This window comes from Listeria sp. MAN/IMW/UF555 (assembly GCF_058684075.1).
Genome location: NZ_JBZWZS010000001.1, coordinates 690,990 through 748,660, shown reverse-complemented (window position 1 = coordinate 748,660; position 57,671 = coordinate 690,990). Strand labels below are relative to the sequence as shown.

General features: G+C 36.3%; 63 protein-coding genes and 1 tRNA gene (2 of these 64 cut by a window edge). 49 read left to right on the top strand and 15 right to left on the bottom strand.

The window, feature by feature from the left end:
- The 4 genes from AC4PG8_RS03760 to AC4PG8_RS03745 all read left to right on the top strand — a co-directional run.
- Positions 1-253 carry the end of a YdeI/OmpD-associated family protein gene (locus tag AC4PG8_RS03760; RefSeq protein ID WP_185547157.1) on the top strand. It extends 422 nt beyond the left edge of the window, so only the last 253 of its 675 coding nucleotides appear in the window; the start codon falls outside the window, past its left edge; the stop codon is at positions 251-253.
- Between the two features lie 130 nt (positions 254-383).
- Entirely contained in the window at positions 384-881 is a 498-nt protein-coding gene (locus AC4PG8_RS03755; RefSeq protein WP_003771146.1) for a tyrosine phosphatase family protein, read from the top strand.
- Between the two features lie 35 nt (positions 882-916).
- Complete coding sequence (gene gorA / locus AC4PG8_RS03750) at positions 917-2,266, top strand: glutathione-disulfide reductase (protein WP_003761331.1); 1,350 nt, start codon at positions 917-919, stop codon at positions 2,264-2,266.
- 28 nt (positions 2,267-2,294) lie between these two features.
- Entirely contained in the window at positions 2,295-2,969 is a 675-nt protein-coding gene (locus AC4PG8_RS03745) for a histidine phosphatase family protein (protein ID WP_003761333.1), read from the top strand.
- A gap of 42 nt (positions 2,970-3,011) precedes the next feature.
- Here the strand turns inward: AC4PG8_RS03745 and AC4PG8_RS03740 are convergent, their stop codons facing one another.
- Positions 3,012-4,148 (bottom strand): AI-2E family transporter, encoded by a 1,137-nt coding sequence (locus AC4PG8_RS03740; RefSeq protein WP_003761335.1) that lies wholly within the window; start codon positions 4,146-4,148, stop codon positions 3,012-3,014.
- Positions 4,149-4,289: 141 nt separating this feature from the next.
- Between AC4PG8_RS03740 and AC4PG8_RS03735 the strand changes: the two genes are divergently transcribed.
- From AC4PG8_RS03735 to AC4PG8_RS03655, 17 genes are all read left to right on the top strand, one after another.
- The gene (locus AC4PG8_RS03735; protein WP_003761337.1) at positions 4,290-4,682 is read left to right on the top strand and encodes a GntR family transcriptional regulator; all 393 of its coding nucleotides are present in this window, start codon (positions 4,290-4,292) and stop codon (positions 4,680-4,682) included.
- Positions 4,683-4,684: 2 nt separating this feature from the next.
- Complete coding sequence (locus AC4PG8_RS03730; protein ID WP_185504735.1) at positions 4,685-5,788, top strand: DUF1648 domain-containing protein; 1,104 nt, start codon at positions 4,685-4,687, stop codon at positions 5,786-5,788.
- Between the two features lie 101 nt (positions 5,789-5,889).
- On the top strand, positions 5,890-6,393 hold the full coding sequence (locus tag AC4PG8_RS03725; protein ID WP_185504736.1) for an effector binding domain-containing protein: 504 nt from the start codon (positions 5,890-5,892) through the stop codon (positions 6,391-6,393).
- A 114-nt stretch (positions 6,394-6,507) separates the two neighbouring features.
- Positions 6,508-7,320: a formate/nitrite transporter family protein gene (locus AC4PG8_RS03720; protein ID WP_492170039.1), complete on the top strand. Its 813-nt coding sequence runs from the start codon at positions 6,508-6,510 to the stop codon at positions 7,318-7,320.
- Between the two features lie 223 nt (positions 7,321-7,543).
- Complete coding sequence (locus tag AC4PG8_RS03715) at positions 7,544-9,010, top strand: NAD-dependent succinate-semialdehyde dehydrogenase (protein ID WP_492170038.1); 1,467 nt, start codon at positions 7,544-7,546, stop codon at positions 9,008-9,010.
- A 141-nt stretch (positions 9,011-9,151) separates the two neighbouring features.
- A complete protein-coding gene (locus tag AC4PG8_RS03710) occupies positions 9,152-9,457 on the top strand; it encodes a PTS sugar transporter subunit IIB (protein ID WP_003761350.1) in 306 nt (101 codons plus the stop codon).
- A 4-nt stretch (positions 9,458-9,461) separates the two neighbouring features.
- Positions 9,462-10,730, top strand: coding sequence for a PTS sugar transporter subunit IIC (locus AC4PG8_RS03705; protein ID WP_185484309.1), 1,269 nt, complete (start codon positions 9,462-9,464; stop codon positions 10,728-10,730).
- A 14-nt stretch (positions 10,731-10,744) separates the two neighbouring features.
- Positions 10,745-11,095 (top strand): PTS lactose/cellobiose transporter subunit IIA, encoded by a 351-nt coding sequence (locus AC4PG8_RS03700; protein ID WP_003761354.1) that lies wholly within the window; start codon positions 10,745-10,747, stop codon positions 11,093-11,095.
- Positions 11,096-11,106: 11 nt separating this feature from the next.
- Positions 11,107-12,558: a glycoside hydrolase family 1 protein gene (locus tag AC4PG8_RS03695; RefSeq protein WP_003766167.1), complete on the top strand. Its 1,452-nt coding sequence runs from the start codon at positions 11,107-11,109 to the stop codon at positions 12,556-12,558.
- A gap of 72 nt (positions 12,559-12,630) precedes the next feature.
- A complete protein-coding gene (locus AC4PG8_RS03690; RefSeq protein WP_160464025.1) occupies positions 12,631-14,529 on the top strand; it encodes a BglG family transcription antiterminator in 1,899 nt (632 codons plus the stop codon).
- Positions 14,530-14,819: 290 nt separating this feature from the next.
- On the top strand, positions 14,820-16,391 hold the full coding sequence (locus AC4PG8_RS03685; protein ID WP_010990679.1) for a Vga family ABC-F type ribosomal protection protein: 1,572 nt from the start codon (positions 14,820-14,822) through the stop codon (positions 16,389-16,391).
- Positions 16,392-16,512: 121 nt separating this feature from the next.
- The gene (locus AC4PG8_RS03680; RefSeq protein WP_492170037.1) at positions 16,513-17,553 is read left to right on the top strand and encodes a permease; all 1,041 of its coding nucleotides are present in this window, start codon (positions 16,513-16,515) and stop codon (positions 17,551-17,553) included.
- Positions 17,554-17,571: 18 nt separating this feature from the next.
- Positions 17,572-18,411, top strand: coding sequence for a TIGR03943 family putative permease subunit (locus tag AC4PG8_RS03675; protein ID WP_492170036.1), 840 nt, complete (start codon positions 17,572-17,574; stop codon positions 18,409-18,411).
- An 88-nt stretch (positions 18,412-18,499) separates the two neighbouring features.
- Positions 18,500-19,420, top strand: a complete 921-nt coding sequence (gene coaA / locus AC4PG8_RS03670) for a type I pantothenate kinase (RefSeq protein WP_003761370.1) — start codon at positions 18,500-18,502, stop codon at positions 19,418-19,420.
- Between the two features lie 115 nt (positions 19,421-19,535).
- Positions 19,536-20,258 carry an ABC transporter ATP-binding protein gene (locus AC4PG8_RS03665; protein WP_492170035.1) on the top strand — a complete coding sequence of 241 codons (723 nt, stop codon included), beginning with the start codon at positions 19,536-19,538 and terminating at the stop codon, positions 20,256-20,258.
- On the top strand, positions 20,258-21,373 hold the full coding sequence (locus AC4PG8_RS03660; protein ID WP_492170034.1) for an ABC transporter permease: 1,116 nt from the start codon (positions 20,258-20,260) through the stop codon (positions 21,371-21,373). The genes AC4PG8_RS03665 and AC4PG8_RS03660 overlap by 1 nt, the downstream gene beginning before the upstream one ends.
- 19 nt (positions 21,374-21,392) lie before the next feature.
- Complete coding sequence (locus AC4PG8_RS03655) at positions 21,393-22,049, top strand: TetR/AcrR family transcriptional regulator (protein WP_003761377.1); 657 nt, start codon at positions 21,393-21,395, stop codon at positions 22,047-22,049.
- A 31-nt stretch (positions 22,050-22,080) separates the two neighbouring features.
- Here the strand turns inward: AC4PG8_RS03655 and ltaS are convergent, their stop codons facing one another.
- Positions 22,081-24,042: a lipoteichoic acid synthase LtaS gene (ltaS, locus tag AC4PG8_RS03650; RefSeq protein ID WP_003761379.1), complete on the bottom strand. Its 1,962-nt coding sequence runs from the start codon at positions 24,040-24,042 to the stop codon at positions 22,081-22,083.
- A gap of 257 nt (positions 24,043-24,299) precedes the next feature.
- On the opposite strand from ltaS, the gene AC4PG8_RS03645 reads away from it, so the two are divergent.
- The 6 genes from AC4PG8_RS03645 (at position 24,300) to AC4PG8_RS03620 (ending at position 28,908) form a co-directional block, all read left to right on the top strand.
- Positions 24,300-24,923: a DNA-3-methyladenine glycosylase gene (locus tag AC4PG8_RS03645; protein ID WP_185512746.1), complete on the top strand. Its 624-nt coding sequence runs from the start codon at positions 24,300-24,302 to the stop codon at positions 24,921-24,923.
- A 107-nt stretch (positions 24,924-25,030) separates the two neighbouring features.
- Positions 25,031-25,699 carry a class A sortase gene (locus AC4PG8_RS03640; protein ID WP_010990684.1) on the top strand — a complete coding sequence of 223 codons (669 nt, stop codon included), beginning with the start codon at positions 25,031-25,033 and terminating at the stop codon, positions 25,697-25,699.
- Between the two features lie 119 nt (positions 25,700-25,818).
- The gene (locus AC4PG8_RS03635; RefSeq protein WP_003761386.1) at positions 25,819-26,550 is read left to right on the top strand and encodes an MBL fold metallo-hydrolase; all 732 of its coding nucleotides are present in this window, start codon (positions 25,819-25,821) and stop codon (positions 26,548-26,550) included.
- A gap of 24 nt (positions 26,551-26,574) precedes the next feature.
- A complete protein-coding gene (lplA1, locus tag AC4PG8_RS03630) occupies positions 26,575-27,570 on the top strand; it encodes a lipoate protein ligase LplA1 (RefSeq protein ID WP_003766187.1) in 996 nt (331 codons plus the stop codon).
- A gap of 583 nt (positions 27,571-28,153) precedes the next feature.
- Complete coding sequence (locus tag AC4PG8_RS03625; protein WP_112119718.1) at positions 28,154-28,615, top strand: NUDIX hydrolase; 462 nt, start codon at positions 28,154-28,156, stop codon at positions 28,613-28,615.
- 50 nt (positions 28,616-28,665) lie between these two features.
- Positions 28,666-28,908 (top strand): hypothetical protein, encoded by a 243-nt coding sequence (locus AC4PG8_RS03620; RefSeq protein ID WP_492170033.1) that lies wholly within the window; start codon positions 28,666-28,668, stop codon positions 28,906-28,908.
- A gap of 189 nt (positions 28,909-29,097) precedes the next feature.
- On the opposite strand, the gene AC4PG8_RS03615 is transcribed toward AC4PG8_RS03620, so the two are convergent.
- Complete coding sequence (locus AC4PG8_RS03615) at positions 29,098-29,703, bottom strand: TVP38/TMEM64 family protein (protein WP_003761391.1); 606 nt, start codon at positions 29,701-29,703, stop codon at positions 29,098-29,100.
- Between the two features lie 220 nt (positions 29,704-29,923).
- Here AC4PG8_RS03615 and AC4PG8_RS03610 point away from each other — a divergent pair.
- The 4 genes from AC4PG8_RS03610 (at position 29,924) to nfsA (ending at position 32,517) form a co-directional block, all read left to right on the top strand.
- A tRNA-Gly gene (locus tag AC4PG8_RS03610) sits at positions 29,924-29,994 on the top strand.
- Positions 29,995-30,094: 100 nt separating this feature from the next.
- On the top strand, positions 30,095-31,234 hold the full coding sequence (gene queG / locus AC4PG8_RS03605) for a tRNA epoxyqueuosine(34) reductase QueG (RefSeq protein ID WP_041918370.1): 1,140 nt from the start codon (positions 30,095-30,097) through the stop codon (positions 31,232-31,234).
- Between the two features lie 20 nt (positions 31,235-31,254).
- Positions 31,255-31,764, top strand: a complete 510-nt coding sequence (gene trmL / locus AC4PG8_RS03600) for a tRNA (uridine(34)/cytosine(34)/5-carboxymethylaminomethyluridine(34)-2'-O)-methyltransferase TrmL (RefSeq protein WP_003766193.1) — start codon at positions 31,255-31,257, stop codon at positions 31,762-31,764.
- A gap of 12 nt (positions 31,765-31,776) precedes the next feature.
- Complete coding sequence (nfsA, locus tag AC4PG8_RS03595; RefSeq protein WP_492170032.1) at positions 31,777-32,517, top strand: oxygen-insensitive NADPH nitroreductase; 741 nt, start codon at positions 31,777-31,779, stop codon at positions 32,515-32,517.
- 51 nt (positions 32,518-32,568) lie between these two features.
- On the opposite strand, the gene AC4PG8_RS03590 is transcribed toward nfsA, so the two are convergent.
- The 5 genes from AC4PG8_RS03590 to AC4PG8_RS03570 all read right to left on the bottom strand — a co-directional run bounded on the left by AC4PG8_RS03590 (position 32,569) and on the right by AC4PG8_RS03570 (position 36,902).
- On the bottom strand, positions 32,569-32,730 hold the full coding sequence (locus AC4PG8_RS03590) for a lmo0937 family membrane protein (RefSeq protein WP_003761398.1): 162 nt from the start codon (positions 32,728-32,730) through the stop codon (positions 32,569-32,571).
- Between the two features lie 85 nt (positions 32,731-32,815).
- A complete protein-coding gene (locus AC4PG8_RS03585; RefSeq protein ID WP_003766197.1) occupies positions 32,816-33,274 on the bottom strand; it encodes a low molecular weight protein-tyrosine-phosphatase in 459 nt (152 codons plus the stop codon).
- Between the two features lie 12 nt (positions 33,275-33,286).
- Entirely contained in the window at positions 33,287-34,033 is a 747-nt protein-coding gene (locus AC4PG8_RS03580; protein ID WP_492170031.1) for an SMI1/KNR4 family protein, read from the bottom strand.
- 90 nt (positions 34,034-34,123) lie between these two features.
- Complete coding sequence (locus tag AC4PG8_RS03575; protein WP_492170030.1) at positions 34,124-35,086, bottom strand: hypothetical protein; 963 nt, start codon at positions 35,084-35,086, stop codon at positions 34,124-34,126.
- 10 nt (positions 35,087-35,096) lie between these two features.
- Positions 35,097-36,902, bottom strand: a complete 1,806-nt coding sequence (locus tag AC4PG8_RS03570) for an HSP90 family protein (RefSeq protein ID WP_160464016.1) — start codon at positions 36,900-36,902, stop codon at positions 35,097-35,099.
- A gap of 201 nt (positions 36,903-37,103) precedes the next feature.
- Here AC4PG8_RS03570 and fri point away from each other — a divergent pair, with 201 nt between their 5' ends.
- From fri to AC4PG8_RS03550, 4 genes are all read left to right on the top strand, one after another.
- Positions 37,104-37,574: a non-heme iron-binding ferritin Fri gene (gene fri / locus AC4PG8_RS03565; protein ID WP_003761404.1), complete on the top strand. Its 471-nt coding sequence runs from the start codon at positions 37,104-37,106 to the stop codon at positions 37,572-37,574.
- A 234-nt stretch (positions 37,575-37,808) separates the two neighbouring features.
- Positions 37,809-38,111, top strand: coding sequence for a HesB/YadR/YfhF family protein (locus AC4PG8_RS03560; RefSeq protein WP_003761406.1), 303 nt, complete (start codon positions 37,809-37,811; stop codon positions 38,109-38,111).
- Between the two features lie 114 nt (positions 38,112-38,225).
- On the top strand, positions 38,226-39,356 hold the full coding sequence (locus AC4PG8_RS03555) for an MBL fold metallo-hydrolase (protein ID WP_492170029.1): 1,131 nt from the start codon (positions 38,226-38,228) through the stop codon (positions 39,354-39,356).
- A 9-nt stretch (positions 39,357-39,365) separates the two neighbouring features.
- Positions 39,366-39,593, top strand: coding sequence for a DUF3006 domain-containing protein (locus AC4PG8_RS03550; protein ID WP_003761410.1), 228 nt, complete (start codon positions 39,366-39,368; stop codon positions 39,591-39,593).
- 198 nt (positions 39,594-39,791) lie between these two features.
- Here AC4PG8_RS03550 and AC4PG8_RS03545 read toward each other — a convergent pair whose 3' ends face one another.
- On the bottom strand, positions 39,792-41,009 hold the full coding sequence (locus AC4PG8_RS03545) for a CynX/NimT family MFS transporter (RefSeq protein ID WP_003771190.1): 1,218 nt from the start codon (positions 41,007-41,009) through the stop codon (positions 39,792-39,794).
- Positions 41,006-41,695, bottom strand: coding sequence for a FadR/GntR family transcriptional regulator (locus tag AC4PG8_RS03540; RefSeq protein ID WP_492170028.1), 690 nt, complete (start codon positions 41,693-41,695; stop codon positions 41,006-41,008). The genes AC4PG8_RS03545 and AC4PG8_RS03540 overlap by 4 nt, the downstream gene beginning before the upstream one ends.
- Before the next feature lie 121 nt (positions 41,696-41,816).
- Here AC4PG8_RS03540 and AC4PG8_RS03535 point away from each other — a divergent pair, with 121 nt between their 5' ends.
- The gene (locus AC4PG8_RS03535; protein ID WP_003761417.1) at positions 41,817-42,863 is read left to right on the top strand and encodes an AI-2E family transporter; all 1,047 of its coding nucleotides are present in this window, start codon (positions 41,817-41,819) and stop codon (positions 42,861-42,863) included.
- Between the two features lie 9 nt (positions 42,864-42,872).
- On the opposite strand, the gene AC4PG8_RS03530 is transcribed toward AC4PG8_RS03535, so the two are convergent.
- Both AC4PG8_RS03530 and AC4PG8_RS03525 read right to left on the bottom strand, forming a co-directional pair.
- Positions 42,873-43,775, bottom strand: coding sequence for an alpha/beta hydrolase (locus AC4PG8_RS03530; RefSeq protein WP_185510380.1), 903 nt, complete (start codon positions 43,773-43,775; stop codon positions 42,873-42,875).
- A gap of 19 nt (positions 43,776-43,794) precedes the next feature.
- Positions 43,795-44,616, bottom strand: a complete 822-nt coding sequence (locus AC4PG8_RS03525) for an alpha/beta hydrolase (protein ID WP_185482518.1) — start codon at positions 44,614-44,616, stop codon at positions 43,795-43,797.
- A 157-nt stretch (positions 44,617-44,773) separates the two neighbouring features.
- Here AC4PG8_RS03525 and AC4PG8_RS03520 point away from each other — a divergent pair, with 157 nt between their 5' ends.
- From AC4PG8_RS03520 to htpX, 12 genes are all read left to right on the top strand, one after another.
- A complete protein-coding gene (locus tag AC4PG8_RS03520) occupies positions 44,774-45,232 on the top strand; it encodes a DUF4064 domain-containing protein (protein WP_185322057.1) in 459 nt (152 codons plus the stop codon).
- Between the two features lie 94 nt (positions 45,233-45,326).
- Positions 45,327-45,551 carry a hypothetical protein gene (locus tag AC4PG8_RS03515; RefSeq protein WP_003761424.1) on the top strand — a complete coding sequence of 75 codons (225 nt, stop codon included), beginning with the start codon at positions 45,327-45,329 and terminating at the stop codon, positions 45,549-45,551.
- Positions 45,552-45,769: 218 nt separating this feature from the next.
- The gene (locus tag AC4PG8_RS03510; protein ID WP_492170027.1) at positions 45,770-46,084 is read left to right on the top strand and encodes a lmo0954 family membrane protein; all 315 of its coding nucleotides are present in this window, start codon (positions 45,770-45,772) and stop codon (positions 46,082-46,084) included.
- A gap of 15 nt (positions 46,085-46,099) precedes the next feature.
- On the top strand, positions 46,100-46,936 hold the full coding sequence (locus AC4PG8_RS03505; protein ID WP_185520473.1) for a PspA/IM30 family protein: 837 nt from the start codon (positions 46,100-46,102) through the stop codon (positions 46,934-46,936).
- Positions 46,937-47,115: 179 nt separating this feature from the next.
- Entirely contained in the window at positions 47,116-48,249 is a 1,134-nt protein-coding gene (gene nagA / locus AC4PG8_RS03500) for an N-acetylglucosamine-6-phosphate deacetylase (RefSeq protein ID WP_003761429.1), read from the top strand.
- Positions 48,250-48,264: 15 nt separating this feature from the next.
- A complete protein-coding gene (gene nagB, locus AC4PG8_RS03495; RefSeq protein ID WP_003761431.1) occupies positions 48,265-48,969 on the top strand; it encodes a glucosamine-6-phosphate deaminase in 705 nt (234 codons plus the stop codon).
- Positions 48,970-48,984: 15 nt separating this feature from the next.
- A complete protein-coding gene (locus AC4PG8_RS03490; protein WP_003771201.1) occupies positions 48,985-49,707 on the top strand; it encodes a GntR family transcriptional regulator in 723 nt (240 codons plus the stop codon).
- A gap of 134 nt (positions 49,708-49,841) precedes the next feature.
- A complete protein-coding gene (locus tag AC4PG8_RS03485) occupies positions 49,842-50,897 on the top strand; it encodes a glycosyltransferase family 4 protein (RefSeq protein WP_003761435.1) in 1,056 nt (351 codons plus the stop codon).
- Between the two features lie 113 nt (positions 50,898-51,010).
- Positions 51,011-51,919: a peptidase U32 family protein gene (locus AC4PG8_RS03480; RefSeq protein WP_492170026.1), complete on the top strand. Its 909-nt coding sequence runs from the start codon at positions 51,011-51,013 to the stop codon at positions 51,917-51,919.
- A 13-nt stretch (positions 51,920-51,932) separates the two neighbouring features.
- On the top strand, positions 51,933-53,159 hold the full coding sequence (locus AC4PG8_RS03475; RefSeq protein WP_003771203.1) for a peptidase U32 family protein: 1,227 nt from the start codon (positions 51,933-51,935) through the stop codon (positions 53,157-53,159).
- 82 nt (positions 53,160-53,241) lie between these two features.
- Positions 53,242-53,799 carry a LemA family protein gene (locus AC4PG8_RS03470; protein WP_003766234.1) on the top strand — a complete coding sequence of 186 codons (558 nt, stop codon included), beginning with the start codon at positions 53,242-53,244 and terminating at the stop codon, positions 53,797-53,799.
- A 22-nt stretch (positions 53,800-53,821) separates the two neighbouring features.
- On the top strand, positions 53,822-54,736 hold the full coding sequence (htpX, locus tag AC4PG8_RS03465) for a zinc metalloprotease HtpX (RefSeq protein WP_003761442.1): 915 nt from the start codon (positions 53,822-53,824) through the stop codon (positions 54,734-54,736).
- 43 nt (positions 54,737-54,779) lie between these two features.
- Here htpX and yjbH read toward each other — a convergent pair whose 3' ends face one another.
- The 3 genes from yjbH to AC4PG8_RS03450 all read right to left on the bottom strand — a co-directional run bounded on the left by yjbH (position 54,780) and on the right by AC4PG8_RS03450 (position 56,912).
- Entirely contained in the window at positions 54,780-55,598 is an 819-nt protein-coding gene (yjbH, locus tag AC4PG8_RS03460; protein ID WP_010990696.1) for a protease adaptor protein YjbH, read from the bottom strand.
- Positions 55,599-55,843: 245 nt separating this feature from the next.
- Entirely contained in the window at positions 55,844-56,428 is a 585-nt protein-coding gene (locus AC4PG8_RS03455; RefSeq protein ID WP_112119729.1) for a CYTH domain-containing protein, read from the bottom strand.
- A 16-nt stretch (positions 56,429-56,444) separates the two neighbouring features.
- A complete protein-coding gene (locus tag AC4PG8_RS03450; RefSeq protein WP_185484294.1) occupies positions 56,445-56,912 on the bottom strand; it encodes a tetratricopeptide repeat protein in 468 nt (155 codons plus the stop codon).
- A 158-nt stretch (positions 56,913-57,070) separates the two neighbouring features.
- On the opposite strand from AC4PG8_RS03450, the gene yjbM reads away from it, so the two are divergent.
- Positions 57,071-57,671: the 5' portion of a GTP diphosphokinase gene (gene yjbM / locus AC4PG8_RS03445; protein WP_003722788.1), read on the top strand. Its footprint extends 68 nt past the window's final position; the window shows 601 of its 669 coding nt (coding positions 1-601); it begins with the start codon at positions 57,071-57,073; the stop codon falls past the right edge of the window.

Below are 57,671 nucleotides of genomic sequence, written 5' to 3'. Positions count from 1 at the left end.
GGGCGTAAAGAAAAATAATCCTTCCGCAGATGAATATGCCGATTATGTACCGCTTGTCGCAGAATTTTTAGCAGATAAAGGCGATTTACAAGCTTTTTACAATAATTTAGCGACAGGATACCAGCGTGTTTGGGCGCGTTATATTTATTCTGCCAAACAACCAGCCACTCAAGAAAAAAGACGCGTAGAAATGGTCGATATTTTGAGTCAAGGATACAAAACAAAAGATCTTTACCGCCAAGGAAAAAAGTAACCAGATAATTTTATTTGGTTATTTTTGCGTTTGAAACTGCTTCTTTATGTAAAAGTGTGGAACCGTGATAGAATAGAGGAGGAATAAGGCGAAGGATAACCTTGTTGCACTGGAAAAGGGGACATGCAGGATGGCGAATTATATTAACAAAGAAAGGCGCCAAATTGATTTTGATCCATTTGAATTACGGATAATTGCCGTACCAGAAGTAGTAGCGGTTCAATTTAAGCCGCGCTCAGAACATACTTTACTTATTCGTATTGCGGATGTTGGCGCAACGTATCAGCCACTCAAACACGAAGCACTTTTTGAAGCTATTTTGCCCGTTCATTTTAACGATATTAACGAAGAAGACGATTACTGGGGATTAAGTGACAAAGAGCAGGCCGAGATGAAGCTATTTAATGAGGTTCATCGTGACTTGATTTATGATTTTGTGGATGAACATCCAGATTTCACGCAAATCGTAGTCCATTGTCATGCTGGAGTCAGTCGAAGTAGCGCCGTTGCTATGGGTATTGCTGAACATTTAGGAGATACCGACACCTATGAAAAACTTCAAGTGATTAAACGTTACTTACCAAATCCGCGGGTTCTCGCGATTATGCGGGGCGAAGCGTATTTATAAAAACGAAAACGAAGAAATGTTAGGAGAGATTTTGTATGGAGAAGCATTATGATTATATTGCGATTGGTGGCGGTAGTGGCGGGATTGCTTCTATTAACCGCGCGGCAATGCACGGGGCAAAGTGTGCATTAATTGAACCAAAATTTTTAGGTGGTACTTGTGTAAATGTTGGCTGCGTTCCTAAAAAAGTAATGTGGTACGGCGCACAAATCAAAGAAGCAATGGATTTATACGCAGATGCTTATGGTTACCAAGTGGATTCAAGCTTTAACTTCCAAAAATTAGTAGAAAACCGAGAAGCTTACATTGAACGAATTCGTGGTTCCTACAAAAATGGACTTGATAACAATAAAGTTGAATGGATCAAAGGTTACGCCGAATTTGTCGATGAAAAAACGTTACGAGTGAATGGTGAATTAGTGACAGCGGATCATATTTTAATTGCGACGGGCGGCGAACCAGCACTTCCTTCCATCCCTGGCGCAGAATATGGCATTACTTCAGACGGCTTTTTTGCGTTAAAAGAACTTCCTAAAAAAGTGGCGGTTGTTGGCGCGGGTTATATCGCTGTTGAATTAGCCGGCGTATTACAGCAATTTGGATCAGATACGCATCTTTTTGTACGTAAACATGCTCCTCTGCGTAATTTTGACCCGATTTTAACAGATACATTGACTGAGCTTATCGAGCAATCTGACATGACTTTGCATAAACATGCCGTTCCTCAAAAAGTGGAAAAAAACTCGGATGGTAGTTTAACTATCTTTTTAGAAGATGGTCGTACGGAAACAGTGGATACTTTAATCTGGGCAATCGGACGTAAACCGGTTATCAAAGGGCTTCAAATCGAAAAAGCGGGCGTTGAACTTGTAGATAGCGGACATATTGCGGTAGATAAATTCCAAAATACTAATGTAGACGGGATTTATGCGGTTGGCGATGTAACGGGGCATTACGAATTGACTCCAGTTGCGATTGCTGCTGGTCGTCGTCTTTCAGAACGCCTTTTCAATAATAAAAAAGATGCTCATTTAACCTATGAAAATATTCCAACTGTTGTCTTTAGCCATCCAGCTATTGGTACAGTTGGCTTAACAGAACCAGAAGCTATTGAAAAATATGGCAAAGAAAATATTAAAGTATATACGTCTAGCTTTACGTCGATGTATACAGCTATTACAGACCACCGCGAGCCTTGCCGGATGAAATTGATTTGTGAAGGGAAGACAGAACGCGTAATCGGCCTGCACGGTATTGGTTACGGAGTGGATGAAATGATTCAAGGATTCGCCGTTGCTATTAACATGGGAGCAACAAAAGCTGATTTTGATAATACAGTTGCTATCCACCCAACAGGATCTGAAGAATTTGTTACAATGAAATAGAAAACAACGATGGAGGAGGAAGTACGTAATGGGAAAAAAATTATCACTTTATTTTGTAAGACATGGTCAAACATATTTAAACAAAAATCTACGTATGCAGGGCTGGGCTGATACGCCGCTTACACCAGAAGGAATTGAAGTTGTAAAAGAAAGTGGTCGCGGACTTGCCGAAACGGAATTCGTCGCAGCCTATTCAAGTGACTTACACCGTACAATCGCAACAGCAGGACACTTACTAAAAGAAAATAAACATGCATTCGGTCTAACTCTTGAACCACTAAGCGAATTTCGGGAAACATTCTTCGGTTCCTATGAAGGTGAAAAAGGCGATGTAGCTTGGAACGAAATCGCTCATCACATGGGCTACGCAAATCAAGACGAATTATTCAAAAACGCAGATGTTCGAGAAACGATGAATGGCACGAAAGCCGCTGACCCAACTGGTGATGCGGAAGATTTTATGACATTCTGGACGCGGGTAGAACAAGGTTTCTTACATGTCATTAATCGGCACCGTGAAACAGGCGGGAATGTTCTTATCGTCGCTCACGGAAATACCATTCGCAACATTGTCCACGAACTAGAACCATCCATGGACGAATCAGTCATTCTAGACAATGCGAGTGTTACTGTTTTAGCTTATGAAAATGGTTTATTCAAATTAGAACGTTTAAACGATACTTCTCATTTTAAAAAAGCATAGAAAAAACGAGCTTTAGGAACTAGTTTCCCAAAGCTCGTTTTTTTATTCTGTCGGCGGATTAGACCCAGGTGGATTATTATCAATTGCCAGCTGTCCTCGCCTTAATTTAATTAACCGATTCACATTGACGATAATTGTTTTTACTACCGCGTAAAGTGGAACACCTAAGATCATTCCAAAAATTCCTGCTAAATTACCTGCAACAATCAAGATGATGATAATAGTGAGCGGGTGAATTGATAATGATTTACCCATAATATATGGAGAAAGTAAGTTAGAGTCAATTTGTTGAACGATAGTAACGACAACAATTACGAGTAAAGCCTGAACTGGAGAAGTGAATAGCGCCACGATAACCGCGGGAGCTGCTCCAAGGAATGGTCCAAGATAAGGAATAATGTTCGTTGCACCTGCAATAAATCCAAACAGAAGCGCATATGGTTGACCAATAATTAAGTAACCAATAAAAGTAAACAAACCAACAAACATACAATCAATCGCTTGAGAACTAATATAAGTAGAAATTGTTTTGTTCATTTCTTTAATAATTTGTTTTGCTTCAGTACGAATGCCTGCTGGGAAAAATTTGCCAGAAGACTCAACGAATTTATGACCATCTTTAAACATATAAAAGACGATAAATGGAACTGTTACAAGAATCATAACGAAACCAGAAACAAACGAGATAATCGCGCCAAAACTAGAAGCTACCCCATCAACTACCACAGACATAATTTTCGGTAAGGAAATGTTGAGTTTTGAAAGTTCTTGTTTCATATCAATATCTTTTAATGCAGAATTATTTGAGAGACTTTGTAGCCATTTTTCAAAATCTTGCCAGTAACCTGGTATTGCTTTTGCAAGTTCGGCTACTTGGTCAGCAAGTGTTGGACCGAGTTGCATTACAGCTAGAACAACAAGCGCGATAAACGCGATAAAAATCAAAATAACACTTAAAAGTCGTGGAACTTTTCTCTTTTCTAAAAATAAAACTAGCGGATTGAATAAATAGAATAAAAATCCTGCTACTAGAATTGGCATAAATAAAGTGGAAACGATTATACCGATTGGTGAAAATATGTACTTCATCTGCAACAGAATAAATAAAACTGCCACAACTGCTAAAATTTCAATAGTCCAAAAAAACAATTTACTATCCCTGAAACGTGAAAATTTCAAATGATCCCCTTCTTTCTATAAACCTTATTGTTAAATTTTATAGTACCATTAACTGCTTTAAATAGCCACTGAATTTATGATGTTGACTTAAAAATATATGTGTTATACAATATGTATAACAGTTAGAGAAGAGGTGTTTGTATGTTACTCGCGATTGACTTACAATCAGACGAGCCGATTTATACACAAATATGTAATCAAATTATTGAAGGCATGGCAAAACGGGAACTTTTACCGGGAGATAAACTTCCTTCCGTGCGAAGTCTTGGTGCGGATATTGGTATTAATTTTCATACCGTAAATAAAGCATACCAAATTTTAAAGCAAGAAGGATTTATTCAAATACACCGCCAAAAAGGAGTAGTTATACATCCAGATGGCGTGGCGAAAGCAGATCAACTATTTTTCACTAAGCTGCAAACAAAACTAAGACCATTAATTGCAGAATCGATTGTGCGTAGCGTGAGTGAGGAAGAGTGGCTAGAAATTAGTAAAGCTATTTTTGACGAAATAAAAGGGCGGGGAGTGGAGTAGTTATGGAAATTATCATTTATATTTTTGTGAGTATTGCTATTATTTCACTGCAAGCAATTACGCCATTTGTAATACGTAAATCCGAATGTTTCGGGGTAAATGTGGGCGAACGGGCTAATCGAAATGCAGAACTAACCCAACTTAAAAAACAATATGTTGGTCAAGTGATTTTGTGGACTGTATTAGTTGCTATCATTGGAATTGCGTTAATTCAAGGTTTCCATTGGAGTGAAAATCTCCAAGCAGGAATCTTTATTATATCCATGTTCGGTCAATTAATTGTTTCTTTCATTATTTACTATCGTTTTCATCACACAACATTACAGTGGAAAAGAGAAAAAATCGAGTCTGGTGAAATTTCAACCAATTCGATTATCATGGTAGATACTAGTTTTCATCGCAGGAAAATGGTTATTTCGTATACTTGGTTTGTAGTGCCATTACTTATTTTTATTATCACACTTGCCATTACAGCAGTGTTCTATCCAATTGCACCAGAGGCTTTTCCAGTCCATTTTGATATGAACGGAGTTGTGACTGACACCGTTCAAAAATCGGTGAGAGCGGCTTTACTTTTACCAATGCTACAATTAGGGATGATTGCTTTATTTATATTTATTAATTTCGTTATTGCGAGAAGCAAACAAACGGTGGAAAATGAAAACCCGGCAGATTCATTAAAACGGAATATGCTGTTTAGACAAATTTCTAGTAAAGCAATGTTGATTATGTGCGTTATTCTGGTTATTGATTTTCTCGTAATGCAAGTAGTTATTTTACTTTCACTCTCGCCTGAAATTATGATGATTACCATGAGTATTTCTATCATCTTAATATTACTTGGAACAGTACTCCTTGCTGTAAAAGTAGGACAAGGTGGAAGTAGGCTAAAATTTGCTAACGAACCAGATAATGTGAATAAACCAATTCGTGATGATGATGCGTTTTGGAAAGCTGGAGTAATCTATTTTAACAGGAATGATCCTGCTTTATTTGTTGAAAAACGTTTTGGCATTGGCTGGACGATCAACACTGCTCGTCCTGTTGCATGGCTCACTTTTGTTTTTATTATTGCAGCGATTATTTTCATTAGTATCTTGTTTTAAGTAAAGTTTAGTAGGGTATTTATCATGTGTTATGCGGATAAAAAACTAAAATCATCTATGAATCTTCTGCCGTAATATTCTTTTTAAAAGGAGTGTTAATCATGGCGATTAGACAAGGACGATTAGAAGAATGGGAAGGTTTCACGGGGATTGCGCTTGTTCACGAAGGATTAAAAACAGAAGCATTTCATACCGGAATTAAAACAGCTTTTAAAGAAATGCTCAAATTTGCGCAAGAATTAGATGATTTTTCAGAACTAAAAGAGGTCTATGGTATTTCCGTCCATAATATAGAAGATGGTATAACGCATTACGCTGTCATCCCAGTTGAGCAAAAGTACGCTCATTTAAAAGAACCACTTGAATGGATTGAAGTTCCAGCACATACTTATTTTGTCGCGGAACATATAGCAGAGACGGATATACTAGAAAGTTACGAGGAAATAGCTCGGGCAATACAGGAAAAAGAGTACAAACCGTATATTACTGCCAACAATCCAGTTTTTGATCCATTACCATTTAAATTAGAAATTTATGCGAAAAACGGTGAAGAAAGTGCGGATATTGAAATTAGGATACCTGTTGTAAAAGAACTCCATACGTAAAACGCGAGCCCGGGACTTTTGTGCCGGGCTTTTTTATACTAGCAAGCTGTTTTTGATTATGCTATAATAAGAACGCAATTTTGTGATTATTTTAACAAGAAGGAAGGGATTCATGTGGGATATTATAGCCCGCAGGAAGTAACAGAGATTACGATTGAAAAAGGGACGCAAAAAGCAAATTCGAGTATATTAACGCTCGTTTTACTAGGCTTTTTGGGTGGCGCCTTTATTTCTCTTGGTTACTTATTATACATACGCGCAGTAGGAACAATGCCTCACGAATGGGGCAGTTTTGCAACGCTTATTGGTGCGAGCCTTTTTCCAGTTGGGCTTGTGTGCATTTTACTCGGTGGAGGAGAATTAATCACTGGCAACATGATGGCGGTAGCGATTGCTTGGTATGACAAAAAGATTTCCTTCCAACAATTACTTAGAAACTGGGCGATTGTGTCCGTCATGAACTTAGTCGGCGCCTTTTTCGTCGCATACTTCTTCGGGCATTTCGTTGGCTTAACAGAAGGAGATTTTTTACCCAAAACACTTGCAACAGCTGGAGCAAAAATTAACGATCCTTTCTGGGTTGCTTTCGTTTCAGGTATCGGGTGTAACTGGTTTGTTGGAATTGCTGTGTGGCTTTGTTACGCGGCTAAAGACTTTGCTGGAAAAATCCTCGGTATTTGGTTCCCCGTCATGGCTTTTGTAGCTATCGGATTTCAGCACGTTGTCGCCAATATGTTTATTATCCCAGCCGCAATTTTCGCTGGATACTATTCATGGGCAGATTTTATTTGGAACGTCATCCCAGTATACCTCGGAAACGTAGTCGGCGGAGCAGTTTTTGTCAGCCTTTTCTATTTCCTTGCATATAAGAAAAACGCACCGAAAAAAGTAAAAGAAGAAATACATCAACCAATTGAAGAAAATTAATTATAAAAAGCTAGTTGCACCCGTTGCAGCTAGTTTTTTTTGAAAAAAATTAAAGTTTTTTAGAAAGTCGCTCGTGCCCATCATGCTGGGATGGAGTAAGTTTTCTTATAAGCCATTTTCTGGGTTTAAGAAGAAAATCCTGATTAAATTTTTCGATTTGTGGAAAACACTATTATAAGCAACGATAGATTCGGACAGAAAAATTTACTAAGGAGTGGTATTTTTGAGTATTAAAGAAACAAGCTTACCAAAAGTTCAAACCAAATTATTTATTAATGGAAAATGGATAGATGGCGATAATAAAGAAACAAAAGATATTGTAAATCCAGCAAACGGCGAGGTCATCGCGAAAATTGCTCAAGCAGGACCAAAAGAAACAAAACAAGCGATTAAAGCTGCAAAAGATGCTTTTCCTGATTGGGCGAAAATGGAACTAGCTGACCGTGTTAAACTCTTGCATAATATTGCTGATTTAATGGAAGAACGAGCAGATACTTTAGCAAAAATTATGACCTTAGAACAAGGTAAACCACTAAAAGAATCAAAAGGAGAAGTCTTAACCGGCGCGGAAAACTTCCGATTCGCGGCTGAAGAAGCAAGAAGACTATACGGCGAAACAATCCCAGCACCAAACAACCACGCGTTTATCGTTAAAAAACAACCAATTGGCGTAGTAGCAGCAATTACTCCGTGGAATTTCCCGGGTGGAATGGTGACACGAAAACTCGCACCAGCGCTAGCTACAGGTAATACCATCGTGTTAAAACCATCTGGAGATACCCCGCTTTCGGCTTTAGCTATCTTTGAAATTTTTGAAGAAGCTGGCTTACCAAAAGGCGTTGCTAATATCGTCATGGGAAGCTCGAAAGAAATTGGTGAAACTTTAACAGATAGTGATGATGTCCGCAAATTAACGTTTACAGGCTCGACAAAAGTCGGCCAAACACTATTCAAACAATCTGCTGACACCTTGAAGAAAATCTCGCTTGAGCTTGGGGGGCACGCACCATTTATCGTATTTGCGGATGCTAACCTTGAAGCTGCAGTAGATGATTTAATCGCAGCAAAATTCCGTAACAATGGTCAAGTATGTGTATCACCAAACCGCATCTTTGTCGCAAAAGAAATCAAAGAAAAATTCACTAAAACATTAGTCGCTAAAGTAGAAAAACTAAAAGTCGGTAACGGTTTAGACGACGTAAATGTTGGTCCGCTTATTCGCGAAGATGCCATCGACAAAATCGACAAACAACTTAAAAACGCGACAGATAAAGGCGCCAAAGTCCTAACTGGTGGCGAACGTTTAACTGGCTCTGACTACGACAAAGGTAATTTCTATAAACCAACTGTTTTAGATAACGTCACTCGTGAAATGGACATCTTTTATGAAGAAACATTCGGCCCCGTAATTCCACTTATCGTTTTTAAAAATGAAGATGAAGCAATTGAAATGGCGAATGATAGCGAATTCGGTCTAGCATCTTATTTCTATACAAAAGATTTAGCACGCGTTGAAAAAGTCGGTGCAGCTCTAGAGTATGGTATGGTTGGTGCAAACGAAATCGCTATATCCAATCCAGAAACTCCATTTGGTGGTGTGAAACATTCAGGATTTGGCCGCGAAAATGGTCATTATGGAATGGAAGAATACATCCAAGTGAAATTCATTAACTTAAAATATCGTGATTAAATCAAACGAGCATGGAACTCCTTCCTATCAAGCGAAGGGGTTCTTTTTTGCGTACTTTCCTACCAGTAGGAAAAAAGTATATTTGTAAGCGGATTCAGTCATTTATATAATAAAAGTAAGTTAAGGAAAGGGAGGATACAAATGAAAAACATTTTACTCATTTGTGGGTCAGGAGCTTCAAGTGGATTTATGGCAGCCGCAATTAGAAAAGCCGCAAAAAAACGCGGAGAAAAAGTAACCGTGAAAGCAGCTAGTGAGTCTCAAATTGATGAAAGAATAAACGAAATCGACTATTTACTCATCGGACCACATTTAGCCTATATGTTAGATGATTTAAAGCAAAAAGTAGCTGATAAAGATGTTTTAGTATCAGTCATTCCACAAGCAACATACGGCACACTTAATGGCGAAAAAGCACTTGATCTCATTTTAAATATGGAGGGATAAAACGATGAACAACAAAGTGATGGATTTTATGACAAATAAATTTGCTCCAAAAGTAAATAAAGTTGTTAAAAATCCTTGGGTATCAGCAATTCAAGATGCAATTATGTCTGCGCTTCCACTCGTTTTTGTCGGTTCTTTAGTAACCATCGTTTCACTTCTTAAAAATTTATTTCCAGGTATGCCAGATTTTTCGATGATAAGTAATTTTTCGTTTGGGATGTTCGGTTTAGTTGTAGCATTTTTAATCCCGTATTATCTGATGGAGAAAAAAGGGAATAGCAGTCAAAAATTAATTTCCGGAGCTACTGGACTTGTATTATTTTTAATGTTACTATTTCCGACTATTTCAGCAGATGGAGACGCGGTTTTCATTTTATCTAGATTTGGGGCAACTGGAATGTTCTTGTCGATTACAACGGGACTATTTGTTGGTTGTGTAATGAATTTTGCGGCGAAACGTTCGCTCTTCAGTGAAGATACGCCAATACCTGATTTCGTTGTCGGCTGGTTTAACAGTTTACTACCAATTACTTTTATTTTAATCGTTGGTTGGTTAATTACAGTTCAATTTAATATCGATTTCTTTGAAGTTATTGTGGCTGTGTTTAGCCCACTCGCATCGATTGTACAATCTTATCCGGGCTTTGTGCTTTCGGTTTTCATTCCCGCTTTTCTTTATACATTCGGGATTTCTGGATGGGTAATGATGCCAGCGATTTATCCAGTTTATATGGCAGGACTCGCAGAAAACTCACAAGCCGTAGCAAATGGCGCAAGTGCATCAAATATCGCAACACAAGAAACAGTGTACGCTTTAATTTCAATCGGCGGGGTGGGTACAACCTTATCACTTTCGATTATGATGCTGATTTTAAGTAAATCTTTACAGCTAAAAGCAATCGGAAAAGCAGTTATTGTTCCGTCAATTTTTAACATCAACGAACCATTATTCTTCGGAGCACCAATTGCCTTCAATCCATACTTAATGATTCCAACGTGGATTAATGCTTTCTTAGTTCCAAGCATCGCCTATTTCGTTATGTCGATGAACTTAGTGAGTATCCCCACGCAATCATTCTTGCTATGGTACATGCCTTACCCAGTAACATCTTATCTCGCAACACAAGACTTCCGCGCGGTTATTGCTTGTCTAGCGATTATCGTCATCACATGGCTCGTCTATCTGCCATTCTTTAAAGCATACGATAACTCTTTACTAAAACAAGAAAAACTAGATGCAGTAGAAGCAGAGAAAGAAATGGTAACAAATTGATTGGAGGAACTAAAATGTCAGAGCAAGACTATGTTGAAGAAACAGATAGTTTAAATGAACTATCCATGAATATTTTAATCCATGCAGGAAACGCAAGAAATGATTTAGTAAAAGGTCTCAATCACTTAGAAGAATTAGAATTTAACGAAGCAGAGGAATTAATCGCCTCTGCAAAAAAAGAAATTGTCATTGCGCATAGTCTGCAAACAGATACACTACAACTAGAAGCTTCAGGCAACCAAATCCGCTATTCAACTCTATTCTGTCATGCCCAAGATACTCTAATGACAGCAAAAAGTGAAATACTAATCGGCGAACATATGCTACGTTTATTCAAAAAAATGACCGAACTTACGAAAAAATAGGAGGTACAAGTATGTTTGAAAATTATCAGTTTCCAAAAGACTTCTTATGGGGTGGAGCTATCGCAGCCAACCAAGCAGAAGGTGCATTTAAAGTAGATGGAAAAGGAATTAGTTTAGCAGATTTACACAAATATCATAAAGGTAAAACAAACGATGAAATTAGCGAAGAACAGCATAAAGGCGTAAGTTTAGCAGATATTAAAGCAAGCATAGAAGATAAAGTGAACTATTATCCGAAACGCCACGGTATTGATTTTTACCATACTTATCCAGAAGATTTAGCTCTTCTTGCTGAAATGGGTTTTAAAACATTTCGAACTTCGATTGACTGGACGCGAATTTTCCCAACTGGAGAAGAAGAGGAACCAAATGAAGCAGGTTTAAAATATTACGATCAATTAATCGATAAAATAATCGAACTTGGCATGGAACCAATTATTACCATTTTGCATTATGAAACTCCAGTAGAGATTGTCTTAAACCATGGCGGATGGCATAATCGGAAAGTCATCGATCTGTTTGAAAAATACGGCAAAACCGTACTAGATCGTTACAATAAAAAAGTGAAATATTGGATTGTTATTAACCAAATTAATTTAATCCAGTTTGAACCATTCAACTCCACTGCCATTCCATATGATGCTGTCGATGATTATTTATCAGCAACGTATCAAGCAGTTCATAATCAATTTGTCGCTAGTGCGAAAATTTATGAATACGGCAAAGCGTTGAATCCAGATTTAATGATTGGTACGATGCTGGCAGATTGCACAGCCTACCCATACTCATGTGACCCAGACGATATTGTGCTTGCAATGAAACGTAATCGGATGGAATATTTCTTCGCAGACGTGCAGTTCCAAGGAGAATATCCACAATATGCGCTTAATTATTTTGCTGAAAATAATATTACAATTGAAATCACAGAAGAAGACAAAGCTATTTTACAAAAAAACACGATGGACTATCTAGCACTTTCTTATTATTATTCGCAAATGGTCGATTCCAAGAAAAATGATTTGGATCCTGCTTCAATCACCCCAAATCCGCACTTAAAAGCAAATCCGTGGGGCTGGGCTGTAGATCCGAAAGGGCTATATAATGCTCTGTCACAATACTGGGATAGATACCATAAACCAATCATTATTGCAGAAAACGGCTTCGGAATGTACGACGAATTAGACAATGGCGAAATCCATGATGATTACCGCATTGATTATTTATCTGCCCATTTAAAAGAAATGAAACGCGCGATGTATGACGGGGTAGAAGTGATCGCATATTGTGCATGGGGCCCAATTGACATCGTTAGTTGTTCTTCCGCTCAAATGGAAAAAAGATACGGTTTCATCTACGTTGATTTAGACAACGAAGGGAACGGTACAGGCAAAAGAATTAAAAAAGACAGCTTTTCATGGTATAAAAAAGTAATAGAGTCTAATGGGGAAGACCTAGAAGTTTAATGTAACAGAAGCGCCAGTTGTGGTAGTTGATAGCTAAAACAACTGGCTTTCGATATATAGGGGGTAACAGGAATGGATACTCAAAAAGAAATACTAGCTTATTTGTATAAACAAGAAGACAAGTGGGTTACCTCAAATGAGTTAGCAGATTTTTGCGAGTGTACAACAAGAACCATTCGCAATAATATCTACAAAATAAATGAAGCAACGCCAAATTTAATTAATTCAACCAAACAAGGCTATCAAATTAACCGAGCGATTCACTTCGATTTTCAAGCAGAAAGCGACGTTTCAGAACGGAAATCTAAATTATTACTAGAATTAATTAAAAACTCCACCAAAGGCGTTGATTTATTTGATCTCGCAGATATTCTATTTATTTCAGAAGTCACTTTAAAAAAAGATATTCAACAATTAAAAAACGAACTAAAAGAAGCAAACGTACAGATTGTCATTGATAAAAATCAAATTAAACTCGTCGGAAAAGAGCGCGCCAAAAGAAAGTATATGATTTCTTTATTATATGAAGAAGGCGGCTACCGTGAAAGCATCAAAGGCCACATCCAAGAAATGCTGGAAATAGTTTCGATTGATAAACTCCAAAGTATCGTAAAAGAAGTTCTAGCAGAAGAAGCTATTACAACTAATCAATATTCGATGATGAATATTGTGTTGCATTACGCCATCAGTATCGTCCGGATCCAACAAGGCAATACGCTCATCGAAACGCAAAAAACGCTTATTAGAAAACACTCTAAAGAATATGAAATCTCAAAAAAAATAGCCGGAATCCTCTCAGAAGAATACCAAATACATTTTTCAGAAGCAGAAACAAAGCAACTTGGCCTTCTTTATGTTGGGCTTCAAAACGAGCAAGCAGCCAATGCCAACCAAGCTGAATTAGAACAATTTGTCGATAAAAAAATCATTGAAGCACTTAAAATAGTACTCACCAATGTGGAAGAAATGTACCTCATTGATCTTCAAAACGAGCAACTTTTTATTAAACTTGCCATCCATGTACAAAGCTTATATTACCGTTCGCGTTACAAAGCTTATACAAGAAATTTAAGTTTACTTGATATTAAAACCTCTTATCCAGTAACCTTTGACATCGCAGTTTACATTTCCTCTTTACTACAAGAAAAACTAGCAATTGACTTTAACGAAGACGAAATTTCTTTTATTGCGTTGCATATCGGTTCTTTTTTAGAAAGCGAAAATCGTGATTATATCAAACTAGAAATCGGTATTCTTGTTGACGACTACCATGATTTAAAAACCAATATGCTAAAAAAACTACGCTCCTTATTTGAAAACGATGCGACAATAGAAGTCATTGAAAATGAGAGATGCGATGAACAATACGATATTATTTTAACGACAAACCGAGATACCGCTCTCGAAAAAGCAGGTTCGATTTTTATTCACCCATTACTCACAGCGAAAGACATTAAAAAAATTACAAGCAGAATCCATACCAAGAAAAAAATGCTTGAAAACAACCTACTTGGACAACAAATTGACCGCTATATCGTCCCGTCACTCTATTCTAATCAAATCGACCCCTCAGAACTCACCCCTCAAAAAATAAGAGAACAAATGGTGTCTAAAATGGAAAAGGAGGCTTTTGTAAAACCAGATTTTAAAGAAAAAGTTGAAAAAAGAGAACAAATGGCACCAACCAGTTTCCCGTCAGGCATTGCGATACCCCATTCAATCAAAAACGATGCCATTCGCAGTGGCGTTTCGATGATGACGCTCCAAGAACCGATTTATTGGAACGACGTCAAAGTAAAAATGATTGCCCTCGTCGCCATCAGCAAAAAAGATGCCAATGAATTTAACGATTTCTTTGAAAAATTTGTGGAAATTGTTTCTGAACCAATCAACGCCAAACGCTTATCGATGACAGAAAGTTTCACAGAGTTTATCCAAAAACTAAAAATGATGGTGGAAGAAAGTGAATAAATGGTCACAAATTAAGCCGTGTAATTTAAGCTGCACGGCTTTTTTAGCTTGAAGGATTTACTAAATTGAGCTATAATGAAAACATCAAACGAAAAGGAGTGTTATCTTAAGCCAATGAAATTCTAATCCTGTATTATATGAAAAAATGAAGAAAGCTATCCAATTCTTGGGTAGAAACTATTTTTTCGGACGGGATTCGTATGTTCATTTCGCATGATAACTCTAGCTATAGCCTTTTTTGGCGTAGTTTCGCGGATTCCTCTCTGAAAATATTCAGGAGGTTATTTTTTATGTCAATAATCGAAATAAACCAATTAAAAATAGAAATAGGGGACAGAACTTTAGTAGAAATCCCTCACCTGTTAGTAGATAAAAAAGCAAGAATCGGCATCATCGGTCAAAACGGCTTAGGAAAAACAACGCTCATGGAAGTAATCGCTGGCGTTAAAGAAGCCACATCAGGAAACATTACTTCATACGGGAAACTCGCCTATATCAAACAACTTCACACTGATAAAAGCACACAAAGCGGCGGGGAAAAAACAAGAAAAGCAATTCAACATGCCATGCGCCAAAATCCAAGTATACTTTTAGCAGACGAACCGACGAGCAATCTAGATGTCGAAAGCGTCAAACATTTAGAACGGCAGTGGAGCGATTTTCACGGCGCCCTAATGATTATTTCCCATGATCGCGCCTTTTTAGATGCACTTTGCACAGAAATATGGGAAATTAAAAATCAAGAAATCCACGTCTACAAAGGAAACTATCACGCTTATTTAGAACAAAAAAAACTACAAGAAAACCAAGCAGAACTTGCCTACAAAGAATTTAAAAACAAAAAGAAACAACTACAAGCATCACAAAACTATCACGAAATTGAAGCAGGACGAATTGTAAAACCAGGGAAACGACTAAATAACAAAGAAGCAAGCGCCTTTAAAGCTGGAAAAGGCACACAACAAAAGAAACAACATAGTACAATTAAAGCGCTAGAAAAACGGATTGAACGGCTTGGCAATGTCGAAAAACCACGCACTACAAAGCCAATTAAAATCGTCACACCCGATAACCGATTAATAAAAAAAGGCAGTACGATCTTAAGCGCAAAAGAAGCAACCTTCGAAATTGCAGGAAAAACACTGTTTGAAGCAAAAGCGTTCTCGATAAAAGCAGGAGATAAAGTAGCACTTATCGGTGAAAATGCTAGCGGTAAAACCACTTTTTTAAGAGAAATTATCCAAGAAAATCCAACTATAACTTGTAACAATCAAGCTAAAATCGCTTATTTTGATCAAGAATTAAAAGGATTAGATTTAGCGAAGACGCTCATAGAAAACATCACAGATAGGAGCGTTCAAACACAACAAGTAAACAGAGATGTGCTTGGAAGTATGCATTTTAAAGAAAGTGATTTGCATAAAGAAGTCGGGATGCTTTCTGGTGGAGAACGAGTGAAATTACTTCTTAGTATGCTTCTTGTTAGTGATGCGAACTTCCTGATACTCGATGAACCGACCAACTATTTGGACATCTATGCAATGGAAGCTCTGGAAATGCTCATAAAACAATTTACCGGAACAGTGTTATTTGTTTCTCATGATAGAACGTTTGTAAATCAAGTTGCAGAAGAATTACTCGTGATTGAAAACAACCAAATGACTTTCCACAGAATGACCTTCTCAGAATACGAAGAAAGTAAAGCCCCAAGTCGTGTAACAGAAGAAGATAAATTGATTTTAGAAATGCGAATGTCAGAAATTGCTGCGAAACTCATGCAACCGAATTTAAAACCAGCAGAAAAGGCAATTCTCGAACAAGATTATCAAGAAATTATCACAAAAAGACAACAATTTAGTTAGATTGTTGTCTTTTTATTCGTGCAAAATAAAAAATATAGTCATTTATCTTTTACTTGATTTCTTCAAAAGATAGGCTTAGAATCAAATAGTTATTAAAAAGAGTAAAGAAAGAAGGAATCCTATGTTTAGTCACTTGCCGGATTCATTCCTACAAATGAATACCATTTTTATTTCTATTTTGATAGAGGCGCTGCCGTTTGTATTAATTGGCGTATTTATTGCTGGTTTTATTCAAATGTTCATTTCTGAAAAATTTATTGCTCGCGTTATTCCAAAAAATAAAATCCTAGCAGTCATTGTCGGCTCGCTTATTGGTGTATTTTTCCCATCCTGTGAATGTGGCATTGTGCCGATCGTTCGTAATCTACTTGCAAAAGGGGTACCGCTTCATGCTGGAATTGCCTTCATGCTCACAGCTCCAATTATTAACCCCGTTGTCTTATTTTCCACCTATGTTGCATTTGGAAGCACTTGGGAAGTTCCGCTTTTACGTGTTGCCGGGAGCCTTGTAGTAGCACTCGTTGTCGGGAATATTATCGCTTATTTTTATAAAGGAACTGGTTTGAAAGAACGGTTTTTAAAATATGAAGCTGCCAGTGAAAAAGTTGCTGTTCCAGCTGGAAACTTAGCCCTTGCAGGAGGTCCGAGTGGGGATGTAACAACAACGAAATTTCAAGTTCTAGCAACAGAAGGAGCTCAGGCTGAACCAGAGCACGACCATGCGCACCATCATCACGGTGAAGAGCATACACATGAAAAAATGTCTTTTAGTCAAAAAGTTTGGCATACCGTACAGCATGCAGTTGACGAATTCTTTTCTGTCGGCAAGTATCTAGTTTTTGGTGCTTTAATTGCCGCAGCGATGCAAACATATATTAAAACTTCGACGCTTGTATCCATTGGACATGGCCCGATCTTATCTATTTTATTAATGATGGTTCTAGCATTTGTTTTATCATTATGTTCTGAAGCAGATGCATTTATTGGCGCTTCATTCCGTAGTGTATTTTCCACGCAATCAATCGTTGCATTTTTAGTGTTTGGCCCGATGCTCGATATTAAAAATTTAATGATGATGTTAGGAGCATTTAAAGCAAAATTTGTCTTATTAATTGTTACAAGTGTAACGATTGTCGTCTTTTTATACGCCTTGGTTATTTAACAGAAAGCAGGTGAACACATGTTTCGAGTTTTTATTTTATTTGGATTTGGCTTTTATTTGATGCAGCTACATATTTCTGGTGACATCAGTAAATATATTAATATGAAATACGCTTATTTATCTTTTTCAGCAATGATTGCGGCATTTTTGCTTGCAATTATTCAGCTTATTATGGTTTTTCGTGATGAAGATATTGGCGCAAAAACAGCGCATATGGGACATACCCATGACGGCGAAAATACTATTTTGAAAAAAATCATGGTTTACGGTTTACTTTCTTACGCATTAATTGCGGGATTTTTATTTCCAGTCGCAACACTTGATTCAACCATCGTTTCCGCAAAAGGCTTTCATTTTCCGAAAAATAATGCTGCGGGCGATGACCCTTATGCCCAAAATCAGTTTTTAAGACCTGATACAAGTGGTTATTTTGGAGAAACAGATTATGAAAAAATGATGGCGAAAGAAAAAGCCGAAATCATCGATCAAAATCCAATCAAAGTAACCGATAGCAACTATTTAATGACAATGGAAATTCTCTATAACTATCCTGGTGAGTTTACTGGTAAAGAAATCGAATTTACCGGTTTTGTCTATAACGATGAAGTGACAAAAGATAATAATTTATTCTTATTTCGATTTGGAATTATTCATTGTGTAGCGGACTCTGGCGTATTTGGCATGCTTGTCCAAATGCCCGAAAAGACCAATTTCAAAAACGACACCTGTCTTACAGTAAAAGGAACGATCACTCAAGAGTACTATTCACCATTTAAAATGAATATCCCATCTGTACAAGTAGATAGCTATAAAGAAGTAGCAAAACCAAAATCAGTTTATGTCTATCGTAAATATTAAATCGCTACTTGCGGATTTATGCGGCTTGAGTTATCCTTAAATAAAGCTGTTTACGTTTTCACGAATGAATAAAAGGATGGAACATTGAATGAATGATTACAACCACTACTTTCATTTCCCACGAGAAGAATGGCGCAAGCTGGAAGTGAGTAAGGACCAAATTTTAACTGCAGAGGAACTGGAAGAAATACGTGGTTTAAATGACCGAATTTCTTTACAAGACATCTCTGAAATCTATTTACCACTAATCAAACTAATTGCAATCCAGTACCATGAAGCAATTTTTATTCATGGTGAAAAAATGGAATACTTAAAGAAAAAAGAATCACGTGCCCCTTTCATTATCGCCTTAGCAGGTAGTGTGGCAGTGGGGAAAAGTACAACCGCGCGTGTTTTTAAATTAATGCTAGATCGTTGGTTTTCTAAAACAAGGCAAGTCGAGCTTGTAACAACAGACGGATTTCTCTATCCTAATAAGGTTTTAGAAGAACGCGGTATCATGGACAAAAAAGGTTTCCCCGAAAGCTACGACCGCGACCGCTTTGCTAAGTTTCTAACCGACTTAAAAGCAAATAAAGAAGACGTTGAAGTACCACTTTATTCGCATTTCACCTATGATGTTTTAGACGAAACTCGCATGATGCATAATCCAGATATTGTCATCATTGAAGGAATTAATGTACTTCAAGCTGACCAACATGAGAGCCTATATCCGAGTGATTTCTTTGATTTCTCTGTCTATATGGATGCTAATGAAGCTGATATTAAGAACTGGTATTTAGAACGTTTCTTCATGCTTCGCGAAACAGCTTTCCAAGACGAAAGCTCGTATTTCCACCCATATACGAAAATTAGTAAAAAAGAAGCAGAAACATTTGCGTTAGGTGTTTGGGATACAATCAATGGCGTCAATTTAAAAGAAAACATCGAGAAAACAAAGTACCGAGCGGATTTAGTTCTTCATAAAGGAACAGATCACCTTATTTCAGATATTTATTTACGAAAATAACCGAGTGCAGATAGAAGGAAACTTCTTGATGCGTTCGGTTTTTTCTTTACATTTAAAAAAATCCGAGTACAATATAAAGTGAGTAATCACTCATTTTTAAAAAGGAGGGAAACTAATGGCAGAAATAGCAATTGATGTTTCGAATTTAGATGTAAAAATCGGCAAGAAACCAATTTTATCAGATATGTCTCTCGAAATAGAGAAGGGCGAAATATTCGGCTTAATCGGTCCATCTGGCGCTGGTAAAACAACTCTTGTTAAAACCATCATCGGTATGGAAAAAGCAACAAGTGGCCAAACCAAATTATTAGGAAATGTAATGCCAAACTTGCCGGTAATTAGCAAAATCGGTTATATGGCTCAATCAGATGCACTGTATACTGATTTAACAGCCAAAGAGAACCTAGATTTTTTTGCTTCACTTTATTCTATTAAGGGCGCTGCTAAAAAAGACCGAATCAACTATGCGACGAACCTGGTTAATTTACAAAACGATTTAACAAAAAAGGTGAATAATTTTTCAGGTGGAATGAAACGCAGGTTGTCTCTCGCTATTTCTGTCCTTGCAGATCCTGATGTTTTAATATTAGATGAGCCAACAGTCGGAATTGATCCAGAACTAAGAAAAACCATTTGGGAAGAACTGGACGATCTTAAAGCAAACGGCAAATGTATCCTTGTGACGACGCACGTGATGGATGAAGCCGAAAAATGCGATAGACTTGCAATGATAAGAAATGGAAAAATAATCGCCATAGGGACCCCACAAGAGCTCTCAAGTAAAACTTCATCTGGCAAACTAGAAGATGCCTTTTTAGAGTTTGGAGGGAAGGACTAATGCGAATTTTAGCTATTGTTAAACGGATCGTCAATCAATTCAGGCGTGATAAACGGACGCTTGCTTTAATGTTTCTTGCGCCACTTTTACTTATTACATTACTAACTTACTTATTTGAAGGCGATACAGTGAAGCCAGTTGTCGGAGTGAACGGACTTTCGAGTTCCATGGTAAAAGAACTAAAAGAAAATGATTTAACAATTAAGACTTATCCAGACAACACGAACGCAACTGCGAAAATTAAAGACGCTGATCTTGACGCGTTTTTTCAACAAGATGGCGAGAAAATCAAAGTGACATACGAAAATAGTGAACCAAGCTTAAGTAAAGAAATCGGTTTAAAACTACAAAAAGCATTGATGGCCGAGCAACAAATTCAAGTAAAGAAACAAGCCAAAACAACAGGAGAAGCGCTTGCCAAAGCTGGAATTGATCCAAACTCGCTTCCCGTACTTACAAACAACCCTGAAAAGCTAACCATTTCAACCGATTACGTTTATGGCGATAAAGATACTAGCTTTTTTGATACAATTAGCCCGATTTTCATTGGCTTTTTCGTATTCTTCTTCGTTTTTCTAATCGCCGGGATTTCATTCTTAAGAGAACGAACAACAGGTACGCTTGAACGACTCATGGCAACCCCAATTAAACGTATCGAACTAGAACTAGGGTATTTGATAGGCTTTGGCATATTTGCCTTACTACAGTCTATCTTAGTCGCAGTTTTTTCCATCCAAGTGCTCGGCATGATGCAAAACGGATCCTTATTTTATGTTTTACTCATTACGCTAACACTCGGAATGGTGTCACTCGCACTAGGTATCTTACTTTCAACGTTTGCTAATAATGAATTTCAAATCGTGCAATTTATCCCCATCGTTATTGTGCCCCAAGTGTTATTCTGTGGGATTTTCCCGCTCGATGGCATGGCAGATTGGCTCGTATGGATTGCACATATTATGCCGCTATACTACGGAGCAAATGCACTAACATCCATTATGGTAAAAGGAGAAGGATTTGCCTCATTTGCAAATGATTTTTATATTTTACTAGGATTTGTAATCATCTTCGTCGTACTAAATATTTTTGCATTAAAAAAATACCGGAAAGTTTAATTAGAGAGGAAGAATAAAAGTGGATGCAGAAGGAGATATCTTGCGTCAAATGCTTGATTTGACGGAAAAAGAAACTAAAATGAGCGATAAACAGCGCCGAATTGTAGCAGCTTCTATTGAATTGTTTGCGGAAAAAGGCTATGCTGGAACATCGACAAATGAAATAGCAAAAAAAGCGGGCGTAGCTGAAGGAACCATTTTCAGACATTATAAAACAAAAAAAGATTTATTGATGGCAATCACGATGCCAACATTGATTGGGGGAGTTATCCCATTTTTAGCTCAAAGCTTTGTTAAAGAAGTTTTTGAAAGTGAGTATCCAGATTTCCAGTCATTTATTCGCGAAATAATTGTTAACCGTTTTGAATTTGCAAAAGAGAATGGTAAAGTCATCAAAATATACTTTATGGAATTATTTTATCATGATGAACTTAGAGCGCAGTTTTCTCAAATTTTTATGACGCATGTAAAAGGGCAGTTTGACCAAATGATTGATTTTTATAAGGCACGCGGAGAAATTGTCGACATGCCAAATAGTACGATTATGAGGGCGCTTATTACAAATATAGTCGGCTTTATGTTGACAAGGTTTGTTGTGATGCCAGATGCTAACTGGAACGACGCAAAAGAAATAGATGATACAGTTTCTTATATTATGAGAGGCTTAGGTAAATAAAAAAGAGTCCAGCATTAGCTGGACTCTTTTTTTATTTAGTAGAAGAATCAGTTGATTTCTTCTTATTATAGTTGTATTTACTTGGATCTACTTTTTTGAAGCCATCAGGAGCATAGAATCGTAATAAATCTCCTTGTAACACAGAATCAGAAAGCTCTAATTCTTTGGATACCTTCTCTTTTGTTTCTTTCATTTCTTTTGTTTCTGTCGCAATTGGTTCACCCGTTTGTTGGTTATACATGTTACCACCAATCATAGAGTAAGTTGGTGTTATATAATCACCATTTCTAAATGGAACCAGTTGTTTGTGATCTTTTGAAAGTAAGTCAGTACCAAATTGCAAGTATTCTTTGTTATCCACACCAAGTAAGTGAAGCAGGGTAGGTAGTAAGTCAACTTGACCACCATATTGTTCTTGGACTCCACCTTCAACACCTGGAACATGAATCATTAAAGGTACACGTTGCGCTTGGGCATTTTCGAAAGTGTTATAGTCTTTGCCAAGAATTTTTGTCATTGCTTCTTCGTGGTTATCGGAAATACCATAATGGTCACCATACATAATAATTACAGAGTTATCGTAAAGACCAGTTTTCTTCAAGTAATCAACAAAGCTCTTCACAGATTCGTCTAAATAACGAGCTGTTTGGAAGTACGTATCTACCGAAGAATCACCAGTTGTCGCTGGAGCAATCGAAGCATCCTTCTCATCAATTGGATAAGGGAAGTGATTGGTTAGCGTGATGAATTTCGTATAGAATGGTTGTTTCAAGGATGAAAGATATTTTTCAGATTCTTGGAAGAAAGGTTTATCTTTTAGACCATAGTTAGAAACATCCGCGTCATTCATATCATAGTAACTAGCATCAAAGAAATTATCGTAACCAAATTGTTTATAAATTTCATCACGATTCCAGAAGCTCTTATAGTTACCGTGGAAGACAGCACTAGTATATCCTTGTTGACCTAAAATAGCTGATGCTGATTCATAAGTGTTTTGTCCTTTTGTAGTAAAGGCAGAACCTTGAGGCAAGCCATAAAGCGAGTTCTCAAGTAACATTTCGGAGTCAGCTGTTTTACCTTGACCTGTTTGGTGGAAGAAGTTTGTAAAGCTCAGTGTATTTTTATCTTTAAAGAAAGAGTTAATATACGGCGTTACTTCTTCTCCGTTAAGTTTATAATTCACTAAGAATTGTTGGAAACTTTCTAAATGAATATAAATAACGTTTTTGCCTTTTGCTTTACCGAAATATTCCGGATTTGGCGCGGCGTATTTTGATTTAGTGTAGTTAAGTACCTCCGTAACATCACTACTATCAGCAAGTGCACGCTGTGTAGATGACTCAGTACTTTTCACTGCATCATAGATTTGGTAGTTAGTCATACCAAGATATTTTACAATATAATTTCTATCAAAAGTTCTTGTTAAAAGTTGCGGACGATCGATTTCAGCAAGTCCTAAGTTAGCAAAGAACATCGCGATACCAAGCGTTAAAACACCAACAACTTTTCTAGCACGGATTCGAGCAGTTTTATCAGGTTTTACAAAGCGGAAAGCAAGTAGTGCAATTAAAATAATAATATCCGCGAAGTAAATAATATCGTGCCAGCTGAGTAACGCTGTGATACTACTACCCATGTCGCCCATGTTTTGCATTTGTTTTGCGTTTAGATTCGGAAGCGTAATGAAATCACTAAAGAATCGATAATAGACAATATTTGCGTAAAGAATAAAGCTCATTAAAAAGTCAATGACAACGATCCAGATAAATGAACGACGTCCTTTAGCAAAAAGTGCGAGACCTAAGAAGAACACAGCCCCACTCAATGGATTTATGAACAGCAAAATTTGCTGCATAAGGTTCTCAATACCAAGTTTAAATTCAAGTTGATATGCAATATACGTTTTTAGCCAATAAAGAATGACGGCTAGAACAAAAAACCCATAATTTTTGCTTAAAAACGTTTGGATTTTTATTTTCCAATCCTTCATGAAACACCTCTCCTACACACTATTTACTCGTTTTAATTGTTGTTTTTGAAATGAAAAAAAGAAGCTGTAATATGTAAAAAAACAATTTCATACAGCACCCACTTTAACATAATTCTAACACAAGATTAATAAAAGGCAAGTTATAACACATACGTCTGAAGTAGGATTTATTAACAAATAGGCTTATTTAACTAGTCAAAAAAGAACCATTTTGGATAGAATTCTGCTAGAATAAAAAGTGAAATAGGAGGTATAAAATGAACGCTAAAATCACTCCAACTTTTTTTGAAAATAGAACCACTATTGAATTAGCTAGAGATATAATAGGGATGAGACTCGTGCATGAAATAGGTAATTATACTCTTTCTGGTTATATTGTTGAAACGGAAGCCTATCTCGGGGCAACAGATATGGCAGCCCATAGTTTTAAAAACTTACGAACCAAACGGACTGAAGTAATGTTCGGCACTCCAGGAACGATTTATACGTATCAAATGCACCAGCAAGTATTATTAAACTTTATTACGATGCGAGAAGGCATTCCGGAAGCTGTTTTAATTAGAGCATTAGAACCAACGGAAGAGTCTATCGATCAAATGGAACAAAATCGTTTGTTGAAAACTGGCTTTGAATTAACGAACGGCCCGGGTAAATTAACGCAAGCTTTAGGATTAAGTATGCAAGATTATGGGAAAACTCTTTTTGATAGCAATATTTGGTTAGAAAGGGCAAAAGTGCCACATATAATAGAAGCAACTAATCGAATTGGTGTTCCAAATAAAGGTATCGCGACCCATTATCCTCTAAGGTTCACAGCTAAAGGAAGCCCGTATATTTCAGCGCAACGTAAAAGACAAATTTCAGACTATATTTGGGAATAACTTTACAAATTTGTCACAGGTGCAAAAATACTTCAATAAGGCGGCTGATTTCCTTTGCTTCATCAGAGTAGCTACTATATAATGAAATAGTTACAAGGAGGAATAATATGTTAAAGAAAACAATCGCAATCGTTATTTTAATCATCGGTTTACTATTAATTTTTTCCCCATTCATTAAAAACGGCATTGTAAAATATATGAGTGGCCATGAAACAATCGATCAATACAATGCATCCGATTTAAAGAAAAACAATGACAAAGACGCTACATTTGATTTTGAAAGTGTACAACTTCCATCTATGACCTCTGTCATCAAAGGTGCAGCAGACTATGACAAAGATGCCGTTATTGGCTCGATAGCTGTTCCTTCTGTAGACGTTAACTTACTAGTATTTAAAGGAACCAACACTGCTAATTTACTTGCAGGAGCAACAACCATGCGTTCTGACCAAGTAATGGGTAAAGGCAACTATCCATTAGCGGGGCACCATATGCGTAATGAATCAATGCTATTTGGCCCAATTATGAAGGTAAAAGAAGGCGACAAGATTTACCTGACTGACCTCGTAAATTTATATGAATATACAGTTACTGAAACAAAAACAATTGATGAAACAGAAGTAAGCGTGATAGATAATACGAAAGACGCTAGAATCACATTAATCACATGTGATAAGCCAACGGAAACGACGAAACGATTTGTCGCAGTTGGCGAACTAGATAAAACAGAAAAACTAACAAAAGAACTAGAGAATAAATATTTCCCTAGTAAATAAGTAAAATTTTAAAAAGACAGCAGATTTTCTAGGCTGTCTTTTTTTCTGGATAATTTCTCCTTTTATTATAAATGTTGTATCATATAAATGAGGTTAATTTTGAGAAAGGAAGTGCAGTAATGAAACTAACCGTTTTTGGACATTGGGGCGGATATCCGGTAGCGAACGAAGGAACATCAAGTTATTTGCTAGAAGAAGCTGGATTTAAGTTATTAATTGATGTGGGGGCAAGTGCCGTTTCCATCATGCAAAACTTCATTGATCCTGATGACATTGATGCCGCAATAATTTCTCATTACCATCCAGATCATGTAGCAGACGTAGGAATTTTGCAGCACATTCGTTTGTTGTCGCAAAAAAAGGAAAAACCACCTGTCTTACCTATTTATGGGCATAAAGAAGATGAACGTGGCTATTCTTATTTAGAAATGGCGAATGTAACAAAAGCAGTGGAGTATAAAGCAGATGACACACTTGAAATCGGACCGTTTAAAGTAACCTTCTTAAAAACAGTCCATCCAGTACCTTGTTATGCGATGCGAATTGAAGCAGCTGGAAAAATCTTTGTATACACCGCAGACAGCGCTTATCAAGATAGTTTTATTCCTTTTGCAGAAAACGCAGATTTACTCGTAACAGATACGAATTTTTTCCATGATTTAGCTGGGAAAACAAAAGTTCATATGGCAAGTACCGAAGTCGCAAAAATTGCTAAAGAAGCAAATGTGAAATCGTTACTCCTTAGCCATTTGCCAGAAGTTGGTGATTTAGAAGTATTGAAACAAGAAGCAGCAGCTATTTACACCGGAGAAATTGCGCTCGCATCAAAAGGATTTACGAAAACATTTTAATATAGAGGAAAAGGGGTTAGGGGTATGTATTTTATAGATAATAATAATGAAAAAGATCCGCGGATTAATTTAGCAGTTGAGGAATTTATTTTAACCGAATTGAAGTTAGATGAACCGGTTTTACTTTTTTACATTAATAAGCCATCGATAATTATTGGTCGGAATCAAAATACGGTAGAAGAAATCGATACAGAATATGTCGAGAAAAATGACGTAATTGTGGTGCGTAGACTTTCAGGTGGTGGCGCTGTTTATCATGATGAAGGTAACTTGAATTTTAGTTTTATTACAGATGACGACGGTGAATCGTTCCATAATTTTGCGAAGTTTACACAACCGATTGTGGAAGCTCTTAAACGTTTAGGCGTAAATGCGGAATTAAAAGGACGTAATGATTTATTAATCGATGGTTTTAAAGTATCAGGAAATGCGCAATTTGCAACGAAGGGGAAAATGTTCTCGCACGGTACTTTAATGTATGATTTGAACTTAGATAATGTCGCTGCATCACTAAAACCACGTAAAGATAAAATTGAATCAAAGGGAATTAAGTCAGTTCGAAGTCGTGTAGCGAATATTTCTGATTTTATGGATCAAGAAATGACTACCGAAGAATTCCGCGATTTATTATTGCTTTACATTTTTAACGTGGAAAAAGTAGAAGATGTGAAAGAATACAAATTAACCGCTGCAGATTGGGAAAAAATCCATGAAATTTCTGCTAAGCGTTATGGCAATTGGGACTGGAACTATGGAAAATCTCCAAAATTCGATTTAACACGGACAAAACGTTTTCCAGTTGGAGCAGTCGATGTCCGCTTAAACGTACAAAAAGGAGTTATTACAGATATTAAGATTTTTGGTGACTTCTTTGGCGTAAAAAATGTGGCGGATATTGAGGAGAAATTAGTCAACACAACTTATAAACGTGAAGCATTGGCCGAAGCTTTAGCAGATATAGAAGTAAAAGAATACTTTGGTAACATTACAAAAGATGAATTTTTAGATTTACTTTATTAAAAAAAGAAAGCACGCATTCCGCGTGCTTTCTTTACGATTATAAAAAACAGATACACTCTAAGAATTGAATAGAGGATATCTGTTTTTTTACTTATAAGCAAGGATTTAAGAAAGTACGTTTTTTGTAATTTATTATTCATTTGAATGGTTTCTTTTCCGTTTGTTTGGTGCTATTTATTTTGATGTTCACTAAAACAATTACAGATTTTTGATAAAACTTGATCTTTAAAATTCTTTCCTGTGTGGGTTAGAAAATTCAAACAAAATTTATTATGAATTTTTCTCAATAATCTAAGTTTAGTTATTTGGTTCTAAAGCCATAGCTATGAAGTTCAATATTAATTTACTTTTATAGGGTTGGAAATTATGGTATAACGAATTGAAACACTTATTTGATAATAACGTGTTTTAGTTCTGAACAAAAAAGGCTATCTTGTTGTTTTAAATAGCAAAATGCTATCTATTATGATTCCAGTAGAGGAGCTAAATTAAAAAACTTTGGGAGTGATAGTTTTTTTCATAGTAACTAGATTTGGAAAAATAGAACATTTTCGTTTAACGAAAAAAGGAAGGTGGAAATAGTATGGATTATATCAAATGGATTCGAGGGAAAGTAGGGAATGAAAAAATCATATTAAATTTTGTTAGTGGTTATTTTATAAATACCGAAGGAAAGATTCTATTGCAAAAAAGAAATGATAAAAATATGTGGGGATTTCCTGGAGGAGCAATTGAACTTGGCGAATCTTTTGAAGAAGCGATAATTAGAGAGTATTTTGAAGAGACGGGGCTGCGTGTCAAGGTTAAGTCACTAATTGGTATTTATTCAAAATATGAAGACAACTATCCAAATGGTGATGAAGCTCAGCCGTTATCAATTTTTTTTGAATTAGAATATGTGGACGGAGAAATATCTATAAAAGATGAGGAAACAATTGAACTTAGATACTTTGCAGTTGAAGAGATACCTAATCTGGTTAATAAGCAACATGAAGACTTTCTGTGCGATTTGAAGAGATTCAATGGGCAAGTGTTTATAAGATAGGAAACAGGTGGAAATAATGCAGAATGTTCTTGTGGATAATACTATTTATTATGTTAGCCACTATTGGTGAGCTTATTTATTCACCAGTTTTAAATGCTGAAGAAGTAAGGTTAATTCCTACTAATCAAAGAGGTATATATGCAGCTGTTTCCTCATTTAAATTTACTGGTGGAGATTTTATTTCAAAACTAGGGATTATTATCGGGGTTATTAAAACCACGGGGAATGAGTTTGCTTATGGCAGTAATTTTAATTTTAGAATCAATATTAATAATAGGTTCTTTGTTTTATAGTAAAGCTTGAATTTAAAAATACTCTGTAAATTAATTGAATTATATCAGAAGGTTACACTGAATTTGATTTTGTTTAAGGAGAAAGTATAAAGAAGATAATATATAATTAATGAATGAGATGATTAATTTGATAATGGTAGTGTGACTTAAATAAAAAAAAGAAAGCACGCAGAATGCGTGCTTTCTTTTTTATTTAAGGTTTTTTCCTGACATCCAATGTTCCAGCCGTTTTCCGACAAACCATAAAATAACGACAGAAACTGCTAAAATAGCCAGTTTAAGTGGTTGGTGAATTAAGTCTACGAAATCATAACCAATATAGCTAATCGCAAAGACTTTGATTAATTTCCCACCTACAAGCGCTAAGATAAATTGGTAAACTTTTATTTTAGAGAGACCTGCAACGATATTTACAGCAGAAGATGGTGTAAAAGGCATTACAAGTAAAATGAAAATCGGACTAAAACCATGTCTATCAATCCATTCCATTACTCGTTTAATTTGTTTGTGTCCGGAAATAAATCGCAAAAATCGAGTCTGCCCAAATTTTCGAGCTAACAAGAAAACACATAAACTACCTGCAATTGCAGCTGTAACGGATATTAAAAAGCCGCCAAACAGTCCATATGCGTTAACGTTAACTACAACAAAAACAATAAATGGTAAAAAAGGTAAAAACGCTTCAATAAAAGGTAAGAAAAAAGCTAAAAGTGGACCTAAATTCCGATACTCACTTAGCCAGTACATTAAATTATCATAAGAAAAGAAATTCATCATATCCTGCCAAAATGTCATAAGCAAGCCTCCAGTAGTCTTTTAAAACATACTTTATTTTCTCACATAAAAATGATAAAGCGCTAATAAAACAGCTTGAATATAGTTAAAATCCTAGTAAATCAACCAGGATTTTAATTATATATTATTTTTACAAAGAAATTCCAGAAAAAGTCTTGTCAAAACTAACATAGAATGGTATTATATAAAAGTTGTTAAAACACTAAGAACTACTTACTGTGCGGGTGTAGTTTAGTGGTAAAACTACAGCCTTCCAAGCTGTTGTCGTGGGTTCGATTCCCATCACCCGCTTTATATTTTTTATAAATCCTGTTATCAACGCAGTGTTTCGACCTTTCTAAGCGAAGCATTGCGTTTATTTTATTGCCTGAAAATAAGGAAAGGGGGAATGATGATAGTGAAGCCAGAATCAAATTACGCAGCGCTAAAAGAAGAGTTAATTGCTTATGCACATGAAATTGGAATTCAAAAAATTGGTTTTACGACAGCAGACCCTTTTTTATTTTTAAAGGAACGGTTATTAGAAGCTGAAGCGTTAGATCTTTTTACAGGGTTTGAGCATCCGGTTATTGATGAGCGTGTTTATCCAGAGCTTATTTTCAAAGAACCCCAGTCGATTATTGCTATTGCACTTGCTTACCCATCTAAATTAAAAGAAGCGCCTACCAGCAAAAAAGAAGCAAGACGTGGCGTTTTTGCTAGAGCTTCGTGGGGCATCGATTATCATACTGTTTTACGAGAAAAATTAGCTCTACTGGAACAATTTTTAAGTGAGCGTTTGCCTGATGTACGAATGAAATCTATGGTAGATACCGGTGAATTATCGGATGTGGCTGTGGCAGAACGAGCTGGCATTGGTTGGCGCGGGAAAAACACGCTGCTTATAACGCCAGAATTCGGCTCTTGGGTTTATTTAGGGGAAATGATAACCAATATTCCTTTTGAACCAGATACGCCTGCTAGCGACTTGTGTGGCAGCTGCAACCAATGTGTTAAAGCTTGTCCAACAGGTTCCTTGTTAGGTGAAGGGAAAATGAATCCGAAAATATGTTTAAGCTACCTCACCCAAACAAAAGACTTTCTAGATGAAAAATATCGCGAAGTATTGCATAATCGTTTGTATGGCTGTGATACTTGTCAGGTAGTTTGTCCATATAATCGTGGTCATGATTTTCATTTTCATGAGGAAATGGAGCCGGACCCGGAACTTGTTCGTCCCGAGTTAAAGCCACTGCTACATATTTCAAATCGCGCTTTCAAAGAGCAGTTTGGCGATATGGCTGGTTCATGGCGCGGGAAAAAGCCAATCCAACGAAATGCGATAATTATTTTAGCTCGTTATAAAGATAAAACCGCAGTACCAGACTTAATTGATTGCTTGGAAAATGATCCGAGACCAGTCATTCGAGGAACCGCTGGATGGGCTTTACGTAAAATTGGCGGGGAACAAGCTGAAGAAGCTGTCCAAAAAGCGCTCCAAAACGAACAAGATGAACAAGTACTCCAAGAATTAACAGCAATACCAAATTAATAGAAACCAGGTGAAAAGAAATGCCAAACCATATCGTACTATATCAACCAGAAATCCCTGCAAACACAGGAAATATCTCAAGAACATGTGCTGGAACAGATACTTATTTACATTTAATTCGTCCACTTGGTTTTTCCACAGATGATAAAATGTTAAAACGTGCCGGACTGGACTACTGGGATAATGTGAAACTTTCCTATTACGATTCCCTAGATGAGTTTTTCGAAAAAAATGCCGGTGGAGAATTCTACTATATTACTAAATTCGGACGGCATGTTTATAGTGACGTTGACTATAGTGATCCAAATAAAAATTATTTCTTTGTTTTTGGAAAAGAAACTACTGGTTTGCCTGATGAACTTTTACAAGCAAATGAGGAAAATTGTTTACGAATTCCAATGACAGATCATATTCGGTCTTTAAATTTATCTAACACCGCAGCAGTTTTAGCATATGAAGCGTTACGTCAACAGAGTTTTGGCGCGCTTTTACAAGAACCAAATTACGATCGGAAAATATTTAAAGACTAAGGAGGAGTTAGGATGAATCAGGCGATAGATGCCATTTTAGGTCATTATTCAGTACGGAACTTTGAAGATAAAGCTTTAACAGAAGAAGAATTAGCTTTACTTATTAAAAGTGCGCAGGCCGCATCTACATCTAGTTTTGTTCAAGCATACTCTATTATCGGAATAACAGATAAAAAAATTAGGGAACAAATTTCTGCCATTGCGGGAAATCAACCATATACTGTACAGACAGGGCAATTATTTGTTTTTGTTGCTGATTTAGCTAGACACCAAGCCATCTTAGAAGAACATCAAGTAGACACAGCCGCACTAGAAACTTCAGAAAAATGGCTTGTTTCTATCATTGATGCCGCACTTGCCGCGCAAAATATGGCTGTTGCAGCAGAATCGTTAGGATTTGGTATTTGCTTTATCGGTGGGATTCGTAACGACGTAGGGCAAATTGCCGAAATTCTTGATTTGCCACCATATACGATGCCGTTATTTGGTTTAACAATAGGTCACCCAATTAAAGGCAAAGAAAAAGCCAAACCTAGGTTACCGCAAGACTTGGTTTATCACGAAAATACTTATCAAAAAATGAATCCAGCAATTTTAGCAGAATACGATGAACAAATAAAAACTTACTACGATGAACGAACAGCAGGAAAACGAGTAGAAGGCTGGTCCGAGCAAATTGCACGCGGGCTTGGAAGAAAGAGCCGGTTAGACTTAAAAGATTTTTTACAAAAGCAACATTTAAATCAAAAATAAAAAGAGTGGTTTGGCGCATTATCGTAATGCGCCAAACCACTCTTTTTTCAGTTATTTACGTTTATTCCTAGCCATTTGAATTAAGTTCCAAATAACGAGTATTAACACTACTACTAGCAAGATATTAATTAATCCGCCCGCTACATGGAAAATAATTCCAAGTAACCAAACTGCTAATAAAACAACTATAATTCCCCAAATAATTCCTAACATATAAAAAACCTCTTTCTAATCTTTTGATTGTACTCTTATATATTCCCGAGTGACAAGCCTCTAAACATGTTAGGGATAAAAAAGGCTATTTTTTTGTGATAAAAGCTAAAAGGGCTTTGACTCCTTCCGTTACCATTCGCTCTGTTTCATCAAAATCACCTGTGTAATAAGGATCAGGAATTTCTTCCTCTTCCTTGCCTGAAACAAAGGACATCAGTGAACGAATAGTTACGTCTTTGTTTTTATTAAGAGCATTTAAATCAGCTATATTATTTTGATCCATCCCAATAATATAATCAGCTTGTTCAAAATCGGCATCCGTTACTTTCCGAGCACGCATTGCTTCATAATTAATACCGTGCTTTTTCAAAACTTCTCTTGTACCACGGTGCGGTGGTTTTCCTAAGTTCCATGTTCCCGTTGCCGCAGAATCAATTTCTATTTCATCCGTTAACCCAGCATTAGCAACTTCTTTTCGAAAAAGTCCTTCTGCCATTGGAGAACGGCAAATATTCCCTAAACATACAAATACTACTTTTACCAATTGAATTCCTCCTTATTCCCACTCTTTATATAATTCAGTAGTAGCACTTTGATCTATTCCATCACTGTCCTTAAGCATCGCGAAAATCTTTTCCACAAGTTCAGGAACAAGTTTTCTCCGGAAATAGAGCAATTGATTTTCAAAGGATTGATAGACGACTATATTATAGGGGATTTCGTTCTTTTGAAGTAAACGAATGAGTGTTTCTAAATACCATTTTTTATCTGGATAATCCTCTAATAACTCTAGTAATTGCTTGGTTTTTTTGACATTACTTGAAGCAAGAATTTGGTCTAGTTTTTTTACTGGAAATTGTTCCGCGAAATCTACTGGGAAGGGGCTGAAATATAGTGCCTCCAAAAACTCAGCCATGTTTTCTGATACAACTAAGGTCTGTAGCGTTTCAAAATCAACATATATAATGCTAGGCAGAGACTTATCATCTGGATAGGAAAAACCGATATAGCGCGATTCATCTCGGTGAAAATAAACTTGTTTTCCTGCAAGATCGACATCATTTTGTTCCGGAATGTCCGTTAATAATTCATTTAAACTAGCTAAATAATAAATTTCCGCGACATCAAGACCGTAAGACGTTGGCTCGTTCGTTGGAAAATGGTTTTTTCGAATCAATCCACCATTTTGCTTCAAAAGCAGCTCTTTATATTCAGCTGGTAAGAATAAACCTAGTTCCGTTTCTTTTGCAGAAATCTCTTGCTCAGTTGCAGCGTTATTCCCGTTCCTAACCCAAATCGTCATCATCTTCAACTCCTTCCTGTATTATCCTAAAAAATACCAAATAGCGCAAATAAAAGAACATAACTAGAAAAACTAGCTATGTTCCAAATGTTACTTCAAACGCTCTTGATAATAACTATTTTCATTTCGTGCATCAAATTTTGCGGTTAAAGTTTCGGCTATTTCCACCAAGTCTGCTTCTGTTTCACGATCCAAAAGAGGATAAGCAGCTTGTAAAAATAATAATCGATCTAGTCCGCTTTCTGATTTAAGGACGATTTCTTTATTCGCATCAATGACTTCTCTAGCCTTTTCAGTTTGGTTTGTAAGCACTAGATACTTAAGCAAATGGCTAAGTGGTGGAATTAATGAACTTTCTTTCTCCACAAGAGGGTAGCCTTTATCAAAACATTCTTGCGCCATTTTTTCATCACCAAGTTCCAAATACGCTAAAGCCATATTTCCATAAGTTAAATGAGGGACTTCTGCGCAGCTCTGTTTCCCTTTAATAATTGGAGCAGCAGCTTTCTTCGCTTTTTCAAAATCTTTGATAAAACAGTAATAATGAACTTTATCATTTGTTTCGCAAGCAGGGCAGTCATTTAAATAATCTGCTTTGGTGTTATTCCATTTTTCAAAGAGTTCTTCTGCCTTGTCTTTTTCGCCCATTCGAATGGCAGCAAGGGTACAAACTTTATAGTAAGGGCGTAAGGAATAATTTTGCTGTTCGAATTTTACTTTCATATCATTCAAAAGCCCGTCTATTTGCGCTTTGGATACTTCATCAAAAGTTGGGACATGTTCGCTAATCCATTTATATTTCCAAAGTAGATCGTAAGCGTCAATATATGCCGCATCATCTTCCCATTTTTTTACTAACCAACTAAAGGCTTGTAATTGTTTTTTTGGAAATCCGGCAGTTAAGCAAGTATCAATCAGCATATCGCGTGCCTCAATACCATTTTCTACATCGTTATACATATCTGCACTTGCAATGGCGCGTTCAAGAATTTTCACTTTTTCAGCATTGTCGTCCATACCCCAAGCTTCTTCAATATCGTTCAAATAATCCATTTTTTTCCTCCTATAGCATTTCTAAGATTCGTAACATATTTTGATTCATTAATTCCATTTCTTTCCGTTTGAGCGGGTAATGTCCTAGCAGTAAAGCCTGAATATAAAGAACATTAACAATCACCGATAACTCATTAATAGATTTACCAGACGTGAAAAGTTTTTTTATAAGCTCATTATCTAAATTTAAATACAAATGGGCAAGTGGAGCAGGGGCTTGTTCTTGCTGAATACTCTCTAAAATATCACTGAAAACAGAACTTGTTTCTTCTAAAGAGCGTTCCAGTTCTCTGCTTGCCTGTGTAGCGGCAGAATGTATAAAAATAATAGGGAGCGTTTTAGGTTCAAAATGCTTAATTGTTATATCGGCATCAAATTCCGCCATCATTTTATTCATTTCAGCTAGGATTGGTTGATAAGTTACTTCTTCTTCAGCAGACATCGGTAACAATTTATTGGTGATTTCCTCTGGTTGAATTAAAATAAACTCAGCTTCATCCACTAAATGATTTAGCATCGTTAAAATCGGTGTATCGTAGGAGTAACCGCCATTAATCAATGTCATACCACTAGAGCGAGCAATATCAGTTATCTGTCTAAAATCGTCCACCGAAAAAGTATAGTAGATTGTCGTCGTTTCTTTCATTATATCTGCTAATTTTTCTTCACCATTCAAAGTTTTAAACGGCAGATAAGAATAAATTAATTTTAAAAATGGCGCATCTTCACTAGCCAATGCTTTAAAACCAAGATAATGCGTCGATAATAATTTTGTTAGTGCGCTCTCAGGTAACGTTTCAATTCCTTTTTTTAGCGCCACACCTAGCTCCTTAGATACGATTTCAAGGCGCTCATTTTTATAAAAAGATTCCCGTGAAGCGACTGGCTGAAGCTCATCTGTCCAAAGTATACATTCAGCAAAAAAAGCCCAGTTAGGAAGAACGTTATTCGCTTCGCTCGTCACATACATATTGTTTAAAAATACCGTTTGTTTGCGCACCGCATTCATTTGCACCGTATAAGGAATCATAAAAGCAATTCCAAAAGTACGTCCAGATTCATTTTCAATTAAGAAATAATCTTGAAAGCGCGTGCCGAGTAAATGTTCCCCGTAGCGAAGAATTTGCTCCCTCGGAAGACTGAACAGTATTTCTTTATCAGCAAACTGCTTGGTCCACGAGTTAATCTCTTGTTCATAACCATCTGCTTCTATTAAAATGGCGCTTTCTAAAGAAGAACCGTATTTTTTTAATGTATTAATCAAGTATTCCGTTTCCTCGCATTCAGGGTGTTCATCCATATGAGGACGCAACCGTAAATAAACTTGAGTACCAGGTTCGCGTTTTTCGGTTTTAATTTTACGGACAGAATAAGTACCATCAGCTTTTCCATGCCATTCAGTCGTTTCTCCGTTTTTTTGTGAGGTAGAAATCATTACAATCTCATCGCTAACAATAAAACAAGAAAGTAAACCGATCCCAAAGCGACCAATAAAATCATTGGTATCTTGACCATCAAAGTTTTTTTCACCTTTAGATGAATTAGCAATAGTTGCAAGGAAGGCATGGACTTCATCTTCCGTTAAACCAATCCCATTATCCTCTAAAATTAAAGTTTTGTTGTTTTTTTCACCAGATAATGAAACATGGATTTTTCCATTTAAAGTAGGCTCTATTTTCTTCCTAGCTCTAATTGCATCTGTAGCATTCTGTAATAATTCTCGAATATAAACATCTTTTTCGTCATAAAGATGATTAGAGAGAATGTCAATCATACCAGCCAAGTTCACCTGAAAGCGGTGAGAATAATTTTCCATTGTCTATCCTCCTAGTTGTGTAAATCTCATTTTTATTCTATCATAAAAGAAGAGATAAATAATGAGAAAACATTAATAGATGTTTAAAAAATCATATCAGTGGTAAATACTTTGTGATGGTTTCCACACTGGACATTGTAGTGGAAATAGATTATACTTATTATTAAGTGATAATCATTATAAAATAGGAGGAAGATAATTATGAAAACAATCAACTCAGTAGACACAAAGGAATTTTTGAATCATCAAGTAGCGAATTTAAACGTATTCACAGTAAAAATTCATCAAATTCATTGGTATATGAGAGGCCACAACTTCTTCACTTTACATGAAAAAATGGATGATTTATATAGCGAATTCGGCGAACAAATGGATGAAGTAGCAGAACGTTTACTTGCCATTGGTGGAAGCCCATTCTCCACTTTAAAAGAGTTTTTAGAAAATGCGAGTGTGGAAGAAGCTCCTTATACAAAACCTAAAACTATGGATCAATTAATGGAAGACCTAGTTGGTACATTAGAATTACTTAGAGACGAATATAAACAAGGCATTGAGCTAACTGACAAAGAAGGCGACGATGTAACAAACGATATGCTAATTGCTTTTAAAGCTAGCATTGACAAACATATCTGGATGTTCAAAGCATTCCTTGGAAAAGCTCCATTAGAATAAGATGTAATCAAAACTGTGTGGGATTTATTTCTCACACAGTTTTTTTATCTCAAATCTGTTATAGTACAATATCCTTATTTTAAGGTTGTTTTAATACATAGTGGTTTGAATTTTATTAGAAAGAGGTATACTAACTGCATAACAAAAAGCAGAAAAAGTGAAATTCGATGTAAAATCTGCTATTCTTGAGTAATAATCAATACGTACAAAAAATGGAAACGAGGAGTGAAAAGTATGAATATCGAGGTAACGGACCAAGCAAATAAATGGTTTCATGATGAATTTGATGTAGCTGATGGTAATGGAATTCGACTTTTTGCCAAATATGGTGGTTCTAATAGTTCCTTGCATCCTGGTTTCTCTATCGGTTTAGCTGCCGAAAAACCGCAAGAAGCAGCAGTCGCTGAAAAGAAAGAAGACTTAACTTTCTTTATTGAAGATCATGATTATTGGTATTTCAAAGACCACGACTGGAAAATTGACTATGAACCAAAAACGGAAGAAGTATCCTTTTCCTTTAAAGAAAAAGTGAAATGAATACAACATAAATTGCCGCGTGTAAATCGATTTTGATTTCATGCGGTTTTTGTTTTAAAAGCTTTACTGTTCTCTATTCCTTTGCTATTCTACTAAGAGAGCAGGAGGAGAACGATGACAAAGAAATTAGTAATTTGTATTAGTTTAATCGCGATATTTTTAAGCGGTTGTAGTTTTTCAGAACCATCTACTAAACCATCTAACATCACAGAAAAAACCTTAAATGGTGCAAGCTTTACTTTTTTTGATGTTGGTCAAGGGGATAGTACACTTATTCAAGCAGAAGACGGTACGACTATTTTGATTGATACTGGTCGACAAGATGATGACCGGATTTTAACTTATTTAAAAGAAGCAAATATAAAAAAGCTAGATTTGCTATTACTGACACATCCACATGCCGACCATATTGGTAATGCCGACAAAGTCATTGCTACATATAAACCGAAAGAAATTTGGATGGATGGCTTAACTTTTTCAAGCAGTATTTATGAGAAAGTAATTGATGCAGCACTGGCCTCAAATGCGAAATATAAAGAACCAAGACGCGGTGATAAAGCGACTTTTGGTCCATTTGATATAGAAGTCCTAAGCCCAGATAAACTTCAAAACGATGCCAATAATGACTCCATTGCAGTCAAAATGACATACAAAGATATTTCTGCCATTTTCACAGGTGATGCGGAAAAAGGGCGGGAACGAGAAATGGCAGATAGTGGCGCCAATTTAGAAGCAGATATTTTAGATTTAGGACACCACGGTTCATCCACTTCCAATCAACCTTTTTTCTTAGATAAAGTGAAACCTCAAGTGGCGGTCTACTCCGCTGAAATGGCCAACAGTTATGGACATCCACATGTAGAAGTATTGGAATGGTTAAAAGAACGAGATATTAAAACTTACGGGACAGATGTGAATGGAACAGTTATAATCGAAACTGACGGCGAAAAAATTCATGTCCAAACCGAAAAAGAAGGCACCCCTAAGCCCGGTAGCAGCTATAACAAAGAAAATAATACACAAAAAACAGAAGATGCCACATCAGAAGAATTGCCTGAAAGTATTAATCTGAATTCAGCATCTAGTGAAGAATTACAACTATTACCACTTATTGGCCCAGCGCTGGCAGAAAAAATCATTGCCGAGCGCCCGTATCAGTCCATAGATGAATTGAAAAAAATTAACGGCATTGGTGATGGAATTGTGCGCCAAATTAAAGAACAAGGCCTTGCCGTAACAAAGTAGGTGAAAAGGGTGAAAAAAGCAATATTAGATCGTATAGAGGATGGAAAAGCCGTTTTTCTAATCGAACCTAACCATACAGAATGGTTAGTAAATCAAGAAGAACTTGATTCCTCTATAAAAGAAGGGGATGTCGTCACTATTTCAGAAACAAATGAAATAATGAAACACCCCCAAGAAACTGATGAAATGAAAAAACGTATTGCGGAAAAGCTAGAAAGACTAAGAGGAAAAAACTGAGAAAAACTTTTTTAAACTCTCATGAAATTTTCATCTTTCTTTCAGCACATTCTTTTTTAGGAAAGTTATTATATGTATAAGCTAACAACAAGCAAAACATTTTCATTTCTTTCCCTTTTTAGAATGAAAATCCCAAACTCCCTTTTAGCTAGTGCGGTTTACTCCCTTTTTCCGCACTAGTTTTTTCATGCGCAAAAATCACTTTTTCTGTGGAAAGAGAAATTTATTGCGTCCAGCATCTAGGCCGCAATATAGCATAATTAGGGTAATGCCAATCAGAACATATAACGTTGGTTGCCAACTGCCAAGAGCATCATGGAGTGTACCAAATAATATTGGACCGGAAGCAGCAAACAAATAACCTATTGATTGCGCCATTCCAGATAAATCCGCCGATTCGGTAGCGCTTGTTGTTCGCAAATTAAAGAACATCATCGAAAGACTAAATGACATCCCCGAACCAATCCCATATAAAATAATCGCAGTAGCTAAAATAAATAGATTACCAGAAGCGAACATAATCCCAAAAATCCCAATCATGAATAATAAAACAGAAATCCCAACGAGCAATTGCTGATTTTTCATTCGTCCAGCTATAATAGGAATAATAAATGTAATCGGCATAACAGCAAACTGCATTAGTGAGAGCATAAGACCGCTAGAAGTACTTGATAATCCTTGATCTGCTAAAATATTCGGTAACCAAGCAATCGAAATATAAAAAATCGCGGACTGTGAACCCATATATAATGAAATTTTCCAAGCAAGAGGGGACTTCCACACCGAAGTAGTAACTAAATGTGTGGCAATTTTTTCTGAGCTGCGTTGGTTATATCTTAACTGTGGTAGCCAGATAACTAACGCTAAAACACCCAGCATTGCCCAAAAAACCATACTTCCATGCCAGCTGAATTTATTATTCATAGCTATCGGAACCGTCAAACCAGCAGCAAGTGCCGCACATAAATTCATTGAAATCGAATATACTCCAGTCATTAATCCTAATTTAAAAGGAAACTCCTTCTTAATCAAACTAGGTAAAATCACATTTCCCACTGCAATAGCAAGTCCAATCATAAATGTTCCAGCAAATAAATAGAATTCTCCTCCAAAAGGTCGAAGTAAACTACCAATAACAAGAGTTAAAAGTGCGATAAAAATAAGTACTTCTATCCCTAGTGAACGACTTAATTTCGAAACAAAAGGGGATAAACCAGCAAAAGCAAGTAGTGGTATCGTCGTTAGTAATCCTGCCATCGTGTTTGTTAAATGTAAATCTGATTGAATCATTCCAAGTAAAGGTCCAACTGACGTAATTGGTGCACGCAAGTTTGCTGCAATTAAAATAATGCCGACAATAAGCATCACCCGACTTGAACGCGTCAGGATTTTTTTATTTGTTAAATCTGAATTCATTTGTTATCTCCATTCTTAGCAGCAATTTGTTTGAAGAGCGTGATATACTCAGTTACTTCATGTGCTGCTCCTTCTTTATCTCGTTTTTCGATCGCTGATACAAGAGTTGCATGGCCATTATGCTTATTAACAGCAGGATTCATTTCTGTTGTACTCGTAATCGAAAACTGTATTTCCTCTAAAATATTTACATACATATCTAATAATAAATCATTGTGCGCTGCCTTTACAATTGTTAGATGAAGAGCTGAGTCAGCTTTTACAAAGGCAGTTACATCATTATCTTTATTAGCTAAATAGCAAAGTTGCTTATATTTTTTTAGCATTTTTAAATCTTCATCTGTGCGCCGTTCACAAGCTAAAATAACTGCTTCTCGGTCTAGCGCATGCCTCATTTCTAGAATTTCTTGCACAGAGGATTCTCGCACTCGTTTTTGCATAATAGCATGAAGTTCACTATTATTGCGTACAAAAGTTCCGTCTCCTTGCTTTGTTTCAAGTAAACCAATATGGACCAACGCACGAATTGCTTCACGTAACGTATTTCGACTGATGCCAAACTGAGTCATTAAATCAGCTTCTTTAGGAATTCGTTCGCCGATTTTCCAAGCGCCACTAGTAATTTCAGCTTTTATCTGATCATAGACTTGCTCAGCTAAAGATTTCCGCTCAATTTTTTCTACCACAAAAAAACGCCCCTTTCTAAAGGTAGGATGATTGGTTCTATTCTACAGAAGAAAAATTTTTTTGTAAACCCTATTTAACTAATTTATGATAAAATGAAGAAAGAAAAGGGCTGGTGAGGAAATGAATTGGTTGGAGAAGCTAAAAGAAAATGACACGGCAAGACGGGTGCTAGTGTTTGTTCTTCTAGGGATTGTATTATATTTACTTAGAAGCATGATAGATTTAATATTATTAACATTTATCTTTGCATTTTTAGTTACGCGATTAGAAAATGTAATTTTAAAAAGAATACGAATACCACGAAAATTAATCGTTATCGTTTTATATTGTTTAGTAGCAATGTTTTTATATGTTGCAATTGTTCATTTCTTACCAATTTTAATTGACCAAATATCGCAACTTGTAGACTCTCTTGTAAAAATTTATAATAACCCAAGTGATAATAAAATTGTGCAGTGGATTGTCGGATTTTTGAAGGAATCGAATATTCAAAAATACCTCCAAACTGGTGTTGACTTTATTATTGCTTCACTTTCTGGAATCGGTTCGGTTGGATTATCGTTTTTCTTAGCTTTAATCCTTAGTTTGTTTTTCTCTTTAGAAAAAGAACGGGTAACTTCTTTTACAGGGCAATTTTTAACAAGTAAAGTAGGCTTTATTTTTAAAGAAGCAGCGTTTTTTGGGAAAAAATTTGTTGCGACTTTCGGGGTGGTGTTAGAGGCACAATTGATGATTGCGCTTGTTAATACAATCATTACAACGATAGCACTATATTTAATGAATTTTCCCCAACTTCTTAGTCTATCCATAATGGTGTTTGTATTAGGGTTAATTCCCGTTGCTGGTGTAATTATCTCGTGTGTTCCACTCGTTCTTATTGCTTACTCTGTTGGTGGTTTTCAAGATGTCGTTTATATTTTAATTACGGTAGTTATCGTTCATGCGATTGAAACATATATTTTAAATCCAAAACTAATGTCTTCCAAAACGAATTTACCTGTATTTTATACCTTTATCATTTTAATTTTTTCAGAAACTTTCTTTGGCGTATGGGGCTTAATTGTTGGTATCCCAGTATTTGTATTCTTACTGGATATTCTAGACGTACGAAATTCTGAAGATATTCAAAAAAGAACTATATTTGGACGTAAGAAAAAAGTAGATTAAGCTTAATGCTTAATCTACTTTTTCAGTTCCCCATAAAAAATTAGCTACTTTGGCATCTACATCTGTATTTTCATGTAGTTTACTGTGAGCTGCTTTTTTTCCAGTAAAGATTTTTTCTTCGTAACTTTTGGCTTGTCCTTCAAAAATAAATTTACCAGAGAGCGCGCTTGCGACCGATACACTACCATCGCTTTTGGTTCCATCTAGCATATCACCGGCGATATTTAATACTTGTACATTAGTAGGGATTTTTTGTTTGTTTTTCATAAATTCACTATAACGCTCAGAGGACTGTTTTGGTCCTTCATCCGTTAAATCATAGGCAGTTACACCATTATCACCAACGACTAGCCCATTAAGCGGGGCGCCAATTAAAACTAGATTTTCAAGAACTGGATAGGCTTTATCACTACCAACTTTCTCAATATAACTCGTTAGGCTAACTCCACCCATTGAATGCCCAACCGCATCTACTTTTTCAATATGATAGTTATTTTTTAACTCTTTCATCACATTTTGTATCCACTGAGCTTGATTAACCATCGAACTTTTATTATCCTCAAAAATGACTTGGATAGTTGGATTATGACTAAATTTATCGTAACTTCCTTTTGTGCTCACACTTCCATCAGCAGCAACAGTCATAACAAGTGATTCTGTTACGATACCATCATCAGCAAGGCGATTAATCATGCCTTTAAATGAATTAGCTGTCCCTGAATAGCCATGAACAAAAAGCGTTGGTACAGCAATTTCTGAAACTGGATTTTTAGCTTTTTTGGAAGATTTTTGTGCAGTAGCGTTAGTAGGTTCTTTAGCAGCTTTTTTAGTAGGTTCAAACTGAAGGAAAATTATCCCAAAGCCTGTAATTATAATGGCTAAGATGATAATCGTGAGTATAACTTTTTTCATTCGAAACATCCTTTAACTTTTATTTCTGCCCCCATAAAAATTGACCGACATACTTATCAACGACAGTGGATTCATGCATGCTACTATGGGTTGCTTTGGGACCTTTAATAACGTGAGTAATGACTTTCTGATGTGCAAATAACTTTTGACCATATAAGACGCTATTTAATTTGACTTCGCCATCACTGTTTGAGCCGTCTTCTAAGTCGCCACCGATAATCATAATTTCCGTATTATTAGGTAATACTTTGGCCATTTTTTGAGCAAACTTAGCATGAACGTTATTGGCATTTTTAATGTCCACTTGCTGATCTCCATTTACATATTCTTCTGGGTAAAAAGGTACTGCGAGAAAAACAATTTTATTTACTTGTGGATAAGATTTGTTTTTTTCATAAGATGCTAAATAGGAAACCCAAGCACCGCCACCCATTGAGTGACCAATTGCATTGAATTTTTTGATGTCATAATTTTTTTGTAAATAGGACATTACTTTTTTTGTCCACATCGATTGCTGAGGAAGGGTTGCTCGGTTATCTTCAAAAACAATATTAATTAACGGATTTTTTTCATTTTTACTATAAGTACCAGTAGTAGAAATGCTTCCGTCTGGACTTACATTTACTGTTAATGACTCTGTGCCCCAATTATATTTTTGGTCGAAGCGTCGTATCATTCCATGAAGTGAGCGATCAGTTCCTCGGTAACCATGTATAAATATAGTTGGAATAGCATCATTAGCTGCTTTTGGATATGTCGTGTTAATCGTAAGTAAAATAAAAATTGCTCCAACTAAACACCCTAAAGGTAAGACAATCGAGAAGAACACGCGCTTTAGCATTATTTTACGCCCCTTTAAATTTCGTTATGAACAAATTATACATTTTTTTAAAGCAAAACGCACGACTAGTCTTCTTTTTCTAATATTTAAATAGTTTATTCTCACTAAGACATATAGTATACTGGAAAAATAAGCGAAGAAACGGAGGCATATTTTCATGATTAAACGAACTGGTGAGATAGTTCTCGCTATTATTGGACTTATTTTTAGTGTACTTATGCAAGCAGCTATTGCTGTTATTGGTCTATTACTTGTAAATGGCTCAAAAGGAAAAGAAGGCTTAACAACTTATTACAATAACTACTACCAAACTGTTACCGAATGGGAAATTCCTAAAGATGAGATACCGGACCCGGATCGTATCTTTGATTTTGTACATACATTATCTTGGACTGCACTTTCTGGCGGGATAATCACTTTAATTGTTGGAGCAGCAGGCATTTACTATATTATGAAAAATAAAAAACCAATACTTGCTGGATTTTTATTCTTAGCAGCCGGTATTGTGTCACTTTTATCCACTGCACTTATTGGTTTCATTCCCGCTTTACTTTTCGTTATTGCGGCAATGCTATGTTTTATTCGTAAACCAAAAAGCACTTTTTCTGGATTCTAATGTCGAAACGAGTTTGCATCACGCAAACTCGTTTTTGTTTTATCTCGCTTTTTTTAGGGAATAAAATAGTGGATTTCAAGAGGAGGTTGATAGTGTGAAAAATAAAGTAGGAATTATTGCTGGAGCTGTTGCGGGTGTAGTAGCTTGTGCTGCAATTTATGTGGTGAAAAAGCAACAGCCACCCACGCCTTTTGATGAAGTAAATGATATTAGAACACGCTATGCGGACAAAGAAATCTCAGAAACAGAGCTAGAGGAAAACAATATGATTTCTGAAGGCGGAGTTTCATCTCTTCAATATGAAGAAAAAATAAAATAGCCAAAAAGCAGTTTGTATCTTGTGTTACACGAGAAGCAAGCTGTTTTTTGTTCGTTAAACATTTCTTAATATGTTATCCTGTAGTTAGATAATAGGACTCAAGTTGTAGGTGAATTTCCTTCTACAGTGGGTTCTTATACTTGATACATAGCGTTATGATAGGTACAGTAATAAAAGAAAAATATTTCAGCTACACTTGGAAATAAGGAGGTAGACAGATGAGAGCGATTTTGATTGGCGTATTAATAGTTTTACTCTTAGCAATGATACTTATCGTCTTATGGCCAGCAATTATGGCAACTATTGGCGCAGTGCTCGGCTTTTGGTCACTTAAGAAACTACTCGAAGCAAGGTCTGTAGGTGAAAAAATCGTTTATAGTGTATTAATCGGCGTAGGTGCCTTAATCATTCTAGCTAACTTAAAAGGAATCCTGGTTGTTGCAATCATTGGAGCAATCATTTACTTCCTAACTAGAAATAAAAATAAACCTAGAAAAAATGATGATGTATTCGACTACCCATACAATAAATAATTGGAGGAGAAAAAAATGGCAAACCTTTTTGAAAAAATGAAACAATGGAATAAAGAAGTAAGTGAAAAAATCGAAAAACGTGAAGAAAAACGTCGTAATTCGGTAAGTTACTATATGGATAAAACAAAACAAGAAATGAAAGACGCAGAACGCATGGTAGAAAAACAACGCGAACTGAAATCTCTTTTCTATAAAGAATACAAAGAAATGGAAGTTTATGTAGAGAAACGCCGTCATCAAGCTGAAATTGCAAAAGAAGCTGGTGAAACTAAATTAGCTGACTTTGCATTAGAAGAAGTAGCTCAATATGAAGAACAATTAAAAGCAACTAAATCTCATTATGACCAAGCTTCTGAACAACTTGAAAAATTAGAACTACGCATGCACGAAATGCGCTTAAAATGGAAAAACCTTAAAACACAACATCTAGCTGAAATGGCTGAAAAAAATGCAACAGAAACTTCCGAAAAAATGGACAAAGTTATCCATGATATGAGCTGGGGTAGCGTAAGTGATTATCATGAAGCTCAAAAACAACGCGACTTAGCTGAAGAAGCTGAAAAGAAAGCTGATATGAGCAAAGAACTTTCCCAATCTTTTGATGATCTAATGGATGAACTAGAAAAGAAAACCAAGAAAAGCAAAGAGATTATTAAAGACAAAGCCCAAAATTTCACAACAATGGTAGATGAAATTATTGAACGCGAAAAACAAAATTTCAAGAAACCAGAAAAAGCTTCTATGGAAGATCAGTTAAATGAACTTGAAAAAGAGGCTGCTAAAGAACAACCAGAAGAAGAAAAAGAAGTGCTTATTCCAGAATTAGAGAAAAAAGAAGAAGAAGACAAATAAAACAAAAAAACGCGGAACTTATGTTCCGCGTTTTTTTGTGCTATAAAGCTTTCTGCAAGCGAAGTAGTTTTTTGGTTACTTTACTTTTTTTCGGGTAAATAGGAAAAGATAAGTTGCATTTTAATGGATACATGCTATAATAATTGGTATAGACCGATTTAACGAGGAGGCAATACGTAATGACTAATAAAGTAATTACTAACGCTACAATTTATACTGGTAAAGGTGTTCTAGAAAATGCTTTTGTACGATTTGATAAACAAATTTTAGAAGTTGGCTCAATGACTGACTTTCAAGCGGAAAAAGCAGAAGAAGTAATCGATGCAAAAGGACAAAAGTTAGTTCCTGGTTTCATTGATGTCCATTCTCATGGTGGTTATAGTTTTGACGCAATGGATGCAGATCCTGAAGCACTTAAAAAACAAGTGAATGGTATGTTAAACGAAGGTATCACTACTTACTTCCCAACAACAATGACTCAATCACATGAAAATATTGAAAAAGCTTTAAAAGTTATTAATGAAGTCGCTCAAACTGAACCTGTAATTGGCGGGATTCATCTTGAAGGTCCATTTGTATCTAAAGTCTTCAAAGGAGCGCAACCAGAAGAATACATTCAAGCGCCTGACTTGGAACTTTTCAAGAAGTGGTTTGATATTTCTGGTGGCTTAATTAAATTAGTTACCTACGCGCCAGAACACGATACTTCAGCTGATTTTGAAAACTTGTGTTTTGAACTTGGAGTTGTTCCAAGTATTGGTCACTCCAACGATGTGCGCGAACACTTAAAAACAAGTAAAGCGACACATGCGACACATTTATATAATGCCTGTCACCGTATGACTCACCGTGAACCAGGTGTTCCAGGTCATGTTTTACTCGAAAAAGGTATTAATGCAGAATTAATTGTTGATGGTATTCACGTTCACCCTGATATGGTGAAATTAGCATACCAAATGAAAGGCCCAGAACATTTATGCATTATCACTGACTCGATGCGAGCAAAAGGTATGCCAGAAGGAAAATCCGAACTTGGCGGCCAAACAGTTATCGTGAAAGATAAACAAGCTCGTTTAGAAGATGGAACTTTAGCTGGGAGTGTACTCACTTACGACGACGGTTTCCGCAATATGATTAAATTTACTGGATGCACGGTGGAAGAAGCAGTTCTAATGTCTTCTGGTAACCAAGCACGCGAATTTAATTTAACACAAAAAGGTGCAATCCAAGCTGGTAAGGATGCAGATTTCAACTTACTAGATGAAGATTTAAACATTACAGCAACATATTCATTCGGAAAAAAACATTCTTGAGAGGAAGATATTATTATGCAACTTATCACAACAGAAAATAAATTAGCAGGTTCTAAAAAAGCACTAGAAATTATTGAAAAAGGCATTACATCAGGTGAAGTAAATACACTTGGTCTAGCAACAGGAAGCACTCCAGAAACACTTTACGCTGAGCTTGTAAAAAGTGACGTTGACACAAAAAATGTAACAACAACTAACCTAGATGAATATGTAGGTCTTGCAGCAGACGACCCAAACAGTTATCATTACTATATGAATGACTTATTATTCTCTAAAAAAGCATTTAAAGAAAGTTTCTTACCAAACGGGGAAGCGACTGACGCAGAAGCAGAATGCGCACGTTATGAAGGGATTTTATCTGAGCACCCAATCGATATTCAAGTGCTTGGAATTGGAACAAACGGCCACATCGGTTTTAATGAACCAGGAACTTCTTTTGATTCATTAACACATAAAGTTGTTTTAACAGATTCTACTCGTGAAGCTAACAAACGCTTTTTTGAAAGAGAAGAAGACGTTCCAACACATGCTTATTCTATGGGAATTAAATCAATCATGAATGCGAAGAAAATTATCCTACTTGCTTTTGGTGAAAACAAAGCACAAGCAATCAAAGAAACTATTAAAGGACCTGTAGATGTGAATTGTCCTGCTTCTGTTCTTCAAAATCATCCAGATGTTACTGTGATTCTTGACAACGAGGCGGCGTCACTTCTATAAGAAGAGGGCGGGGAAATGATCGATAAACAATCAGGAATACCGATTTACATTCAGATTCAAAGTGAAATTAAAAAGAAAATGGAAGATGGTGTCTGGAAAGTTGGCACTTCTATTCCAGCTGAACGTCAACTTGCTGAAATGTTTCACGTTAGCCGAATGACAGTAAGACAAGCCATTCAAGGACTAGTCGATGATAATATTTTGCAAAGACGTGTTGGCGCTGGGACTTTTATTGCGGAAAAGAAATTAACCGAACGACTAGAAGCTGTTACAAGTTTTACGAATTTGATGTTGCAAGAAGGGAAAGTTCCTTCAACGCGTATCGTATCGTATGGCATTCGTCCGGCAAGTACGCAAGAACAAGAAGCGTTACAACTACCAGAAAACAGCAATGTAATGAAAATTGAACGGATTCGTTACGGCGACCGTGTACCAATTCTTTATGAAGTTGCCGCCATTCCAGAAAAAATTGCTTCACTGCTTACAAAGGAAGACATTATGGATTCCCTTTATAAAGCTATTGAATTAAAACTTGGTCAAAAAATCGGAGAAGCAGAACAAACGATGGAAGCTTCTTTAGTATCAGAAAAAATTGCGCCATATCTTGATGTGAAACTCGGATCACCGGTTATGAAACTTCGGCAGATTACAACTTTAGAAGATGGTCGACCATTTGAATTTACACGTTCTCAATATGTAGGTAGTAGATTTCAATTTGTAGCTAGGATTAAACAATAGATAGAAAGCTTGAAGCATGCTCCGTGCGCTTCAAGCTTTTTTTATTGAAAATGTTCGGATAATGATTTTCGTTGTCTTTTTGATAATAAAAAAGTATAATGAGATGAGTAAAAAATTTGCGGGGAGGACTAACCATGAGCTGGATGATAATTTTTATATGTTTTGGTGCGTCCGTGTTACTTACACCGCTAATTCGAAAGATAGCTCTTTATTTTGATATTACTGATAAACCCGATCAGCGACGCATTAATGTGAAGCCGATTCCTAGTTTAGGTGGCTTAGCGATTTTTATTAGTTTTGCCATTGGTTTATTTTTACTTCCAATTGAAAACGAATTCTTATGGGCTTTATTGATTGCTGCATTTGTAATGGTCATAACTGGCCTGTTAGATGATATTATGGAATTTAAGGCAAGATATAAATTAATTGGTCAAATTACCGCTGCTTTTATCATAGTATTTTGGGGCGATATTAGTATTGATTTTATAAACTTACCTTTTGGTGGAGAAATTCATTTTGGCATTTTGAGTATTCCGCTCACGATTATTTGGATTGTAGCAATTACGAATGCGATTAATCTCATTGATGGGCTTGACGGACTGGCAGCGGGTGTTTCCACTATTGCTTTACTGACAATTTTAGGAATGGCATTTATTATGGGGGATGCGCTTGTTATTATGATTGCTAGCGTTTTAATTGCTGGGACTCTTGGCTTCTTACCATATAATTTCAATCCTGCTAAAATATTTATGGGTGATACAGGAGCGCTTTTCTTAGGTTTCATTATTGCGGTACTTTCTATTATGGGCTTCAAGAACGTCACTTTTATCTCTTTAATTGTACCGATTTTAATTTTAGGAGTACCAATTTCTGATACAGTTTTTGCTATTGTGCGCCGTATGGTTACGAAACAACCTATTGCTATGGCAGATAAATCGCACTTGCATCATTGTTTACTCCGGTTAGGTTTTACGCATCGACAAACAGTGATATTAATTTACGCGATTGCAGCATTATTTTCCTTATTTGCATTCATTTTCACGATGTCAACCTTGTGGGGTTCGATGATATTAATTGGAGTACTTTTAATTTTAATCGAAGTGCTAATTGAAACGCTTGGATTAGTAGGAAGCACTTATCGACCATTATTAAACTTATTTAAGATTACGAAAGAAGACAAAATAGATTAGAGATTAGCTACTTTAGTTAGTCTCTTTTTTTATGCCAAAATTCTTATTGAGTAACAAGTCTTCTTGTGATACATTTATCAAGTAACGTTTTTAGTAGAAATGAGGAGAAAAACATGGAAATCATAGCGACAGCAGATTCAATTAGTCAAGCTGAACAATTGCTTCGCGCGGGGGTAGACAGATTATATATAGGTAATAGCCAATTTGGTTTAAGATTACCTCATTCCTTTTCTGTCGAAGAATTACGTGAAATAGTTCATTTAGCGCATCAAGAAAAGAAAAAAGTAACCGTAGCTGTAAATTCGTTAATGCACAACGAACATATGGAAGAGCTACCAGCATTTTTAGACCAACTTGCTGAAATGGAAGTAGATGCAGTTGCATGCGGCGACCCAGGAGCGATTATGCTTCTTGGCGAAATGGCTCGACCGATACCTTTTATTTACGATGCCCAAACATTTGTCACTAGCGCAGAACAAATCTCATTTTGGGAAAAACAAGGAGCAGTCGGAGCGGTACTTGCAAGAGAACTTACTGAAGACGAAATAAAAGCAATTGCTAAAAGCCTTACTATTCCAGTAGAAGTACTGGTTTATGGCCCAACATGCATCCATCAATCAAAACGCAAACTAGTTACTAACTACCAACGAATTGTTGAAATGGAAGATGATACCTCGAAGGAACGTGGACTTTATTTACGCGAACCTAATGATGAAACGAGCCAATTACCAATCTATGAGGACGAATCTGGAACGCACATTTTTGCTTCAGAAGATGTTTCACTGGTACCATACTTAGCTGATTTATATGAAGCAGGCTTGAAAACTTGGAAACTGGACGGGGTTCTTGCAGATTCGGATAATTTTGTACAAATTGCCACTCTATTTGTCGAGGCAAAAGAAGCCGTTATTAATGGACAATTTGTTGCGGAATATTTTGTGAATAAATTAACGGAACTACAACCTAAAACAAGAAAACTAGATGCAGGATTTTATTTGAAAAATCCGGATGATGTGAAGTAGGGGGAATAGCATAATGAGTAAAGTATTAAAAAAACCAGAAGTGCTAGCTCCGGCTGGTAACTTAGAAAAATTAAAAATTGCCATTCGTTACGGAGCGGATGCTGTATATATTGGTGGTCAGGCGTTTGGGCTTCGGTCACGAGCAGGAAATTTTAGTTTTGATGAAATGAAAGAAGGTATCGCTTTTGCCCATGAGCGAAATGCAAAAGTGTATGTAGCTGCCAATATGGTTGCGCACGCAGGGGATACAGAAGGTGCTGGTGAATTTTTCCGGACACTCCGGGATATTGGCATTGATGCAGTCATCGTTTCTGATCCTGCACTAATTAGCATTTGTTTTCAGGATGCGCCAGGCTTACCAGTCCATTTATCAACACAAGCATCTGCAACCAATTATAAAACGCTAGAATTTTGGAAAAAACAAGGATTAGAACGCGTGGTGCTTGCCAGAGAAGTAAGTATGCAAGAAATCCAAGAAATCGGCGAAAAAACGGATGTCGAAATGGAAGCATTTATTCATGGTGCGATGTGTATTTCTTATTCCGGTCGTTGTACTCTATCCAATCATATGGCGAACCGTGATGCGAATCGAGGCGGTTGTGCGCAAAGTTGTCGCTGGAAATATGACTTATTTGAGATAGATAATGGCGTTTCTAAAAATTTAGTTGATACAGACGAAGAACCGTTTTCGATGAGTGCGGTAGATTTATCTATGATTAAATATATTCCAGATATGGTTGATGCTGGCGTAGATAGCTTAAAAATCGAAGGAAGAATGAAATCGATTCATTATGTCTCCACAGTAGCAAGTGTGTATCGTCGTGCGGTAGATGCATACTGCGCGGACCCTGAGAATTACGAATTTGATCCAGCCTGGGAAGAAGAATTATGGAAAGTTGCACAACGCGAGTTATCAACAGGCTTTTTCTATAAAGAGCCAACCGAGGACGAGCAATTATTCGGGAAAACTCGGAAAATACCTCAATATGCTTTCGCCGCTCAAGTACTTGAATACGACGCAGAAACTAAAATTGCTACCTTACAACAACGAAATAATTTTGGTGTCGGGGAAGAAATTGAATTTTATGGACCGGGAGATACTGGTTTTAAACAAGTTGTCGAAGTTCTTTGGAATGAAGACGGGGAAGAAATTGACCGTGCTCCAAATGCGATGATGACGATAAAAATGCCGGTAGATAGACCTGTTAAGCCATTTTACTTTATGCGAAAGAAAAAATAGAATCTCATGCTGCAGTAGGATTGTCGTGTACTCCCCAATTAAGGTATAATGGGATTAGTACATATGAAGGAGGAGATTAATTATGATAGGATGGATTATTGCTATCGCTGTTGTTGTAATTCTAGTATTGATTTATTTCGGTCTATACAACAGCCTTGTAAAATACCGTAACCGTGTTGACGAAACTTGGGCGCAAATTGACGTACAATTAAAACGTCGCTTTGACTTGATTCCTAATTTAGTTGAAACAGTTAAAGGGTATGCAACACATGAAAAAGAAACACTAACACAAGTAATTGAAGCTCGTAACAAAATGATGGAAGTTCCTGCTGACAACCGTCAAGGGCAAATCGAAGCAGATAATATGCTAAGTGGAGCACTTAAATCCATTTTTGCATTAGGTGAAGCTTATCCAGACTTAAAAGCAAATACTTCCTTCATCGAATTACAACATGAACTAACTACTACGGAAAACAAAGTGGCATATTCTCGCCAACTTTATAACACAACCGTAATGACTTATAACACAAAAGTACAATCAGTACCAACAAACATCGTAGCAAAACTGCATAACTTTAAAGAACGCGATATGCTTTCGATTCCAGAAGTAGAGCGTGTTGCACCAAAAGTAGAGTTTTAAGCCATGAAGGAGAGCGAAAATTATGCTATTTGAACAAATTGCAGCAAATAAGCGAAAAACTGTTTTTATCATTCTTGGCTTTTTTATTTTCGTTCTTATGGTTGGGGCTGCTATAGGTATAATTGTTTGGAATAACTATCTAAATGGACTCATACTTGCGGCGGCTATTGGTGCGGTTTATATTTTGATAATGGTTATGAGCAGTTCGTCGGTTGTCATGGCGATGAATCATGCGAAAGAAGTCACCTCAAAAGAGCAAGCACCAGTTTTATGGGATACTGTTGAAAGCATGGCGATGGTTGCTGGTATCCCAATGCCAAAAGTTTATATTGTAGAAGATCCAAGTCCGAATGCATTTGCAACCGGTATTTCTCCTGAAAAAGGCGCCGTAGCTGTCACTAGAGGATTGTTAAATAAATTAGAACGATATGAGTTAGAGGGCGTTATTGCTCATGAGATTTCTCATATTCGTAACTATGATATTCGCTTGTCGACTATTGCGATTGCCTTAGTTGCGGTTATTGCTATCCTAAGTGATTTAGCTATGCGTTTGATTTTCTGGGGTAGCTTAACAGGTGGAAGAAATAGCCGTAAAAGTGACAATAATAATGGTGGCGGGGCACAGATAATTATCTATGTAGTAGCACTAATTTTTGTTATTTTAGCTCCGATTATAGCTACGGCGATTCAGTTCGCTTTATCTAGAAATAGGGAGTACTTGGCTGATGCGAGTGCAGTGGAATTAACTCGGAATCCAGATGGGCTTATCCAAGCATTACAAAAAATTAGCGGTGATACGAAAAAAATGGAAGAAGTTAGCGCTTCTAGTGAGTCCATTTACTTTTCGTCGCCATTGAAGTCTAAAAAAGATAAACCAGGTCTTTTCGATTCCCATCCGCCGATTAGTTCGCGAATTGAGCGGTTGGAAAATATGTAATAAAAAAAAGTAGCAGCCGAGGATTAGGCTGCTACTTTTTTTATTATAAGCTACCGATATACTTCCAGTGAGGCTTACCATCTGGAGCATCGATTAATTCTACTTTTTGTTGAAGGCGCCATTTCTTCATTTGGCGGTCAATTTGTTGTTCAGAAACCCCGTAAAAGGCTGCCATGGAAGCAGAAGAAGTAACTTTTACTTTAGCTAAATATTCTTCCATTTGTGGGCGTTCTTCTGGTTCTGGGAAATCATTTAAAAGCTCGGATAAAACATGTACGTAGACTTCATAACGATGTAGGCCACTTAATTTTAACCCAGCGTCTTCTATATTTTTATTGAAGAAAACTACTGTCGGATTTTCGCGTATTTCCATTTCTTGTGCTACTTTTTGGTCGCCAATATAGGCACGCTTAGCAGCAGTAGATGCTAAATCTTTTTTGAATTCAGTAAGATCTAGACCGGTGGAAATAGCGATCTCATAAAGTACTTCTTCACTAGCGATGTCTTTATTCTCAAGAAAATAGGCTTCTTGAATCTTACGCAGGAATGTAATACCTTGTTTTTTTCCTTGGAGTTCGGCAGCTTTGACTGCAAGACAAGAAATATAGGAAAGGTGCGCCCCTATTTGTTGTTCTTTTAAGCTTAGGTTACTATTTCCAGCGCGTTTTTGTTTACATACAAATGTCTGCAAATTATTATGCAACACATAGCGCAATTTAAAATAGTTCCCGTACTCCATTTGTAACCGGAGCATGTTCGCTTCAATATTCCAACAGTCATCACAAGCAGGATCAAAAAATAGATAAATTTCGATGGGCTTGGAATTAGCTACTGACTGATAATATAAATTTTGGTTAATCATTTGCTATCACCTGATTTTCAAATTCTAAATACCTTCAAGCAGATATTCATTTCAATGTACCAGTGTGAAAAGAAATAATTCACTGCTAAGTAAAAGCTGATACAAAATTTGGTTTTGTAACTTACATATCTATTTTATCAGCGTAATGTAAATTTAACAAATAATTGTCATTGGCTTAATATATTTATTCGTTATTTTTTAAGAATTTGTGTCATTTCGCTATAAATTAGTACGTTTTTCGTTATTTAGTCATTATTTTTATAGACGTGATTATAAAAACGAGCTACTTTATTTTCTGCTGGATGATTCGTTATTTGATATTCTTTGAGTAGTTTATCAAAAATTTCTTTCCCTTTATCGTAATCAGAAACTTCATATTCTAAATCAAAATCTGAAATAGAACCATAGAAATTTTTGTCGAATACGAGTAGTCCTTTTTTATAATCTTTTTCGGCCCGAATTGTTTTAAGGGAACCAAAAACTTGTAAATCTTCATGATTAATACCTATTTCTTTTAAAGTATCGCGCACTGGACCAACTGGAATATTTGCTCCGTCTGTAATGGCTGTTGCTTGATCTGCTGCTAAAATTTGAGTTGTTTCCATTAAACCGCGAGCCTCAGGAGTTTTTAGCGTTAATTGGTACTGCGTTTCTAACTGACGAATTCGAAGAGCAGAGTTACGTTCTTTTAAGCCGAAATCTGCCGTATCTAAATAAAAATTAGTTTGTTCAAAAAAATCATCCTCTTTAATTCGAAAATCCTCTATAAGTCGATCATATTCCTCTTTTGTCAAAAGATTGCGGAATTCTATTTCTAGTTCTTTTACCATGAAAATTCATCTCCTCTTAATGAAATAACGCATCTAAATCTTGTGCATAAAATTGAATCGCTTTTTTGTAACTTAAAATATCTTTGTCATTAGTTGTATTTGTTAGTAACAGAAGTGCTTCTTGTAAGGCTTCTTTTTCCTGACCTTGATTATACTTAGCCATGATGAAAAAAGTACGTAAAGCATTATTTTCTGGGAACTCTTCTATCGCTTTTTGGAAAAGAAGGACGGCTTTTTCGGGAGAACCTGTTATGCGGTAGGTGCTACCAAGGCCAATGTACGCTTCTTTTTTATCTGCATCAGGAAGACCAAGCTCCAGTGCTTTCTCATAAAAAGGGATAGCGGCATCTTCTTTACCGAGCGCATCGTGTGCCCATGCTGCAAAATAATTTAGTTCCGCATTTTCTGGGGCGTTTTTTAATTCTGCAAGGGCTTTTAGTCGAGCAGTTTCGTAATCGCCATTTTGAAGTAAAGTAAGAATCATTTCCATCATCCTTTTCATTGTATCGTTAGCGCTTCAGTTTTATTTTAACATGTGATTGAAAAAAAGGTTACTTTTAGCAAGGTGGATTAATCACTTTTGTGTTAAAATATAACTGATGTTGCATAAATTTAATCATGAATATACTTGAGGTGAGCGATTTGAATCATTGGGAAGACTTTTTAGCGCCTTATAAACAGGCAGTAGAAGAACTTAAAATTAAACTTAAAGGAATGCGTTCACAATTTGAGCTTGAAAATAATCATTCGCCAATTGAATTTGTTACAGGACGAGTGAAGCCAGTTGCGAGCATATTAGACAAAGCTAATCAAAAACATATTGCACTTGACCATTTAGTGGAAGAAATGCAAGATATTGCGGGACTGCGAATGATGTGTCAATTTGTAGATGATATTGAGGTTGTCGTTCGTCTTTTAAGGCAACGCAATGATTTTCGGATTGTGGAAGAGCGCGATTATATTACAAATAAGAAACCCAGTGGATACCGTTCGTATCACGTCGTTATTGAATACCCAGTGGAAACAATTCAAGGTGAGAAGAAGATTTTAGCTGAAATCCAAATTAGGACATTAGCAATGAATTTTTGGGCGACTATTGAGCATTCGGTAAACTATAAATACCAAGGCGAATTTCCAGAAGCGATTAATAAGCGACTAAAACGCGCTGCCGAGGCGGCTTTTCAATTAGATGAGGAAATGTCGCAAATTCGTGAAGAAATACAAGAAGCGCAAGTCTATTTTT

What these genes read in the sequence shown, in the direction of transcription:
- AC4PG8_RS03755 (WP_003771146.1), top strand. Translation starts at nt 384, where the DNA reads ATGGCGAATTATATTAACAAAGAAAGGCGCCAAATTGATTTTGATCCA.
- gorA (WP_003761331.1), top strand. Translation starts at nt 917, where the DNA reads ATGGAGAAGCATTATGATTATATTGCGATTGGTGGCGGTAGTGGCGGG.
- AC4PG8_RS03745 (WP_003761333.1), top strand. Translation starts at nt 2,295, where the DNA reads ATGGGAAAAAAATTATCACTTTATTTTGTAAGACATGGTCAAACATAT.
- AC4PG8_RS03735 (WP_003761337.1), top strand. Translation starts at nt 4,290, where the DNA reads ATGTTACTCGCGATTGACTTACAATCAGACGAGCCGATTTATACACAA.
- AC4PG8_RS03730 (WP_185504735.1), top strand. Translation starts at nt 4,685, where the DNA reads ATGGAAATTATCATTTATATTTTTGTGAGTATTGCTATTATTTCACTG.
- AC4PG8_RS03725 (WP_185504736.1), top strand. Translation starts at nt 5,890, where the DNA reads ATGGCGATTAGACAAGGACGATTAGAAGAATGGGAAGGTTTCACGGGG.
- AC4PG8_RS03710 (WP_003761350.1), top strand. Translation starts at nt 9,152, where the DNA reads ATGAAAAACATTTTACTCATTTGTGGGTCAGGAGCTTCAAGTGGATTT.
- AC4PG8_RS03705 (WP_185484309.1), top strand. Translation starts at nt 9,462, where the DNA reads ATGAACAACAAAGTGATGGATTTTATGACAAATAAATTTGCTCCAAAA.
- AC4PG8_RS03700 (WP_003761354.1), top strand. Translation starts at nt 10,745, where the DNA reads ATGTCAGAGCAAGACTATGTTGAAGAAACAGATAGTTTAAATGAACTA.
- AC4PG8_RS03695 (WP_003766167.1), top strand. Translation starts at nt 11,107, where the DNA reads ATGTTTGAAAATTATCAGTTTCCAAAAGACTTCTTATGGGGTGGAGCT.
- AC4PG8_RS03690 (WP_160464025.1), top strand. Translation starts at nt 12,631, where the DNA reads ATGGATACTCAAAAAGAAATACTAGCTTATTTGTATAAACAAGAAGAC.
- AC4PG8_RS03685 (WP_010990679.1), top strand. Translation starts at nt 14,820, where the DNA reads ATGTCAATAATCGAAATAAACCAATTAAAAATAGAAATAGGGGACAGA.
- AC4PG8_RS03680 (WP_492170037.1), top strand. Translation starts at nt 16,513, where the DNA reads ATGTTTAGTCACTTGCCGGATTCATTCCTACAAATGAATACCATTTTT.
- AC4PG8_RS03675 (WP_492170036.1), top strand. Translation starts at nt 17,572, where the DNA reads ATGTTTCGAGTTTTTATTTTATTTGGATTTGGCTTTTATTTGATGCAG.
- coaA (WP_003761370.1), top strand. Translation starts at nt 18,500, where the DNA reads ATGAATGATTACAACCACTACTTTCATTTCCCACGAGAAGAATGGCGC.
- AC4PG8_RS03665 (WP_492170035.1), top strand. Translation starts at nt 19,536, where the DNA reads ATGGCAGAAATAGCAATTGATGTTTCGAATTTAGATGTAAAAATCGGC.
- AC4PG8_RS03660 (WP_492170034.1), top strand. Translation starts at nt 20,258, where the DNA reads ATGCGAATTTTAGCTATTGTTAAACGGATCGTCAATCAATTCAGGCGT.
- ltaS (WP_003761379.1), bottom strand. Translation starts at nt 24,042, where the DNA reads ATGAAGGATTGGAAAATAAAAATCCAAACGTTTTTAAGCAAAAATTAT.
- AC4PG8_RS03645 (WP_185512746.1), top strand. Translation starts at nt 24,300, where the DNA reads ATGAACGCTAAAATCACTCCAACTTTTTTTGAAAATAGAACCACTATT.
- AC4PG8_RS03640 (WP_010990684.1), top strand. Translation starts at nt 25,031, where the DNA reads ATGTTAAAGAAAACAATCGCAATCGTTATTTTAATCATCGGTTTACTA.
- AC4PG8_RS03635 (WP_003761386.1), top strand. Translation starts at nt 25,819, where the DNA reads ATGAAACTAACCGTTTTTGGACATTGGGGCGGATATCCGGTAGCGAAC.
- lplA1 (WP_003766187.1), top strand. Translation starts at nt 26,575, where the DNA reads ATGTATTTTATAGATAATAATAATGAAAAAGATCCGCGGATTAATTTA.
- AC4PG8_RS03625 (WP_112119718.1), top strand. Translation starts at nt 28,154, where the DNA reads ATGGATTATATCAAATGGATTCGAGGGAAAGTAGGGAATGAAAAAATC.
- AC4PG8_RS03620 (WP_492170033.1), top strand. Translation starts at nt 28,666, where the DNA reads ATGTTAGCCACTATTGGTGAGCTTATTTATTCACCAGTTTTAAATGCT.
- AC4PG8_RS03615 (WP_003761391.1), bottom strand. Translation starts at nt 29,703, where the DNA reads ATGACATTTTGGCAGGATATGATGAATTTCTTTTCTTATGATAATTTA.
- queG (WP_041918370.1), top strand. Translation starts at nt 30,095, where the DNA reads ATGATAGTGAAGCCAGAATCAAATTACGCAGCGCTAAAAGAAGAGTTA.
- trmL (WP_003766193.1), top strand. Translation starts at nt 31,255, where the DNA reads ATGCCAAACCATATCGTACTATATCAACCAGAAATCCCTGCAAACACA.
- nfsA (WP_492170032.1), top strand. Translation starts at nt 31,777, where the DNA reads ATGAATCAGGCGATAGATGCCATTTTAGGTCATTATTCAGTACGGAAC.
- AC4PG8_RS03590 (WP_003761398.1), bottom strand. Translation starts at nt 32,730, where the DNA reads ATGTTAGGAATTATTTGGGGAATTATAGTTGTTTTATTAGCAGTTTGG.
- AC4PG8_RS03580 (WP_492170031.1), bottom strand. Translation starts at nt 34,033, where the DNA reads ATGACGATTTGGGTTAGGAACGGGAATAACGCTGCAACTGAGCAAGAG.
- AC4PG8_RS03575 (WP_492170030.1), bottom strand. Translation starts at nt 35,086, where the DNA reads ATGGATTATTTGAACGATATTGAAGAAGCTTGGGGTATGGACGACAAT.
- AC4PG8_RS03570 (WP_160464016.1), bottom strand. Translation starts at nt 36,902, where the DNA reads ATGGAAAATTATTCTCACCGCTTTCAGGTGAACTTGGCTGGTATGATT.
- fri (WP_003761404.1), top strand. Translation starts at nt 37,104, where the DNA reads ATGAAAACAATCAACTCAGTAGACACAAAGGAATTTTTGAATCATCAA.
- AC4PG8_RS03560 (WP_003761406.1), top strand. Translation starts at nt 37,809, where the DNA reads ATGAATATCGAGGTAACGGACCAAGCAAATAAATGGTTTCATGATGAA.
- AC4PG8_RS03555 (WP_492170029.1), top strand. Translation starts at nt 38,226, where the DNA reads ATGACAAAGAAATTAGTAATTTGTATTAGTTTAATCGCGATATTTTTA.
- AC4PG8_RS03545 (WP_003771190.1), bottom strand. Translation starts at nt 41,009, where the DNA reads ATGAATTCAGATTTAACAAATAAAAAAATCCTGACGCGTTCAAGTCGG.
- AC4PG8_RS03535 (WP_003761417.1), top strand. Translation starts at nt 41,817, where the DNA reads ATGAATTGGTTGGAGAAGCTAAAAGAAAATGACACGGCAAGACGGGTG.
- AC4PG8_RS03530 (WP_185510380.1), bottom strand. Translation starts at nt 43,775, where the DNA reads ATGAAAAAAGTTATACTCACGATTATCATCTTAGCCATTATAATTACA.
- AC4PG8_RS03525 (WP_185482518.1), bottom strand. Translation starts at nt 44,616, where the DNA reads ATGCTAAAGCGCGTGTTCTTCTCGATTGTCTTACCTTTAGGGTGTTTA.
- AC4PG8_RS03520 (WP_185322057.1), top strand. Translation starts at nt 44,774, where the DNA reads ATGATTAAACGAACTGGTGAGATAGTTCTCGCTATTATTGGACTTATT.
- AC4PG8_RS03510 (WP_492170027.1), top strand. Translation starts at nt 45,770, where the DNA reads ATGAGAGCGATTTTGATTGGCGTATTAATAGTTTTACTCTTAGCAATG.
- AC4PG8_RS03505 (WP_185520473.1), top strand. Translation starts at nt 46,100, where the DNA reads ATGGCAAACCTTTTTGAAAAAATGAAACAATGGAATAAAGAAGTAAGT.
- nagA (WP_003761429.1), top strand. Translation starts at nt 47,116, where the DNA reads ATGACTAATAAAGTAATTACTAACGCTACAATTTATACTGGTAAAGGT.
- nagB (WP_003761431.1), top strand. Translation starts at nt 48,265, where the DNA reads ATGCAACTTATCACAACAGAAAATAAATTAGCAGGTTCTAAAAAAGCA.
- AC4PG8_RS03490 (WP_003771201.1), top strand. Translation starts at nt 48,985, where the DNA reads ATGATCGATAAACAATCAGGAATACCGATTTACATTCAGATTCAAAGT.
- AC4PG8_RS03485 (WP_003761435.1), top strand. Translation starts at nt 49,842, where the DNA reads ATGAGCTGGATGATAATTTTTATATGTTTTGGTGCGTCCGTGTTACTT.
- AC4PG8_RS03480 (WP_492170026.1), top strand. Translation starts at nt 51,011, where the DNA reads ATGGAAATCATAGCGACAGCAGATTCAATTAGTCAAGCTGAACAATTG.
- AC4PG8_RS03475 (WP_003771203.1), top strand. Translation starts at nt 51,933, where the DNA reads ATGAGTAAAGTATTAAAAAAACCAGAAGTGCTAGCTCCGGCTGGTAAC.
- AC4PG8_RS03470 (WP_003766234.1), top strand. Translation starts at nt 53,242, where the DNA reads ATGATAGGATGGATTATTGCTATCGCTGTTGTTGTAATTCTAGTATTG.
- htpX (WP_003761442.1), top strand. Translation starts at nt 53,822, where the DNA reads ATGCTATTTGAACAAATTGCAGCAAATAAGCGAAAAACTGTTTTTATC.
- yjbH (WP_010990696.1), bottom strand. Translation starts at nt 55,598, where the DNA reads ATGATTAACCAAAATTTATATTATCAGTCAGTAGCTAATTCCAAGCCC.
- AC4PG8_RS03455 (WP_112119729.1), bottom strand. Translation starts at nt 56,428, where the DNA reads ATGGTAAAAGAACTAGAAATAGAATTCCGCAATCTTTTGACAAAAGAG.
- AC4PG8_RS03450 (WP_185484294.1), bottom strand. Translation starts at nt 56,912, where the DNA reads ATGATTCTTACTTTACTTCAAAATGGCGATTACGAAACTGCTCGACTA.